The 56,621-nt window shown below is 64.9% G+C and carries 57 protein-coding genes (2 of these 57 cut by a window edge); 33 read left to right on the plus strand and 24 right to left on the minus strand.

Annotated elements, in window-relative coordinates:
- The 3 genes in view from Q7514_RS10530 to Q7514_RS10540 are tightly spaced (at most 56 nt apart) and all read left to right on the plus strand, a layout consistent with a single transcriptional unit that may run on beyond the window.
- Positions 1 to 210, plus strand: partial view of an NADPH-dependent FMN reductase gene (locus Q7514_RS10530; RefSeq protein WP_330133548.1) — the end only. The gene continues 294 nt to the left of window position 1, outside the view; 210 of the gene's 504 nt are visible here — the last part of the coding sequence; its start codon lies beyond the left edge, outside the window; the stop codon is at positions 208 to 210.
- Complete coding sequence (locus Q7514_RS10535) at positions 207 to 689, plus strand: flavin reductase family protein (protein WP_330133196.1); 483 nt, start codon at positions 207 to 209, stop codon at positions 687 to 689. Before Q7514_RS10530 ends, Q7514_RS10535 begins: the two co-directional genes overlap by 4 nt.
- Positions 690 to 745: 56 nt before the next feature.
- Entirely contained in the window at positions 746 to 1,141 is a 396-nt protein-coding gene (locus Q7514_RS10540) for a RidA family protein (RefSeq protein WP_330133197.1), read from the plus strand.
- 20 nt (positions 1,142 to 1,161) lie between these two features.
- Here Q7514_RS10540 and Q7514_RS10545 read toward each other — a convergent pair whose 3' ends face one another.
- Entirely contained in the window at positions 1,162 to 1,701 is a 540-nt protein-coding gene (locus Q7514_RS10545) for a putative immunity protein (protein ID WP_330133198.1), read from the minus strand.
- A 104-nt stretch (positions 1,702 to 1,805) separates the two neighbouring features.
- Between Q7514_RS10545 and Q7514_RS10550 the strand changes: the two genes are divergently transcribed.
- A complete protein-coding gene (locus Q7514_RS10550) occupies positions 1,806 to 1,994 on the plus strand; it encodes a ChaB family protein (RefSeq protein WP_330133199.1) in 189 nt (62 codons plus the stop codon).
- A gap of 97 nt (positions 1,995 to 2,091) precedes the next feature.
- Here Q7514_RS10550 and Q7514_RS10555 read toward each other — a convergent pair whose 3' ends face one another.
- Positions 2,092 to 2,568, minus strand: a complete 477-nt coding sequence (locus Q7514_RS10555; protein WP_330133200.1) for an SRPBCC family protein — start codon at positions 2,566 to 2,568, stop codon at positions 2,092 to 2,094.
- A gap of 172 nt (positions 2,569 to 2,740) precedes the next feature.
- On the opposite strand from Q7514_RS10555, the gene Q7514_RS10560 reads away from it, so the two are divergent.
- Entirely contained in the window at positions 2,741 to 3,640 is a 900-nt protein-coding gene (locus Q7514_RS10560; protein ID WP_330133201.1) for an NADPH-dependent oxidoreductase, read from the plus strand.
- A 155-nt stretch (positions 3,641 to 3,795) separates the two neighbouring features.
- Here Q7514_RS10560 and Q7514_RS10565 read toward each other — a convergent pair whose 3' ends face one another.
- On the minus strand, positions 3,796 to 4,020 hold the full coding sequence (locus tag Q7514_RS10565; protein ID WP_330133202.1) for a hypothetical protein: 225 nt from the start codon (positions 4,018 to 4,020) through the stop codon (positions 3,796 to 3,798).
- Between Q7514_RS10565 and Q7514_RS10570 the strand changes: the two genes are divergently transcribed.
- The 6 genes from Q7514_RS10570 to Q7514_RS10595 all read left to right on the plus strand — a co-directional run bounded on the left by Q7514_RS10570 (position 4,019) and on the right by Q7514_RS10595 (position 9,273).
- Positions 4,019 to 4,756 carry an ABC transporter permease subunit gene (locus Q7514_RS10570; RefSeq protein ID WP_330133203.1) on the plus strand — a complete coding sequence of 246 codons (738 nt, stop codon included), beginning with the start codon at positions 4,019 to 4,021 and terminating at the stop codon, positions 4,754 to 4,756. The two genes, Q7514_RS10565 and Q7514_RS10570, sit on opposite strands and share 2 nt — an antisense overlap.
- A complete protein-coding gene (locus Q7514_RS10575) occupies positions 4,746 to 5,489 on the plus strand; it encodes an ABC transporter ATP-binding protein (protein ID WP_330133204.1) in 744 nt (247 codons plus the stop codon). Before Q7514_RS10570 ends, Q7514_RS10575 begins: the two co-directional genes overlap by 11 nt.
- Before the next feature lie 65 nt (positions 5,490 to 5,554).
- Positions 5,555 to 6,625 carry a PhnD/SsuA/transferrin family substrate-binding protein gene (locus Q7514_RS10580; protein ID WP_330133205.1) on the plus strand — a complete coding sequence of 357 codons (1,071 nt, stop codon included), beginning with the start codon at positions 5,555 to 5,557 and terminating at the stop codon, positions 6,623 to 6,625.
- Positions 6,626 to 6,693: 68 nt separating this feature from the next.
- The gene (locus Q7514_RS10585) at positions 6,694 to 7,611 is read left to right on the plus strand and encodes a TauD/TfdA dioxygenase family protein (protein ID WP_330133206.1); all 918 of its coding nucleotides are present in this window, start codon (positions 6,694 to 6,696) and stop codon (positions 7,609 to 7,611) included.
- A gap of 18 nt (positions 7,612 to 7,629) precedes the next feature.
- Positions 7,630 to 8,856 (plus strand): MFS transporter, encoded by a 1,227-nt coding sequence (locus Q7514_RS10590; protein ID WP_330133207.1) that lies wholly within the window; start codon positions 7,630 to 7,632, stop codon positions 8,854 to 8,856.
- Between the two features lie 66 nt (positions 8,857 to 8,922).
- Entirely contained in the window at positions 8,923 to 9,273 is a 351-nt protein-coding gene (locus Q7514_RS10595; protein ID WP_330133208.1) for a hypothetical protein, read from the plus strand.
- A gap of 13 nt (positions 9,274 to 9,286) precedes the next feature.
- On the opposite strand, the gene Q7514_RS10600 is transcribed toward Q7514_RS10595, so the two are convergent.
- A complete protein-coding gene (locus Q7514_RS10600; protein ID WP_330133209.1) occupies positions 9,287 to 10,333 on the minus strand; it encodes an alpha/beta hydrolase in 1,047 nt (348 codons plus the stop codon).
- A gap of 81 nt (positions 10,334 to 10,414) precedes the next feature.
- Positions 10,415 to 10,849 carry an anthrone oxygenase family protein gene (locus tag Q7514_RS10605; protein WP_330133210.1) on the minus strand — a complete coding sequence of 145 codons (435 nt, stop codon included), beginning with the start codon at positions 10,847 to 10,849 and terminating at the stop codon, positions 10,415 to 10,417.
- A 91-nt stretch (positions 10,850 to 10,940) separates the two neighbouring features.
- On the opposite strand from Q7514_RS10605, the gene Q7514_RS10610 reads away from it, so the two are divergent.
- Positions 10,941 to 11,582 (plus strand): dihydrofolate reductase family protein, encoded by a 642-nt coding sequence (locus Q7514_RS10610; protein WP_330133211.1) that lies wholly within the window; start codon positions 10,941 to 10,943, stop codon positions 11,580 to 11,582.
- Here the strand turns inward: Q7514_RS10610 and Q7514_RS10615 are convergent.
- From Q7514_RS10615 to Q7514_RS10625, 3 genes are all read right to left on the minus strand, one after another.
- Complete coding sequence (locus Q7514_RS10615; RefSeq protein WP_330133212.1) at positions 11,554 to 11,808, minus strand: hypothetical protein; 255 nt, start codon at positions 11,806 to 11,808, stop codon at positions 11,554 to 11,556. The two genes, Q7514_RS10610 and Q7514_RS10615, sit on opposite strands and share 29 nt — an antisense overlap.
- A gap of 69 nt (positions 11,809 to 11,877) precedes the next feature.
- Positions 11,878 to 12,528: a PaaI family thioesterase gene (locus Q7514_RS10620; protein WP_330133213.1), complete on the minus strand. Its 651-nt coding sequence runs from the start codon at positions 12,526 to 12,528 to the stop codon at positions 11,878 to 11,880.
- Between the two features lie 118 nt (positions 12,529 to 12,646).
- A complete protein-coding gene (locus tag Q7514_RS10625; RefSeq protein ID WP_330133214.1) occupies positions 12,647 to 13,579 on the minus strand; it encodes an ABC transporter substrate-binding protein in 933 nt (310 codons plus the stop codon).
- Between the two features lie 202 nt (positions 13,580 to 13,781).
- Here Q7514_RS10625 and Q7514_RS10630 point away from each other — a divergent pair, with 202 nt between their 5' ends.
- The 3 genes from Q7514_RS10630 to Q7514_RS10640 all read left to right on the plus strand — a co-directional run bounded on the left by Q7514_RS10630 (position 13,782) and on the right by Q7514_RS10640 (position 16,997).
- Positions 13,782 to 14,636, plus strand: coding sequence for a sucrase ferredoxin (locus tag Q7514_RS10630; protein WP_330133215.1), 855 nt, complete (start codon positions 13,782 to 13,784; stop codon positions 14,634 to 14,636).
- Between the two features lie 72 nt (positions 14,637 to 14,708).
- Positions 14,709 to 16,274 (plus strand): MFS transporter, encoded by a 1,566-nt coding sequence (locus Q7514_RS10635; protein ID WP_330133216.1) that lies wholly within the window; start codon positions 14,709 to 14,711, stop codon positions 16,272 to 16,274.
- Between the two features lie 240 nt (positions 16,275 to 16,514).
- A complete protein-coding gene (locus tag Q7514_RS10640; protein WP_330133217.1) occupies positions 16,515 to 16,997 on the plus strand; it encodes a DinB family protein in 483 nt (160 codons plus the stop codon).
- A gap of 10 nt (positions 16,998 to 17,007) precedes the next feature.
- On the opposite strand, the gene Q7514_RS10645 is transcribed toward Q7514_RS10640, so the two are convergent.
- On the minus strand, positions 17,008 to 17,448 hold the full coding sequence (locus Q7514_RS10645; RefSeq protein WP_330133218.1) for a winged helix-turn-helix transcriptional regulator: 441 nt from the start codon (positions 17,446 to 17,448) through the stop codon (positions 17,008 to 17,010).
- Between the two features lie 117 nt (positions 17,449 to 17,565).
- Between Q7514_RS10645 and Q7514_RS10650 the strand changes: the two genes are divergently transcribed.
- The 6 genes from Q7514_RS10650 (at position 17,566) to Q7514_RS10675 (ending at position 22,443) form a co-directional block, all read left to right on the plus strand.
- Positions 17,566 to 18,483 carry an NADP-dependent oxidoreductase gene (locus tag Q7514_RS10650; protein ID WP_330133219.1) on the plus strand — a complete coding sequence of 306 codons (918 nt, stop codon included), beginning with the start codon at positions 17,566 to 17,568 and terminating at the stop codon, positions 18,481 to 18,483.
- A gap of 75 nt (positions 18,484 to 18,558) precedes the next feature.
- Positions 18,559 to 19,131 (plus strand): carboxymuconolactone decarboxylase family protein, encoded by a 573-nt coding sequence (locus Q7514_RS10655; protein ID WP_330133220.1) that lies wholly within the window; start codon positions 18,559 to 18,561, stop codon positions 19,129 to 19,131.
- Positions 19,128 to 19,991 (plus strand): RNA polymerase sigma-70 factor, encoded by an 864-nt coding sequence (locus Q7514_RS10660; protein WP_330133221.1) that lies wholly within the window; start codon positions 19,128 to 19,130, stop codon positions 19,989 to 19,991. The genes Q7514_RS10655 and Q7514_RS10660 overlap by 4 nt, the downstream gene beginning before the upstream one ends.
- Before the next feature lie 47 nt (positions 19,992 to 20,038).
- Complete coding sequence (locus Q7514_RS10665) at positions 20,039 to 20,374, plus strand: DUF6412 domain-containing protein (protein ID WP_330133222.1); 336 nt, start codon at positions 20,039 to 20,041, stop codon at positions 20,372 to 20,374.
- A 60-nt stretch (positions 20,375 to 20,434) separates the two neighbouring features.
- Positions 20,435 to 21,076: an ABC transporter ATP-binding protein gene (locus tag Q7514_RS10670; RefSeq protein ID WP_330133223.1), complete on the plus strand. Its 642-nt coding sequence runs from the start codon at positions 20,435 to 20,437 to the stop codon at positions 21,074 to 21,076.
- The gene (locus Q7514_RS10675) at positions 21,067 to 22,443 is read left to right on the plus strand and encodes a DUF6297 family protein (RefSeq protein WP_330133224.1); all 1,377 of its coding nucleotides are present in this window, start codon (positions 21,067 to 21,069) and stop codon (positions 22,441 to 22,443) included. The genes Q7514_RS10670 and Q7514_RS10675 overlap by 10 nt, the downstream gene beginning before the upstream one ends.
- Before the next feature lie 44 nt (positions 22,444 to 22,487).
- Here Q7514_RS10675 and Q7514_RS10680 read toward each other — a convergent pair whose 3' ends face one another.
- Entirely contained in the window at positions 22,488 to 23,018 is a 531-nt protein-coding gene (locus Q7514_RS10680; protein ID WP_330133225.1) for a hypothetical protein, read from the minus strand.
- A gap of 157 nt (positions 23,019 to 23,175) precedes the next feature.
- Here Q7514_RS10680 and Q7514_RS10685 point away from each other — a divergent pair, with 157 nt between their 5' ends.
- The 7 genes from Q7514_RS10685 to Q7514_RS10715 all read left to right on the plus strand — a co-directional run bounded on the left by Q7514_RS10685 (position 23,176) and on the right by Q7514_RS10715 (position 28,550).
- Positions 23,176 to 23,529, plus strand: coding sequence for a Fe-S protein (locus Q7514_RS10685; RefSeq protein WP_330133226.1), 354 nt, complete (start codon positions 23,176 to 23,178; stop codon positions 23,527 to 23,529).
- Positions 23,530 to 23,640: 111 nt separating this feature from the next.
- Positions 23,641 to 24,123 carry a nuclear transport factor 2 family protein gene (locus Q7514_RS10690; protein ID WP_330133227.1) on the plus strand — a complete coding sequence of 161 codons (483 nt, stop codon included), beginning with the start codon at positions 23,641 to 23,643 and terminating at the stop codon, positions 24,121 to 24,123.
- Between the two features lies 1 nt (position 24,124).
- Complete coding sequence (locus Q7514_RS10695; protein ID WP_330133228.1) at positions 24,125 to 24,961, plus strand: SDR family NAD(P)-dependent oxidoreductase; 837 nt, start codon at positions 24,125 to 24,127, stop codon at positions 24,959 to 24,961.
- A 104-nt stretch (positions 24,962 to 25,065) separates the two neighbouring features.
- Positions 25,066 to 25,797 (plus strand): Clp protease N-terminal domain-containing protein, encoded by a 732-nt coding sequence (locus Q7514_RS10700; RefSeq protein ID WP_330133229.1) that lies wholly within the window; start codon positions 25,066 to 25,068, stop codon positions 25,795 to 25,797.
- A 29-nt stretch (positions 25,798 to 25,826) separates the two neighbouring features.
- The gene (locus tag Q7514_RS10705; RefSeq protein WP_330133230.1) at positions 25,827 to 26,504 is read left to right on the plus strand and encodes a superoxide dismutase family protein; all 678 of its coding nucleotides are present in this window, start codon (positions 25,827 to 25,829) and stop codon (positions 26,502 to 26,504) included.
- A 142-nt stretch (positions 26,505 to 26,646) separates the two neighbouring features.
- Complete coding sequence (locus tag Q7514_RS10710) at positions 26,647 to 28,128, plus strand: carboxylesterase/lipase family protein (protein WP_330133231.1); 1,482 nt, start codon at positions 26,647 to 26,649, stop codon at positions 28,126 to 28,128.
- Positions 28,129 to 28,280: 152 nt separating this feature from the next.
- A complete protein-coding gene (locus tag Q7514_RS10715) occupies positions 28,281 to 28,550 on the plus strand; it encodes a DUF4235 domain-containing protein (protein WP_054712949.1) in 270 nt (89 codons plus the stop codon).
- 199 nt (positions 28,551 to 28,749) lie between these two features.
- Here Q7514_RS10715 and Q7514_RS10720 read toward each other — a convergent pair whose 3' ends face one another.
- From Q7514_RS10720 to Q7514_RS10740, 5 genes are all read right to left on the minus strand, one after another.
- Positions 28,750 to 29,073, minus strand: coding sequence for a YbaB/EbfC family nucleoid-associated protein (locus Q7514_RS10720; RefSeq protein ID WP_330133233.1), 324 nt, complete (start codon positions 29,071 to 29,073; stop codon positions 28,750 to 28,752).
- A gap of 16 nt (positions 29,074 to 29,089) precedes the next feature.
- Positions 29,090 to 29,902 (minus strand): hypothetical protein, encoded by an 813-nt coding sequence (locus Q7514_RS10725; RefSeq protein WP_330133234.1) that lies wholly within the window; start codon positions 29,900 to 29,902, stop codon positions 29,090 to 29,092.
- A complete protein-coding gene (locus Q7514_RS10730) occupies positions 29,899 to 32,265 on the minus strand; it encodes a TPR repeat region-containing protein (RefSeq protein WP_330133235.1) in 2,367 nt (788 codons plus the stop codon). The genes Q7514_RS10725 and Q7514_RS10730 overlap by 4 nt, the downstream gene beginning before the upstream one ends.
- Entirely contained in the window at positions 32,266 to 32,619 is a 354-nt protein-coding gene (locus Q7514_RS10735) for a hypothetical protein (RefSeq protein WP_330133236.1), read from the minus strand.
- Between the two features lie 76 nt (positions 32,620 to 32,695).
- Positions 32,696 to 33,727, minus strand: a complete 1,032-nt coding sequence (locus Q7514_RS10740) for an FAD-dependent oxidoreductase (protein ID WP_330133237.1) — start codon at positions 33,725 to 33,727, stop codon at positions 32,696 to 32,698.
- Positions 33,728 to 33,793: 66 nt separating this feature from the next.
- Between Q7514_RS10740 and Q7514_RS10745 the strand changes: the two genes are divergently transcribed.
- From Q7514_RS10745 to Q7514_RS10765, 5 genes are all read left to right on the plus strand, one after another.
- Positions 33,794 to 34,375 carry a TetR/AcrR family transcriptional regulator gene (locus Q7514_RS10745; RefSeq protein ID WP_330133239.1) on the plus strand — a complete coding sequence of 194 codons (582 nt, stop codon included), beginning with the start codon at positions 33,794 to 33,796 and terminating at the stop codon, positions 34,373 to 34,375.
- Positions 34,376 to 34,677: 302 nt separating this feature from the next.
- Positions 34,678 to 39,273, plus strand: a complete 4,596-nt coding sequence (gltB, locus tag Q7514_RS10750; RefSeq protein ID WP_330133240.1) for a glutamate synthase large subunit — start codon at positions 34,678 to 34,680, stop codon at positions 39,271 to 39,273.
- Complete coding sequence (locus tag Q7514_RS10755) at positions 39,266 to 40,717, plus strand: glutamate synthase subunit beta (protein WP_330133241.1); 1,452 nt, start codon at positions 39,266 to 39,268, stop codon at positions 40,715 to 40,717. The genes gltB and Q7514_RS10755 overlap by 8 nt, the downstream gene beginning before the upstream one ends.
- A 91-nt stretch (positions 40,718 to 40,808) precedes the next feature.
- Positions 40,809 to 41,585, plus strand: a complete 777-nt coding sequence (locus Q7514_RS10760) for a YncE family protein (protein WP_330133242.1) — start codon at positions 40,809 to 40,811, stop codon at positions 41,583 to 41,585.
- A 116-nt stretch (positions 41,586 to 41,701) separates the two neighbouring features.
- On the plus strand, positions 41,702 to 42,610 hold the full coding sequence (locus tag Q7514_RS10765) for a cutinase family protein (RefSeq protein WP_330133243.1): 909 nt from the start codon (positions 41,702 to 41,704) through the stop codon (positions 42,608 to 42,610).
- Between the two features lie 18 nt (positions 42,611 to 42,628).
- Here Q7514_RS10765 and Q7514_RS10770 read toward each other — a convergent pair whose 3' ends face one another.
- From Q7514_RS10770 to Q7514_RS10810, 9 genes are all read right to left on the minus strand, one after another.
- On the minus strand, positions 42,629 to 43,537 hold the full coding sequence (locus Q7514_RS10770) for an SDR family NAD(P)-dependent oxidoreductase (protein WP_330133244.1): 909 nt from the start codon (positions 43,535 to 43,537) through the stop codon (positions 42,629 to 42,631).
- A gap of 46 nt (positions 43,538 to 43,583) precedes the next feature.
- Positions 43,584 to 45,179 carry a molybdopterin-dependent oxidoreductase gene (locus tag Q7514_RS10775; protein ID WP_330133245.1) on the minus strand — a complete coding sequence of 532 codons (1,596 nt, stop codon included), beginning with the start codon at positions 45,177 to 45,179 and terminating at the stop codon, positions 43,584 to 43,586.
- Positions 45,180 to 45,292: 113 nt separating this feature from the next.
- The gene (locus Q7514_RS10780; protein WP_330133246.1) at positions 45,293 to 45,667 is read right to left on the minus strand and encodes a hypothetical protein; all 375 of its coding nucleotides are present in this window, start codon (positions 45,665 to 45,667) and stop codon (positions 45,293 to 45,295) included.
- 43 nt (positions 45,668 to 45,710) lie between these two features.
- Entirely contained in the window at positions 45,711 to 46,310 is a 600-nt protein-coding gene (locus Q7514_RS10785; protein ID WP_330133247.1) for a histidine phosphatase family protein, read from the minus strand.
- 68 nt (positions 46,311 to 46,378) lie between these two features.
- Complete coding sequence (locus Q7514_RS10790; protein WP_330133248.1) at positions 46,379 to 48,262, minus strand: sensor histidine kinase; 1,884 nt, start codon at positions 48,260 to 48,262, stop codon at positions 46,379 to 46,381.
- Positions 48,263 to 48,494: 232 nt separating this feature from the next.
- The gene (gene lysX, locus Q7514_RS10795) at positions 48,495 to 51,815 is read right to left on the minus strand and encodes a bifunctional lysylphosphatidylglycerol synthetase/lysine--tRNA ligase LysX (protein ID WP_330133249.1); all 3,321 of its coding nucleotides are present in this window, start codon (positions 51,813 to 51,815) and stop codon (positions 48,495 to 48,497) included.
- A 46-nt stretch (positions 51,816 to 51,861) separates the two neighbouring features.
- Positions 51,862 to 53,931 (minus strand): MMPL family transporter, encoded by a 2,070-nt coding sequence (locus tag Q7514_RS10800; RefSeq protein ID WP_330133250.1) that lies wholly within the window; start codon positions 53,929 to 53,931, stop codon positions 51,862 to 51,864.
- A 102-nt stretch (positions 53,932 to 54,033) separates the two neighbouring features.
- Positions 54,034 to 54,528, minus strand: coding sequence for a type I restriction-modification enzyme R subunit C-terminal domain-containing protein (locus Q7514_RS33315; protein ID WP_330133251.1), 495 nt, complete (start codon positions 54,526 to 54,528; stop codon positions 54,034 to 54,036).
- Positions 54,420 to 56,621 carry the 3' portion of a DEAD/DEAH box helicase family protein gene (locus tag Q7514_RS10810; RefSeq protein WP_330133252.1) on the minus strand. The gene runs 705 nt beyond the window's last position, so 2,202 of the gene's 2,907 nt are visible here — the last part of the coding sequence; the start codon falls outside the window, past its right edge; it ends in the stop codon at positions 54,420 to 54,422. The genes Q7514_RS33315 and Q7514_RS10810 overlap by 109 nt, the downstream gene beginning before the upstream one ends.

Consider the following 56,621-nt stretch of genomic DNA (forward strand, 5'->3'; position numbering starts at 1 on the left):
GCCGTGCCGCTCATGCTCGGTGCCGGTCCGGCGCACGCACTGGCGCCCGACCTGCTGCTCAAGCCGGTATTGGTGGAACTGGGCGCAACGACGCCGGCGCCGGGCCTGTACCTTCTCGACTCGACCTATACGACGGACACCGCCATCGCCGATTACGCCGAACGCTGGTCGCCGGTGTTGGCTGCAGCAACCAGGACGGAGGCAGCGTGAGCGCGCTCGACGGCACGGCACTGCGTGAGGCATTCGCCCACGTCCCATCGGGTGTGGTCGCGATCTGCGCTGACGTCGACGGCGAACGCGTCGGGATGGCGGCGAGCACATTCGTGCCGGTGTCGCTCGACCCGCCGCTCGTCTCGTTCTGCGTGCAGCACACCTCGACCACTTGGCCGCGTTTGTCCGTTCTTCCACACCTGGGGATAAGTGTGTTGAGCGATGTGCACGACGGTGCCGCCAGGGTCCTCGCCTCGAAGAACGGCGACCGGTTCGCCGGTATCGACACCGAGACCCGCAATGGGGGAGCACTGTTCGTTTCGGGGACGAGTGTGCGGATGGATGTGACGGTCGAGCAGGAAGTTCCGGCGGGTGACCACGCGATTGTGGTGCTCCGAATCAACGAACTGCTCACCGACTGCGATGTCGAACCGATCGTGTTCCACCGCAGTTCGTTCCGTCGCCTGATCGCGTCCTGACCGGTCAGGACTTCCGAGTGCCACGCAACGTCGAATCGAATGGAGCTGATGTGGCAATGGAACGTATTGCGGTCAACCCGGTGAAGTGGTCGATGGAGATGGGATTCAACCAGGGTGAGATCGTCTCCGGACACACCCGGACGCTGTACTGCTCAGAGCAGACTGCGACGAATGGAGACGGTGAGCCCCAGCATGACGGCGACATGGCGGCACAACTGACGCTGAGTCTCGACAACCTGGAGGCCGTGCTCGGCGAGGGTGGTATGTCCCTTGCGAACCTCGTCCGGCTCAACGTCTACACCACCGACATCGACCTGCTTTTCCCCCACTACGGCCTACTGACCTCGCGGCTGGACGTCGCCGGGGTGGCGCCGACCAGCACGTTGCTCGGAGTGACACGGCTGGCGATCCCCAGTCTGATGGTCGAGCTGGAGGGGACCGCGGTCGGGTGACGGGTGGGTAGGGTCAGGAGTCAGCGGGAAGCTCGGAGCGAGGCGTCCAGGGCGGCCATGAGGTGCGCGGTGCGGCTCCTGCCTGTCGGCGCGACGGGATACCGGCACAGCACGTCGATCAACACCGGTGTTGCGCGTGCGCGCGCCTGCTCGATCATCTCGTCCCCGACTGCAGGGTCGTCGCCGGCTTCGATCTCGGCGATACGCGCCACGTTGGCTGCCGCACGAAGGATGTGTCCGACCTGGTGGGCCTTCGCGATCGGGTGCAGATAGGCAGCCGAGGCGGCGTCGCCGGCGGCTTGTGCGGCCAGACGGGTGACCTCGGTGGGAGCGTCCCCGGCCGCGCGGTGCGCGTCCATCGAGGTGACTCGCTGAAGCTTGGTCCGGCGCGCACCGTCGATGAACTCCCGAGCGGCGTCCAGAGCGGCACGTGGTCGGGGATCGTCAGGTGTGGTGAACTCGAACAGGGGGAGAACCTCCTGCGCGGACTCGGCGACGTAGCGGGCCACTACGCGTAGTTCATCGTGCGTCAGTTCGAAGTCGCCGGTCACGGACGTCATGGCCAGATCCTCTCATTGTCGAAGTGGCCCGATCGGCGTCGCGGCGCCGCCGACCGACCCACAATGGGTGACAGTACGTCCGTCGCCGACGAAGGGATGTCCAAGTGGACCGGTTCGAGCTTCCGCACACGCTGCGTCGATCGTCGAAGGAGGTGCAGGAGTTGTACGGCACTACCTACGAGGCCGCGGCCGAGCGGGTCGGCGAGGGCGAGGACGCCGAGCGCGCCGCGTACGGGGCGGTCAAGGAGAAGTACGAGCTCGAGAACGACCATTGGGTGCCGAAGCAGGATTGATGCTCGGCGGCAGCTGTGGAGGCAGCTGACGGCGGCCGCGACCTCTGATGTGATCAGAAGCCCTGAAATCGCTCGTTCGAGCGCAAATGGACTTCGATCAGTGTGGATATCCGCGGTGTACGGTGCGCGCCAGGATTCCGAGGGTTGCCTTCAGGGACTCTTCGGCGATGACCGGGAAGATGCCTGCCTCACGCCATTTCGGGTCGATATCGGACCAGTCGTAGTACGAGGTCACGAGGGAACCACCGTCGACGGGTTCGATCCGATAACCGTAGACGTGACCGATCTGCGGGCGAATGGTTCCCAGGATGGTCCAGGCTATTTCACGGTCCGGAACAAAGGTCTCGATCGTCACCGTCACGTCGTACTCGCCCAAGGGAATGTCGCCGAGAGCTTCACGGTCCATGTGTACGACAAAGCTGTCGCCGACCGAATTCACCACGTCGCCGTCTGCATCCATCAGCATTCCGGATCCGTCGATGGCAACGTGCCCCTGAGGGTCACAGAGCACCGAGAATATCGATGTGGGATCGGCTTTGATGGTGCGCTGCACTTCGATGCGCTCAGTCGACATTCGACGATGTTGTCAGATGAGCGGCGTTTGTGCACCTATGGCATGGACGAGCGACTCGGTGAAGTGCTGTCTCGATGATCCACTTTCGATCCGGCGAAGCAGAACCCTGTTGTAGCGACAGTGGCAAGTGAAGTCTCATCACGACTTTGTCTGCAGATCGAAGGAATCCGCCGTGACCGTGACCGAGCACGACTCCACCTCGAATAGCGAGGGCACTTTCGTCGACCCCGCCGGCGCCCACGCCCGTGTCCAGCAGGGGTCGGTGAGTGCTCGGGAAGCGGCCTTCGCCCGGCGGTTCGGCCCAGGCGACAGCGACGGCCCGTGGAACGACACTCTCGCCGTCCAGTTCGATCACCGATCGGTGCGCCGGTTCACCGGGCAATCGATCGACGAGGACATCGTCCGCACTCTCGTGGCGGCCGCGTCGTCGGCGCCCACATCGAGCAATTTGCAACTGTGGTCGGTGGTAGCTGTGACCGACCGCGACCGCGTCGGTCGACTCGCCGCACTCGCCGGCGATCAGGACGCCGTGCGTCATGCCCCGCTGTTCCTGGTGTGGCTGGCCGACTTTGCCCGAGCCGAGCGAATCGTCACGGCACGGGGACTCGATCTGCACAACGCCGACTATGCCGAGTCGACTCTGCTCGGGGTGATCGATGCGACCCTCGCGGCGCAGAATGCCGTGGTTGCATCGGAATCCCTCGGTTTGGGAACGGTGTTCATCGGTGGCATACGAAACGATCCGGAGGGGGTGGCAGAGGTCCTCGGCCTGCCGCCGCGTGTGTTCCCGGTGGTGGGACTGTCCGTGGGATGGCCTGACCCGGACGAGACCGCGGAGGTGAAGCCGCGGCTCGGATTCGACGTCGTCTGCCATCGGGAGAACTATCGGATCGACGAGCAGGACCACGGTATCGCTGAGTACGACGTGCGGGCCGAGGGCTTCTACCGATCACAGGGACTTGTCGGAAGCTGGACGGGAAGGATTGTTTCCCGGCTGACCGATCCCGCGGCCTTCGGTCCCCGGCGCGGGATTCGGCAGGCACTTGCCTCTCGGGGATTCCCCTTCGCCTGAGACGGGCGGGACCTGTAGTGCACCCGGTGGTGCCGACCGCACCCGCGGAGTCGGCAAGCCCTTGTAATCAAGCCGATTTCAATGGTCGTCGCCCCCGCTTCCGCGTTCTACATTCGACGAACACATGACCCGGAGTTGAACTTCCGGGGCCTGATTCACAGTGACGAGGGAGTTCGCATGCCGCGCAACAACTCGCGACGCCGCTTGTCCGGCGCAGCGATCGGGGAGGGCTGAGCGATGGCGACGATCCTCGACAGGAAACAGAAGTCGGATGTGGGAGTGCCGACGACTGTTGACGCGGAGTCCACGCTCATCGATCCGACAGCGCTGAGCAGGAAGACCCAGAGTTCGTCCCGCGTTCCGCGATCAGTACAGCGCATGATCGGTCCTGTCCTGATCATCGTGGTCTGGCAACTCGTGGTGAGCACCGGGTTGTTCAGCGAGAACACCCTCCCCAGACCGTTGTCGGTGCTGTCCGCAGCGTGGCGCCTGATTGCGAACGGCGAACTGCAGGAGCATATGTCCATCAGTCTCCTGCGGGTCGGCTACGGCTTGCTGTTCGGAATCGTGCTCGGGCTGGTCCTCGCGTTGATTTCCGGATTGTCGCGCGTAGGTGAGAACTTCGTCGACGCCAACATGGAGGTGCTGAGGGCCGTCCCGAACTTCGCGCTCGTCCCTCTGCTCATCGTGTGGTTCGGTATCAGCGAGACCCCGAAGGTCCTGCTCATCACCCTTGCGGTTGCTGTCTCGATCTATATCAACACCTTCTCGGCAATTCGCAGCGTCGATGCCGGACTGGTGGAGGCTGCGCGCTCGTTCGGTGTGCAGCGCGCCGAACTGATCCGCCGGGTCATTCTGCCCGGCTCCCTCCCCGGATTCCTCATCGGGCTGCGGCTGGCACTGACCGGTGCGTGGCTGTCGTTGATCTTCGCCGAAACGATCAACGCGAAACGCGGTCTCGGACGCATGATGAGCGATGCCCGCGAGTACTTCCAGCTCGACGTGGTCTTCGTGCTCATCGCGGTCTATGCGATTCTCGGCCTGATCTCGATCTTCATCGTCCGGGCACTCGAAACGCGCCTGCTCACGTGGAGGAGGTCGTTCGATGGGAACTGACCTGATCGAACCGACCAGGACGAATCCGGTGGTCGTCGCACGTGGGGTGCGACGGGTATTCGGCGAGCAGCTTGTGCTCGACGGTCTCGACCTCGACATCGCCCCCGGTGAATTCGTTGCATTGCTCGGTCGGAGTGGGTCCGGCAAATCGACCTTCCTGCGGGCATTGGGTGCGCTGGACGCCGAAGTGGAGGGACACCTCCGTGTTCCGGCCCAGCAGGCGATCGTCTTTCAGGATCCACGCCTGCTGCCGTGGCAGAAGGTGCTGACCAATGTCAATATCGGCCGCCCCGACAACGCGCAGACCCGCGCGGATGCTCTCGCCGCGCTCGACGAGGTTCAGCTCGCAAGCAAGGCCAAGGCCTGGCCGCGCACGCTTTCGGGAGGCGAGGCGCAGCGTGTGGCACTCGCACGGGCCCTCGTCCGGGAACCCGAGCTGCTCCTGCTCGACGAGCCGTTCGGTGCGCTCGACGCGCTCACCCGTATCAAGATGCACGGGCTTCTCCAGCAGCTCGTGGCCAAATACCGCCCCGCCGTTCTTCTGGTCACCCACGACGTCGACGAAGCAATCCTGTTGGCAGATCGCGTGATCGTACTGACCGACGGTGCGATCTCGCTGTCCTCACCCGTCGAGATACCGAAGCCCCGTTCCCGCGATTCCCGGGAATTCAACGAGCTGCGGCGGCACCTGCTCACCGAGCTCGGCGTGGGCGACGAACCGGACGCGCAATGATCCGCCGGCTCTTCGCTCTGGGTGCAGAGCACAACCACCACAGTTCGACGACGAAGGAACAGGCTGTGCCGAATACAGAAGGATCACGGTGGCTTCTGCTGCCCGCATTGGCGATAGCGTTCGCGGTCTCCGGATGTGGGCTGTCCGGGGCCGACGGGCAGGAAGCGCTCGCCGAGGCGACCATCGCCCACAGCAGCGATGACATTCCCGAGGGAACCTCTCTCGTCGTCGCCGAGCAGAATGCGAGCCGTTCTCTGCCGCTGCAGCTTTCAGGTGCCACCGAGGAACTTCCGTACTCACTCGACTTTGCAGACTTCAGCGGCGGACCCGCGGTCATCGAAGCCCTCCGTTCCGGCGCTGCCGACATCGGAGCAGTCGGCGAGGCTCCTATTCCACTCGCAGTTGCCAGTGGTGTCACCGACATCGTCGCCATCGGTCTCGAAGCGAATCCGGGAAGCAGCGGCGGGTACTTCCTCGCCGCACAGCCCGGAAGTGGAATCGAGACCGTCGCCGATCTGAAGGACAAGAAGGTCGCGTATCCACCGGGTACCGGACGGCACATGATCGTCGCCGGTCTCCTCGCTCAGGCCGGGCTCGATCCGAAGACGGACATCGAGGCTGTCGAGCTCGCGGGTGCGGAAGTCGCGCCGACGTTCGCGTCGGGTGCCGTCGACGCCGCGATCCTCACCGGTGTCCAGTACTACAAGGTGGGTGCGCCGCCGATCATCGGCGACGGAACCGGCATCAACACCGGCATCGCCACGTTGATCGTCCGCAGGGAGACGCTCGAGGATCCTGCGAAGGCCGCCGCCATCGGCGATTTCGTCGGGCGGTCCGTGGCAGCAAACAATTGGATCACCGCTCATCCCGACGAATGGGTCGATGCGTACTACGTGGGAACCCAGGGGATGACACCGGAAGACGGGAAGTCGTTGCTCGACCATATCGGTACCGGGAAGTACTACCCGATCGACGAGAAGTCGACCGCGCTGTTCCAGACGGTCGCCGACGGACTGCTCGAGACCGGAACCATGTCCACCGCGGTCGAAATCGAATCCTATGTGGACGACCGCTACAACGACATCGTCGACGCACAGAACAACGCGGACGGATCCGAACCGCAACCGTTGCCCTGACGCTCTGTGACACCTGAAGTTTCTGAAGTTCCTACAGCCCAGATAATTTCGATGAAGGGAAGTTCACCATGACCCAGGCCGCCACCAGACTCGACGTCATTCCCCAGTCCGGATACGCCGGTGCAGAGATTCGGGGCATCGACCTGACGCGCGACCTCACCGACGACGAGATCACCGCCGTCCGTGACGCCTTGCTGAAGTGGAAGGTGGTGTTCTTCCGAGAACAGTTCCTCGACCACGACCAGCACCTGCGGTTCGCGTCCTATTTCGGTAATCCGACCCCGGCTCACCCGTTGTTCGATTCGATCCCGGACGAGAACTACCCCACCATCTACCCGATCTTCCGAGATCGGTTCAAAGCTCGGGTAGCGAAGAGCAACGGCTACGACAAGGTGCGCTGGCACGCGGATGTGACCGCCGCGGTCAATCCGCCGTTCGCATCGATTCTGCGTGCCGAGGAACTTCCTCCCTACGGTGGTGACACGCAGTGGTCCAACGCCGTCGCGGCGTACAACGGTCTGTCGGCGCCGGTGCAACGATTGGCCGACGAACTACGTGCGGTGCACCAGTTCACGCCGGGTGCCGGGTCGAAGCCCACCGAAGACTACCTCCGCCGGGTCGAGCGTCGCCCGCTGGTGACCGAGCATCCGGTGGTGCGTGTGCATCCGGAGACGGGGGAGAAGGCTCTGTACGTCAATCCCGGTTTCACCCAGTACATCAACGGCGTCTCTGCGCACGAGAGCCGCCGTCTGCTCGGATTGTTCTACGAAGAGTTGGGCCGCCCCGAATATACCGTGCGGTTCAAGTGGGAGCCGGGCTCGATCGCATTTTGGGACAACCGTTCCGCTGTGCATCTGGCACCGTCGGATCTCACGACCGAACACGACCGTCGGCTCTACCGCATCACCCTCGAGGGTGATGTGCCCGTCGGTCCCGACGGAACCAAGTCCGTTGCGCTCGAGGGTGACCCTTTCAACGCCGTCTGATCCAGTATTAGGAGTTAGATGTTCGCCCGCATGCGGGAGACGGAACCCTCTGCGGGCCTACGTCCATACTTCACGTCCCTGTTCATACCGTCCGCGATCTTCGGTCTCGGTACTGGCGCGGGGGCGCCCATGATGGCTCTGCTCGCGCGGGAGTTGGGCGCCTCGGTGCCTGTCGCGGGCATCATCGTCGCGTTGCTGGCACTCGGCGCGGTGCTGGGCGACCTGCCGTCGGGAACACTGGTCGGGCGTTTCGGTGAGGTGCGCGCGATCGTCGTAGGGTCGTCGCTCGGTGCAGTCGGCGTGATCATTTCGCTGGTGGCCCCCAACCCTGCGATCCTGGCGGTCGGTGCAGTGCTCACCGGATTCGCATTCGCAGTATGGGGGCTGGCGCGCCAGAGTTACCTGGCCGGTGCTCTACCGGTGCACATGCGAGCCCGGGGTATTTCCGCGAATGCGGCAATGCACAGGGCGGGAGTGCTGGTCGGACCGTTCGTCGGCGCGATCGCTGTCCATCAGTTCGGTATTCGCGGCGGACTGATGGTCGAACTCGTGGCGATCATCGTCGCGGGAGCGCTCATTGCTCGGACGACGGTTCCGGAACCGCAACGTTCCGAGGGCGGAGACGTGGGGGTCCTTGCCGTCGCGAGGTCTCACCACGTCGTGCTCCTGACGCTGGGAGCGGGGTCGATGCTCGTGGGGGCTTCGCGTGCTTCGCGTGAAGCGGTGCTGCCCCTGTGGGCCGAGCACATCGGGATCGCTCCGGCCACGGTGTCCCTGGTGTTCGGAATCAGCGGTGCGGTGGATCTGCTGCTCGCCTACCCGGCGGGAGTCATCATGGACAAATTCGGCCGCCGCGTGACAGCGGTACCGGCTCTGCTGTTGTTCGGGATCGCGTTTCTGATTCTTCCGCTGATCCATGAATTGTGGTGGCTTGTCGTCGTCGCCATGTTGCTCGGTGCAGCCAACGGGTGGAGCAACGGGGTCGTCATGACCCTCGGTGCCGATGTCTCACCGCCGGATCGCCGCGCGGAGTTCCTCGGCGCGTGGCGACTGACCCATGATGTCGGATCGTTCACCGGTCCGCTGTTGGTCGGTGTGGTTGCGGCGGCATCTCTTGCGGCGGGGGCTGTGGCGATCGGTGTGCTGTCCATCGCCGGCAGCGCCGTGATGTGGCGGTATATCCCGCGATACGTGCCCAGCCCGAAGGCCCACCGACAAGCCGTGAGCGCGGGCCTCGAGTCATAGGCGCAGGTTCCCATTCGTCCGATACGGACTGCGGACGAACTGCGATGCTCCGGATAGGGTGAGTCCATGAGCGCCGTCCCCAGCCACTGGATTCCGCACCGTCGTGAGGACGGGGAGGTCATCGGTTGGATCGACCTGGAATCTCAGGAACCGGACCTCATTCCGATCGATCGGCTGGGCCGGCCCCTTCCGTCGGTCTCCGATTGGAATGCAGCCGAGGAGGTGCTCGACGATGTGGGTCTGCGCTTCCTCATGAACCGATTCCACTACCGCGGGCACACGGTGAGGATCAGGCATCTCTACGAGGACCGTGTCATCGTCACGACCGCGGTGTCCGACGCGATCGGCGATGTCGGGCAGGAGTTCACGCTTCCGTTCCCCGCGGGACCCGATCTCACCGAGATTCGAACACGCTGATCGATCGGGTGAATCACTGGGTAGGCGGCAGACCCAGTGCATCGGCGAGGAGTGGCCACGACTGGTAGAAGGCGTCCTGCCAGTATCCCCATGAATGGGTCCCTCTGGGCTGCAGGTCGAACGTCGCTGGGATATCGAGTTCGTTCAGGCGGTTCTGCAGGTTCGTCGTGCACCAGTGCACCGCGGCCTCGATCACTCCGCCGACCACGACCTGGTTCGCCAACGCCAGCGCCTGATCCTCGAAATTCGCATCCGGTTCCACGACCGTGAACTCGTTGCCCAGGGTTTCGTGCGGGCCGGGCAACCCGGTGGCGTCGGAGATGAACAGCTTGGTTCCGCGTAGGCCTTCGGCGTTGACCACGGGATCGTTTTCCACCCACGCCGGATCGTCGTCCTCGCCGTACATGTTCCGGACGTCGCCGCCGCCCCAGGTTTCGACGACGAGCTTGACGAATTCCTTGCCGATCGGATCGGAGGTCTGTGCGCAGCCACTGTAACCGGCTGCCGCGGAGTAGAAACCGGGCTCGGCGATCGCATATTGGAGCACCGCAGTTGCCGTCATCGAATTCGCGGCGATGGCTTGGACACCGTTCGTGCCGAGTGCTGCGTCGACCAGAGGTGGAAGCTCCTCGAGGAAGAACGTCTGCCATTTGTTGAGACCGAGATTCGGGTCTTCGCGTTTCCAGTCGGTGTAGTAGGAGAACGCGCCGCCGATGGGCATCACCACGTTGACGTCCTGTGTCTTCAGGAAATCACCGACGTCGGTATTGGCCCACCACGTTGCGGCATCGGTACCACCCCCGGCGCCGTTGACCAGGTACAACACGGGACGAGGTGCAGACGCGTCGCGTGGACGCTGCACTCGGACCGTGATGTCTTCGTCCATCGCTGCGGAGTGGACCTGCAGGGTCAGGTATTGTCCGTCGATCTCGCTCGAGACGATCCGGGAACCATTCGGCGACACCGGGTCCGCAAGCAGGGATTGCGCCGCAACGATAGGGTCGTTCGGCACTTGGTCCTGTGCGAACGAGATGCCGCTACCGGCAGTGGCTGCGAGCATCGTCGCGACTGCTCCTGCGACGACGGTGGTCCTGATTCGCCTTGCCGATATCGACCGCATCTCGGTCCTTCCCCAATTGCTTCAGCCGGTGAGCCCGACACCGACAAGAACGAGCGACGCGACGGACGATACCGCACGCACGATATTGAATGTGTTCCAGCGAGGATGGAATTCAGCGAATCCGATGCGTGTGGAATCGAGTGAATTGTTCAACGGAACGTTGACGATGACGGTAACGATCAGGGAGCCGACGAGGCTGACCGCTGCCGCGGCGAAGAACCACAGCGCTGACGACCCCTCTGCGAAGAACCCGGATATGAGAGCCAGGATCGGAGCACCGAAGAAGGGTACGAACAGCCACGGGGTGAGGATCTTTCGATTCATGCTCCGCATGGCGACATCGGCTGCGTCGGCGTCGATCGCTTTGAGCCCGGGGATCACCGACATCGAGAACGAGTAATACATGCCGGCGAGAGTTCCGTGCAGGACGAGTGTGATGAGACCTAGTATCGACATGCAGCCATGATGCTCCCGTCGACCCGCGATGACTTTCGCTGACTCGAGCAGTCTCACTCTGTGCCATCAACGACGAATCGTGGAGAACCGAATGAGCCAACTGCTGAGAGTCCAGAATTTCACCGTGTCGAGCGACGGCATCGCTGCAGGTGCACACCAGAGCTTCGAGAGTCCGTTCGGTCTCGACCACGGCGATCTGCTCGCGTGGGCCGGTGCCACGGCAAGCTGGCCCAATCGCACCGAGCCCGGTGGAAGTCGCGGCCTCGACGACTACTTCGCACGCGACTTCGCGCACAACATCGGTGCCGAGATCATGGGGCGAAACAAGTTCGGTCCGCAACGTGGCCCCTGGGCCGATCACGAATGGCTCGGCTGGTGGGGTGACGAACCGCCGTTCCACACGCCGGTGTTCGTGATGACCCACTACGAGCGTCCGTCGTTCACGCTCGGCGATACCACCTTCCACTTCGTCGGCGGAGAACCGACTGCGGTCCTCGAGCAGGCCAAGGAGGCGGCGGATGGCAAGGATGTCCGGCTCGGGGGCGGGGTCACCACCGTCAAGGAGTTCCTCGACGCGGATCTTGTCGACACCCTGCATGTGGTGGTGTCGCCCGTGACGTTCGGTAGCGGCCTTCGGTTGTGGGAGTCGCCAGACGAGTTACTCGACCGATTCCACCTCGACGTGGTGCCCAGCCCGAGTGGAGTCACTCACCACTTGTTCTGGAGGAAGTGACAGTGAGTCTCCTGCGGATCGCGTAGCCGGCCACGAGCAAGGCGATGAGACCCGGTCCGGTGTGGACCGCGAAGACTCCGAGCAGACTCGGACCACCCCAGTCGTCGCGGTAACTCGCCGGGTCGCGGTAGTCGATGAGGAAGAATTCGGCGACTCCACGGAAGACCAGGTACACACCGACCATGCAGGCGGCGCCGATGGCCAGTCTCGTGAATATCCGCTTCATGATCGGATTCCATCATTGTCGGCGCCGCGACACATCAGGGGAATCCCGGATCTCCTCGGCTGCGAGCTCTCAATCGGCGCGCGGCCGCGGAAGGTACCTGTCGATGAACAGGCCCTCGGCCGACACACAGACCTGACCGTCGGCAGTGCTGATCTCTCCGGTCGTGTGGATCTCTCGGCCCTGACGCGACACCTGGCGGGCGCTGACGGTCAGGGGCTCGAACAGGGGTGCCACGTGGTGGTACCGAACCGTGAGCTCTTTGGTCATACCGCGCTGGCCCGCGAAGTCGTTCGCGACTCCGAGTGTGTGGTCGAGGATCAGTGCGGACACGCCACCGTGCACCTTCGCAGGTGGTCCCTGGTAGGGAAGACCGAGAGTGGTTTCACCACTGATCGATCCGTCGCCGTACCCGCGGAGTTGCACGGGAGGCGCGATCGGATTGTCGATGCCCGTGACCGGACTGTGCCGGGTCGGGCCTGTTCCCGCCCACATTTCGACCAGTCGCGAGTCGAGGTCGGGGGAGTGCCCGTCGAGCGTGTCGGCGATCTCGCGCAACGTGTCGCGGATTCGCGCGAGATGCGGGTTGTCGCGCCCGGTGTGCAGCACCGACGCCATGATGCGTCGTGTTGCGTCGACGACTTCCTCGATCACATGACCGGTGGGTGGGGAAGAGATCTCGACGCCTTCGTTGTGGGAATCCACCGGAGTAGAAGAGGTCATGATCTCCCTTGTCGCCGCCCGACCGAACACTGTGCGAGGTCGACGATAGGTCGTGCACGCGGTGGTACTCGTCGCGTTTCCGATGATCGGGACCGGGATTGTGGCCCTGTGCCGGTGATCAGTTCGCGTCAGCGGATTCGGTGAGTATTTCGTCCAGGTCATCGAGAACCGTGAGCCCGCCGAGTGGGCCGACACCGGTGATCCAGTACGACATGTCGACGACGTGCATGTTCGGGAACAGCTCTCGATCGGTCACGACCGGAGGAATCGACGTGGGATCGTCGGGTGTCCCGCTGGTGACCAGCACGACATCGGCACGTGCTTCGGTGGCGTGCTCGTACGACACGTCGACCGAGATCGAGTTCTCCCAATCGCGGGGCGGGATGGTGAATCCCGCGCATTCGAGAGCACTGCCGGCGAAGGAGACGGGGCCGTAGAGCGTGAGCTGTTCGTCGCGGGGCCGGATCAGCTGTGCCGTCTTGCCTTCGGTGCCGTGTTCGGTCGCGACCTCGTCGCAGCGGTCGGTGTAGTTGTCGAGCAATGTCTGCGCATCATCGCTGCGACCGAGTGCGTCGGCGACGAAGCGGACGTTGTCCTGCCACGGGTCGGATTGCGACGCCATGAAGACGGTCGGGGCGATGGCGGCGAACTGTTCGTACATCTCGCCGTGCCGAGTCTGGGTACCGATGATCAAGTCGGGGTCGAGTGCGGCGATCTTCTCGAGGTTCGGCGCCGCGACAGTTCCGGCGAGCTGGACCGTCGAGGCCTCATCACCCAGGTAAGCGGGCACACCGCTTGCCTCGCTGAGAACCGCTGCGCCGACAGGGACGACACCGAGCGCGATGGATGTGTCGAGTTGAACGGGTTCGAGGACCACGACGCGCTGCGGATCGCCCGGCACCTCTGTGCTGCCCCGAGCGTGCTCGACCATGCGCGACGCTGACGTCTGGTCGGCGGATTCCTCGGTTCCGCTGCTGCACGCGGACAACGCGAGGGCACCGACGACAGCTCCCGCCACCAAGCGCCCGACTCGTCGTGTGTTCTGTTTCATCTGTGCTCCTCGATGCATCACCGGATTCGGAGCATGTTCGGGTGCACCGCGACCGGGATGTACTGTTTGGGTTTGGTGAGCCTAACTTACTTAGCGAAGAGGATCTGTGACACCCCACAGCTGTACCCCGGCCGTCGAGAATCACCAGACGAGCCGACGGTGCGATGCGTGTACGCGACGATCGTCGGAGGCCGGCGAATCGATGCTGGCACGCGCGGGACGCGCACAACTGTGGGTGCTGATCGAGCATCCGGGACCGTGGCCGAGGTCGGCACCGGGCGATGTTCTCCCGGACGCACTCGTCCGCCGAATCGAATCGGTGGGCGGGTTCGTCCGACCGGCGCTGATCCGTCGCCCACGTGACCGCACCGTGGTGGAGCCGCGGTGGATCCTCGCGTGGTCCGATGGTGTGCGGCAATGGATGCGGGAGGGCACCGTCGGCGGTTACCCCGACCTCGTGGACCTGCCGTTCGAGTCGAGCGTCCGCGGTGAGGAACCGGACGTCGGCGTTGCACGGCACAGCCCGATCTTCGCGGTGTGCACGCACGGGAAGAAGGACGCCTGCTGCGCCGAACTCGGCCGACCCATCGTGAACGCCGTAGGCGCCGTCGAAGGCGCCGACGTATGGGAATGCACCCACATCGGAGGGGATCGCTTCGCAGCAAATATGATTGCGCTCCCGAGCGGTCTGTATTTCAGCCGGTTGGGTCCGGAATCCGCGGTGGTCACCGCGCGAGAGGTGCTCTCCGGCCGCGTGCCGCTCGGGCATCTGCGTGGTCGAGCTGCGCTGTCACCGTCGGCGCAGGTCGCCGAGCACACCCTCCGCGAAAGAACCGGCCTCGATGCAATCGATGCGATCGAGCAGGTATGTGAGACAACCACGTCGGAGGGCTCCGTGGCCGTCGACATGCGCATCGCCGGACGGGGCTTCCGGGTGCTGGTCCGGGAGGGCCCGCCCGAGCCCACCTTCGAGCACGGGTGCATCGTCGATTCGGCCGTGACCTGGCATCGCTGGATCGTCGACAGCATCGACGAGAGCTCTCCCTCTGACAGGTAGCCGGCCGAGAGGTGAGTCGACGACTTCCTGCGAACCGGACCGGACGCACAGTCGATCACGCACCATTGTTCTGTGACCACACCCCACGAGGGCAGTCCCACCCGAGCACCGCTGGTCCTGGCGTCGCTGATCCTCGTCGCGGCGGTGGCGAATCTGAATCTCGCCGTCGCGAACGTCGCGCTGCCCGACATCGGGAAGGCGTTCGATGCGACCCAGACGAGCCTGAACCTCATCGCTGTCGGATATTCGCTCGGTCTTGCGGCGTCCGTGCTCTATCTCGGCGCCATCGGCGACCGCTACGGACGCAAGTCCATGTTGATGCTCGGCATGGCGCTGTCGGTCCCCGCGTCGCTCGTCGCAGGGTTCGCGCCGAACGAGGAGATCCTGTTCCTGGCGCGTGTGGTCGGGGGGATCTCTGCCGGCCTGGCCTACCCGACGACGTTGGCGCTGATCACCGCGTTGTGGTCGGGTGCCGCGCGCACCCGTGCAATCGCATTGTGGTCGGCGATCGGCGGCGGGCTCACCGCTCTCGGGCCACTGGTCGCGGGGTCGCTGTTGGAGGGATTCTTCTGGGGGTCCGTCTTCCTCGTGACGATTCCGCTGGCGCTTCTGGCGCTCGGGCTGACGGTGGTGTTCGTGCCGAGTCATGTCAACGAGTCCACCGATCCTGTCGATCATCTCGGCGGGATCGTGTCGGTGGTGCTGGTCGGGTCGCTCGTCGTCGGAATCAACTTCGCTCCGGTCGACGGAATGATGACGGTCGCGGTATCCGCGTTGGTGCTCGCCGCCGCGGCGTGTGTCCTGTTCGTGCTTCGGCAACGACGCGCGCGGAACCCGCTGTTCGATCTGCGGGTCGCGCGTCGCCGGATCTTCTGGGTCGCGGCAGTTGCGGGCATCATCGTGTTCGGCACGCTGATGGGGACGATGTACATCAGCCAGCAGTATCTGCAGAACGTGCTCGGCTACTCGACCCTGGCAGCAGGCTCGGCGGCACTGCCTGCCGCGGTGGTGATGGTGCTGGTGGCGCCGCAGTCGGCGAAACTCGTCGAATCGCACGGAGCACGGTTCACATTGTTGTCGGGATACGTCGCGATCGTGTTGGGGTTGGTGGTGGCGTTGACGATGTGGGACGAGGACGCCCATTACTGGGTGATTGCGCTCGGCTTCATGTTCCTCGGCGCCGGCGTCGGCCTGGCGGGGACTCCGGCATCGCATTCGCTGACGGGTTCGGTTCCGGTGTCGCGGGCCGGGATGGCATCGGGTACCGCGGATCTGCAACGCGACCTCGGCGGCGCGATCGTGCAGTCGATCCTCGGCGCACTGCTCACCGCCGGATACACGGCATCGTTGGCGGCCACGGTCGCCGCGAGTCCGCAGGCGGCCTCGGTCAGCGAACAGACACAGGCGGCCCTCGAGAAGTCGTTCGCCGGCGCAGCGAACATCGCGCAGCAGTATCCGCAGTACGCGCAGCAGATCATCGCTGCGGCACGCGCGGCGTTTCTCGACGGCGATTCGCGCGCATACGCTGCGGCGATCGGGATCGTCGTGATAGGTGCGGCGCTGGTGTTCTTCGTTTTCCCGAAGCGCGAGGCGGAGCGCCAGTTGCTGGCCCGCTATGCCGCCGAGGACGCGAAGTAGGGTGCCGTCGCGCGGTGACGAGAGTGGCATGTGTGAATCCGCTGCCCGATGGGTACTCGGCGTCAGTGCTGTTGAGGTCCGGTACGGGTTGCCCGATGCCGGACATCGACTGCCTCCACATACGAGAAGGGATCTGTAACGATGCTCGGACGAGCGGTGATCCTGCTGTTCGTCGTCAAGGCTGTCACCGGGCGTGGTGCCCGTCGTTGACGGTGAATACACCGGGTTATCCTCGCGAGCATGGCAGGAACCGACGTCGACGAGATATCCCGAGCCGTGATCGCGATCGCGGACGAGTCTCTGGATCACATGCGGAAGATCCTGTCTCAGATGAGTTATCAGCAGGCGAACACCGTTCCGGCGCTACCCGGCGCCAACAGCCCTTACGCGATTGTCACCCACTGTGTCGGTATGACCGACTACTGGGGCGGATCAGTGATCGCCGGCCTGCGCATCCCACGCGACCGAGACGCCGAGTTCGAGGCGCACGGCGACCCGCGAGACCTCTGTGATGAGGTCGAACGGCTGCGTCGACGATTCCCCGGCTGGGTGAGAATCGCATTGACCGAAGGCATCCGCGATCGCACCGCCGTAGGCACTACGCGAAGTAACGCGGAGACTGCCAGTCCGATGTGGGTTCTATTGCATATCGTGCGTGAACTGTCCCAGCACCTCGGGCAGCTCGAGATCACGCGCGATCTGTTGGCCACGAACGATCATTGACGACAGGCAGTCACTTGCTGACGGCGTCGTATGCCTCGCGATGGGCGTGCACTTCGTCCATGTTCGCTTCCGCCCAATCCTTGATGCCACCGATCACCTTGTGCAGCGACAAGCCGAGGTCGGTCAGCTCGTAGCTGACGGTGACCGGCACGGTCGGCGTCACAGTGCGGGTGATCATGCCGTCGCGTTCGAGGGATCGTAACGTCTGGGTGAGCATTTTCTGGCTGACCCCGGCCAGCCTGCGCGACAACTCGGAGTACCGCATCGCGCGCGGGTCACCAGCACATCTGCCGGGCCCGTGCGGGCCGTCGCTGCCGAGCGCAGCCATGATCAGCGCGACCCACTTGTTGGAGATCCGGTCGAGCAATTGGCGGCTGGGGCATTGCGCGAGGAATGCGTCGTACTCCTGCTGCTCCTGTGCTCGCTTCTGTGCGGCGGTCATCGTCGGCATCGAACGCTCTTTCTTCCGAGGAGAGTTACGCACTTCGAAGTACGTACTTCCCGTTGGAGAGTTACCCATCAATAGTGAAGTGGTATCGCATTCAGCACAAGACCTCAGGAGCAATGGATGCACACTTCTACTTTTCGCGCAGCCGTCGTCCGGACCCCGAACGGCCCCGACTCGATCGAGATCGTCGACGTTCCCGTCGTCGATCCCGGGCCCGGACAGGTCCTGGTTCGGGTTGCCGGGGCGACGGTGAATCCCGTCGACCTCGCGGTCTCGAGCGGCTTCTTCCACACCGCGGGCCTGATCGACCAGCCCGAACACACCGGTCTGGGTATGGATTTCGCCGGAACCGTCCTCGCAACCGGGCCGGGGGTGGACATGGCCGTCGGCACCCGCGTCGCGGGAGCGATCATCGGATTCGACCGCAACTTCGGTACCTACGCCGAGCAACTCGTCGTGTCGGCAGCCGACCTTGCCGTCGTGCCCGACGATCTGGATCTGGTCGAGGCGGCAACGGTGCCGATCAACGGACTGGCAGCAGCCCAGATCGTCGACCTGCTCGGGAACGCGCCCGCCGGCGCCGACCGATTGCTGGTCACGGGGGCGGCAGGGGCGGTCGGCGGGTACCTCCTGTCGCTCGCACGTGACCGCGGCTGGCAGGTGACAGGCCTGGCCAGAGCCGAGGACGAGGAGTTCGTGCGCGGCCTCGGCGCCGACTTCACCACGCACGCAGAGTCGGGTTGGGACGCCGTCGCCGACGCTGCAGCGCTACAAGACCAGGCGATTCCCCTGGTCCGTGACGGTGGGACGTTCGTCGGTGTCCGGCCGAACGGGGAACCGGCCACGGAGCGCGGCATCACCACGTCCGCGGTGGACACGACACCGGACGGACGTCGACTGGCCGAACTGCTCGCCCGCACCGTTTCGGGTGAACTACCGGCCCGTGTGCACACGGTAGTGCCGTTGGAGCAGACAGCCGACGCGCACCGGGCAGTGGCGAAGGGTGGTGTGCGTGGTCGATACGTGATCCGGCCCTGAATTATCGGCAGGGGCTGTCACATATCCGATGTCGCCGGTGTCTTCATGTCGAAGCCACTTCTGATCGGAGGAATCATGACCACCAGGATCCCGGCGGCAGAGATGACCGGACTCTACGGCGGACTCGTCAAACGCATGGCACGACGCATGGTCGGCAACGTGCCCGACGGTGTCGCCGTGTTGTGGCACAACAAGAAGGTGATGAACTTCAGCCTCGGTGTCGGTCGCAAGGTCAAGAAATGGGACCGATGCGACGAGAACCTGAAGGCCTTCGCCAACATGGCGGTAGCGGCGTTCGTCGGATGCGAATTCTGCCTCGATTACGGATATTTCGAGGCACACAACAAGGGCCTCGATGTGAGGAAGGCTCGTGAGGTCCCGCGGTGGCGCGAGTCCGACGCGTTCACATCGCTCGAACGCGACGTGATGGAGTACGCCGAGGCGATGAGCTCGACTCCGCCGACCGTCACGGATGAGTTGTCGGCCCGGCTGCTCGACGCACTCGGCCCGGCCGCGCTGGTCGAGTTGACGGCACACATCGCGTTCTCGAACTTCGCGACCCGCTCCAACATCGCGCTCGGAGTGAGATCGGAGGAGTATGCGGCGAGCTGCGATCTTGCCCCGCTCGCCGTAGCGTCGACGACATGACCGACGATCCGTTCGTCACCCATCGCAGCCTGCTCTTCACGGTCGCGTACGAGATGCTCGGCTCCGCTGCCGACGCCGAGGACGTGGTCCAGGAAGCATGGCTGCGGTGGGACGCGGCAGACCGTGCCGAGGTGCGCGACGCCCGGTCCTATCTGGTTCGGATCGTGACGCGGTTGTCGCTCAACCAGTTGCGGGCGTCGGCGCGGCGTCGCGAAGAGTACGTCGGGGAATGGCTGCCGGAGCCCCTGCTCACGAGTCCGGATGTCGCCGACGACGTCGAGCTTGCCGAGAGCGTCTCGATCGCGATGCTGACCGTGCTGGAGACACTCGCTCCTGCGGAACGTGCCGTGTTCGTGTTGCGGGAGGTGTTCGATACGCCGTACGGGGAGATCGCCGCGGCGGTGGAGAAGACTCCGGAATCGGTCCGGCAGATCGCGCACCGTGCCCGCAGACATGTCGCCGCGCGACGACCGCGGATGGATGTCGATCCCGTCGAGCAATCCGCGGTGGTCGACAAGTTCCTGGCAGCGGTCACGACCGGTGACCTGCAGGCCTTGCTGGACGTCCTCGCCCCCGATGTCGTGGCGGTCGCCGACGGCGGTGGGGTGGCGCCTGCGTCGAGGAAGCCGATCGTCGGAGCCGACCGGTTGGCGTCGCTGCTGGTCCGGTACGTGAACGTTCGAGGTTTTGCGGTGACGACGGCCCCGATCAACGGGATGCCGGGTGCACGACTCTCCGCCGATGGCCGCACCGTGGCGGTGAGCATCGTGGTGGAGGGCGGCAGGATCACGCACCTCTACGGGATCGCCAATCCTCACAAGCTGGGACGGATGGACGAGACTGTCGACCTGCAGCGCTGAAGCCCTCCCGGGAACGGTAGGCGCGACGCAGAGATAGACTGCGCGGTATGTTCTTCGGCACCCGCAACGGCGTAGAGGCACTCCTCTTCGTCCTGACGTGGACGGTCGCAGTCTTCTTCACCATCGACCTCGCCTCGGCCGGCAACACGTCGGCGCTGTTGGCGGGGCTTCTCGTCACGGTCGCCGCAGTTGCGGTGCTCGTACTCGCCTGGCGCGCGGACGACCTGCTGTTCGTGCTCGGGCGCACCACCCGCGGTCCGACCGACGAAGAGAATCGCCGGCACGGCGAGCTTCGACGTCAGTCACACCCGGACACCGCCGGCAAACCACGACCTCGAGCGCCCGGTCTCCACGCGGGGGCCGGATCGACTGCTGCGCTCTGACCGATCGGTCCCCGCTTCCTCGCACTCATCGTCAGTTCACGAGGAATTCGGGAGATCCCCATGTCGTCACACAACCATGTCGTGTCCGTGCGCGACGCCGAACGACACTTCGGTGGTCTACGCGTCTTCACCGAACTGAGTCTCGACGTCGCAGCGGGGCAATGCTGCGCGATTGTCGGCGCCAACGGCGCGGGCAAATCCACACTGCTGCGATGCGTGATCGGTGCCGAGCGGCTCGACCACGGCAGCATCACCGTCGACGGCGACCCTGTCGACGAGTCCTCTCCGGGTTTTCGGGCTGCGGTAGCCGCGGTCGTCGGCGATGTCGAGGTGTTTGCGCATCTCACTACGCACGAGCATCTCCAGCTTGTCGCCACCGCCCACGGTGTACCGGATCCGTACGGCCAGGCGTCCCGGGTGCTGGAGGATGTCGGTCTCCTCGATGCGGCCGACCAATTGCCTGTGACGATGTCGAGTGGTCAACGACGTCGACTCGGCCTGGCATCGGCATTCGTTCGGCCGCGTCGACTATTGGTGCTCGATGAGCCCGAACAGCACCTCGACGTCGGCGGGCGGACCTGGCTCGCCGATGCGATTCGCGACGAGAAACGGGCGGGTACCACGGTGCTGCTGGCGTCTCACGACGCTGCGCTCGTGGATTGCGTTGCAGACCTGACGGTGGACGCAGACTCATGGCGCTGACGGACATTCCGGGGGCTATCCCGTCGGTGCGCGTGGTGCAGTCCGTGCGGCGCGGGTTCGAGCGCACACACACCCCGCCGACCCACCGTGAAGGCATGATCGTTGTGTCGGTTCTGGGGGTGTACGTGTGCGGCGGCCTCGTGTGGTGGCTGGCGACGCGCCCCCCGACCGCCCTCGCCGAGTCGATCCTGTTTGCAGGACAAGAAGGCTGGAATCAGACGTGGGGCTGGGCGGCCTTCGCGATTCTCACATCGCTGTCCACACTCGCGACTCGTTCGCTCGGACCCGTCACCACCGTGAGCAATACGGCATGGTGGGTGCTGTCCACACCGGTCGATCGTGGTGCTCTGTTGCGGGCCCGTGTGCTCGCAGCGCTGAGCATCGGCGCGCTGGTCGGTGCAGTCGAGGGGCGGCTCGCTGCGTTCATCGGAGCGCTCGAAGGCTGGGTCCCGTTCACGGTATTCGGGATGTGTATCGGCATCGCTGTGGTTGCCTTCGGGATACTCGTTCAATGCAGGGTGCTGCCGGTATGGACGCTTCGAGCCATGGCCGGAGTGTTCGCGGTTCTCGGAGGTGCGGCGTCGGCACTCGCTATCACGAGTGTGACCGTAGCGATGACCACGGCGTGGATTCCGGTTGTCGTTGTCGGAGCGGCGGTTGTCTCGGCCGGCGCGGCGGCAGTGAGCTTGTGCGGCCGCATCGGTCTCGCCGACATGACGGTGGGATCCCATATGACTGCCGCAGCGAGTGCATCGATCACGGCCCTGGATCTGTCGGTGTTGACCGGGGCCGCTGAGCAGAGGGCGTGGCAGAGGATCGCCCGTCGCCCTTCACGTGCATTACCGACGAGCCGTACGTGGGCGTTGATCTGTAGTGATGCGCTGCGGCTTCGTCGCCGTCCGTCGTCGTTTCTCTACGTTGCAGGTGCGGTGTTCGCGGGCTGGGTTCTGGCTGCGGTGCTGTCGCCGACCGCTGCCGTCATTGCTCATCTCGCACTTGTGTTCGCTGTGGCAGTGGCTTTCAGCGGTGGGCTGCGGGATCTGTCTGCCAACAGCGGGTTACGTGCGATGCTCGGTGCTCACGATCGGGCATTGCGTGTGCCCCTGATGACTGTGCCGGCCGGTGTGGCTGCTGCAACGACCATTCTCACTGCGCCGCTGGTGGCAGCAGATCTCTTGGTCATGACCCTCGTCCTGGTGGGGGCGTGCGCCGCTGCCTATCGGGTTCGTACGCATCCCTACACCGACTACGACGGTCTGATCCTCGACACCGCTGTAGGGCAGATTCCCGTCGACCTGATCCGGCAACGGATGCGTGGACCCGACGTACTTGCCGTCACCGCACTACTTCTCCTACTGGTGAGCTGAATGCGGCCGCCCGCGGGTGCGGGCGGCCTCACCTCCGGTCCTGATCAGGCTCGGGACACGACGTCGATGGTGCCCTGGCAGACCGCGTTCTGGGTGTTGATGAACCACCATCCCCCGCCGGTCTGCACGGTCACGGTGAAGTCGACCGTTCCTGTCCCCGGGAAGGTGCGATTGATCGGGATGCCGGGGTTCTGATTCCACGCTGCCTGATCGCTGACACTGCGTCCGGACTCGCCGGTCGTCGTGTTGGTCCAGTCGACCAGCACCTGCGTCCCATACCAGTTGGGTCCGATGCTCGGGATGAGGCCACCCGGGGGATAAGGCAGGTCGTTTCCGCCGCTGAGGAGGAGTGCCGGTTCCAGCACGTCACCACCCGGAGGAATCGATTCGCCGGACCCTGCGCGAATGTTCCATGTGAACGACGGTGCCCAAGGGAGGGGGTTCGCGCTCGTGCACGTCATATCCGTGGAAGTCGGTGCAGCAGTCGCCACGCCACCTCCAGCGGCCATCGCCGCACCCATCCCGATTGCGGCGAGTGCAGAAGCCCCTGTGCGGCGCATCGTTCGTTTACTCATGAACACTCCTCCGATTCGGTGATACCTCGATACCTGTGCGTTCTGTCTATCGGAGTCAGGTTACGATTCGTCACACATCTTCTGACGAATGTGTATATCTCACAACCGACATTGTTTCACCCGGACATGACATGCCTACAAGTGCAAGGACATTCGCATGGATCTGCTGCGTGAGGTTGTCGTACTTCTCCATATTGTCGGATTTGCAGCCACATTCGGTGCGTGGGTGAGTGAGTCGGTGGCTCGCCGGTTCCGTATGACGCGGGTGATGGACTACGGATTGTTGTTGTCGCTCATCACAGGACTCGCGCTGGCGGCGCCGTGGCCTGCGGGGGTCGAACTCGACTACACCAAACTCGGCATCAAACTCGTGGTCCTCGTGATACTCGGGGGTGTGATCGGGATGGGGAGTTCACAGCAACGGCGTTCGGGTGAGCCGGCGCCGCGTCCACTGTTCTACGCGGTCGGCGTCCTGTCGCTGTTGAATGCGGGCATCGCTGTGATCTGGTGACCCACCTGGCCGATGAGCGGGACGAAGGGTGTTATCTGAAACACGTTCTATGTCAGGATGGCGCAGCGGGCACGACCGGTGTCCGTCGTACATCCGTCGGAAGGACCAGGAATGCCGACCGTGGAAGACCGCCTCGCACGTCTCGAGGCGCTCGAGGAGATCCGGATGCTCAAGCACCGGTACTTCCGCGCATGCGACGCCAAGGATCCCGAGGCGATGCGCGCATGCTTCATCGCGAAGGGTGCCGACATCTATTACGGGCCCGCGCTCGGCAGCTTCGACGACGCCGACGGACTCGTCGACATCTACTCCAGAATCGCCCTGCAACGCGTCGACGACCGGTACGTCATCCTCGACATGCACCACGGCATGCATCCGAGCATTTCCATCACAGGGCCGGGCACCGCCACGGGCGCGTGGACGCTGCGGTTCCGTCAGGTGGACCTCAATGCCGGCACCGAGCGGGTCACCGCACTCGACTACGACGACGACTATGTCATCGAAGACGGTCGGTGGAAGATCTCCAGGTGCCACGTGAAGGTGCTGTGGTCGATCGAGCGATCCCTGACCGACGACGTGAAAGTGGTGCAGTGACATGGCAGAACAGAAGATCGCTCTCGTCACCGGTGCGAGCCGCAGTGTCGGCAAGGGAATCGCCTGCGCACTCGGATCCGACGGATGGACGGTCTATGTCACGGGGCGGGGACCGGTCGGAGACGGCGGACCGCTCGACCAGACTGCTGCGACGGTCACCGAACGCGGAGGCCACGGCATCGCCGTGCAGTGTGATCACCGCGACGACAAGCAGATCCACGAACTGTTCACGCGAATCTCCGACGAGCAGGAAGGTCGACTCGACCTGCTTGTGAACAACGTATGGGCGAGCCCGAAAGGATTCGCAGGCTTCACCGATCCGTTCTGGAAGCGTCCGGTCGACGACTGGGACAGTCTCATCGGCGTGGGTTTACGAGCCCACTACGTCGCCTCGGTCGAGGCTGCCCAGCTCATGGTGCCGCAGGGAAGCGGGATGATGGTCAACATCTCGTCGTTCGGCACGCGCGGGTATCTGCACTCCGTGCTGTACGGCATGTCGAAGGCTGGCCTGGACAAGATGGCCGCCGACATGGCCGTCGACCTGCGCGACACAGGCGTGACGGCGCTGTCGCTGTGGCCGGGTCTGGTGAAGAACGAGGCCATGCTGGCCCGCGGACTCGACAACTTCCAGGGCTTCCCGCTCGCCAACGCCGAGACCCCCGAGTTCATCGGCCGCGTCGTGGTCGCGTTGGCCGGTGATCCGAATCTGAACGAACGCAGTGGATCCACGCTCATCACGGCGGAAGCCGCACTGGACTACGGCGTCGTGGATATCGAAGGAAACCAACCTGATTCGCACAGGAATCTCTTCGGTGGTGGTCCTTTGTTCGGAGGCTGAGCCAGCCCTGCACACTGGCTCGCCGCCGCGACGCTCTGCCGGTCGATGACAAGATCGTCAACTAATGGTTGACGATCAGGGGTCCGTCAACCTACGGTTGACGTATGACGAAACCAACGCGTAGCACCCACCCGGTTCGCCTCGACGACCTCATCGAAGCGATCAAGAAAGTTCATCCCGACGCCCTCGACCAACTCCAGGACGCCATGATCGCCGCCGACCACCTCGGTGAAGTGGCCGATCACCTCATCGGCCACTTCGTCGACCAGGCCCGACGCTCCGGCGCATCGTGGTCGGAGATCGGTCAACGTATGGGAGTGTCCAAACAGGCTGCCCAGAAGCGGTTCGTATCGAAGGCCGACAACGACCTCGATCCGAACGAGGGATTCAACCGCTTCACCCCACGCGCGAAGAACGTTGTGATGGCGTCGATGAACGAGGCGCGTGCGGCGGGAAATGCCGAGATAGCGCCCGGACACCTCGTACTCGGGCTGCTGGCGGATCCCGCCGGGCTTGCCTCCCGCGCAATCGTCGCGCAGGGAATCACGCTCGACGATCTGCGGCGCGCTGTCCATGCTGACCTGCCGGAAAAGGCGACCGGTGAACTCCCAGAGCTCATTCCGTATGACGCACAGGCAAGGAAGGCCCTCGAGCTGACCTTCCGCGAGGCGTTGCGACTCGGGCACAACTACATCGGCACCGAACACATCCTGCTGGCGCTTCTGGAACTGGAGGACGGTACGGGACCATTGTCGTCGGTCGGCGTGGACAAGTCGAAGGCCGAAGCGAACGTCACCGAAGCACTCGCGGCAATCGAGGCAGCTCAGGAGGACTGAACGACCGCTGGATGGGTATGTCTCCTGTCATGAATTCTCGAACGACTGCTTTCCTGGCAGGAATCTCCCTGGTCGCGATCTTCGTGGCCGGGTGCGGCGATGACGCGGGCGATAACGACACGGACGGCAACGACGTGACTATCGTCGAGTCTCCTCCCGCCACCACGGCGGAGTCGGCGACATCAGCGCCGGCAGCCTCAGCGACGCCCGCACCCGGTCCCCGAATCGACGACGATGATGCATTCGCTCGTCCTGGAGGTGACGACGTCGATGCCGTGACCTACGACGAAGTCGCCGTGCCGGTGGGAGCGAAGGCGGATGTGGACACCGACGACGACGATGGCCGCACCACCGTGACCCTCACCGTGACAGGCCTCCAACCCAACCGCGACTTCGGTGCGCACGTGCATACGAGGCCGTGTGGACCGAACCCCTCGGATGCGGGATCGCACTATCAGAACCAGGCCGACCCTGCAGCGACACCGGACTCGCCGTCCACCGACCCGGCCTACGCCAACCCCCAGAACGAGATCTGGATGGACTTCACCACCGATGACAGCGGCAATGCCCGCGCGACCAGCACCGTCGAGTGGGAGTTCCGCGATGACGAAGCCGAATCCGTGGTGATCCACGATCACCACACCATGACGGCACCGGGAGAAGCCGGCATGGCGGGGGATCGTCTCGCCTGCATCGACGAAGACTGACGGCACGTGCCCCAACTCGATCTCGCACCGACACCGTCGAAGGACCACTGTGGCGAGCGTCGAGGTTCGCATTTCTCCGCGAAACTCGAGGTCTGGCATGCAATGCTGACGGTCGGAATGGGACCGAGCGCGAGGAGAGCGAATGAACCCTGTCGTCGAGACCACACGTGGCCGGGTGCGGGGAACGGTCGCGAGGGGCACGGCGATCTTCAAGGGCATCCCGTACGCGGCCGCACCGTTCGGAGAACTTCGGTTCGCGGCACCTGAGTCTGCACCGAAGTGGGACGACGTACGAGATGCAATCGAATTCGGCCCCACCGCACCCAAAGCACCTTACGGTGCGCCGTTCGACAGTCTTCTCGAAGATCCGACGATTCCCGGCGAAAACCCCCTGAACCTGAATGTGTGGACGCCCGGTTTCGATGCGTCGTTGCCGGTGCTCGTCTGGATCCACGGCGGCGCGTTCGTTCGTGGCAGCAGTGCGGTGCCACTGTACGACGGCGCGAACTTCGCCCGCGACGGCGTCGTCTTCGTCAGCATCAATTACCGACTCGGTGCGGAGGGGTTCGCCTTCCTCTCCGACGCACCCGCCAACCGTGGGCTGCTCGATCAGGTGGCTGCACTCGAATGGGTTCGCGACAACATCGCCGCGTTCGGCGGGAACCCCGAGGCCGTGACGATCGTCGGTGAATCTGCGGGTGGGATGAGCGTCGGATCGCTACTGACGATGCCCTCTGCAGAAGGACTCTTCCGTCGGGCGATCGCCCAGAGCGGAGCCGGGCATTCGGTGATGTCGGCGGACACAGCGAGAAAGGTGTCGCGGGCGTTGGCGGAAGCGCTCGACGTCGAACCCACACGCGCAGGCTTCTCGACGATCGATCCCGATCAACTGGTCGAGGCTCAGGAGGCGTTGGTCGCGCGGATCCGCGGCGAGTCGGATCCGCAGGTGTGGGGCGAGATCCCGACTCACGCGATGGCCTTCGAACCGTGCATCGACGGCACAGTGCTGCCGGAGTTGCCCATCGATCGGATCGCTGCTGGGGTGTCGTCCGATGTCGACGTTCTCGTCGGCCACAACGGTGACGAGATGACGCTGTTCCTGGTGCCCACCGGAATTGCCGACGCGGTCGACGACAAGATGCTGCCCGCACTCGTGGCGCCCTACGGTCTGACTGAATCCGCAGCCCTCGACACCTACCGCGCGGCCCGACCGGTAGCGACGCCCGGCGAGGTGCTCATGCATGTGGTGCGCGACTGGATGTATCGGATTCCGGTCGTCCGCGTCGCGGAGGCGCGCTCTGCATTCGACGCTGCTACCTACGTGTATCGCTTCGATTGGAAGTCGCCCGAGTACGACGGCCGGCTCGGCGCGACGCACGCACTGGACATCGGGTTCGTCTTCGACAACCTCCGCGTCCCGGGGAACAGAGCGTTGGCGGGTCCGAATCCTCCGCAGGATCTTGCCCAGCGGATGCATCAGGTCTGGGTGACGTTTGTGACGACAGGCGCCCCTGGGTGGGCGCCGTACGGATCGGCGCGCACCGAGATGGTCTTCGCCGATACATGCGGGACTGTCGACGACGCAGAGTCGGAGCTGCGTGGGGTGTGGGATGGGATCCGCTGACGACATTTCGGAGAGCGCGGACCGACTCTCCTGCAAGACCACCACCACCTTCGCGAGAAGATCACGCAGTCGTTTGCGGCGGCGGGTACGCGGGTAATTCGGATACGAGAGTTCGACGCCATTCGGCGCCGTAGTGAGGGAGGAACCGACAGATGGCCGATGCGCGCGTGATCTTCTACAAGCCACTCGCTCTTGCAGCAAGTGTCGGCGGAGGCCTGCTCGCAGGTGCGGTCTTCAGCCAGGTGTGGAAACGGCTCGGTAAGGGTGCCGAGAAACCTGAACCGCAGGACCTGTCGCAGAGCACCCGCGACGTGCTTGTCGCGGCGGCAGTGCAGGGATTGATCTTCGGAATCGTGAAGGCCGGTGTGGACCGAGCTACCGCGAGTGGCTTCAAGAAGGTAACGCACGTCTCGCCGGAGTGACGGACGGGTCGCCGGGATCTCGAGCTCTCCGCACGCCGCGTGCGAGGCTGTGACTTACCGGCTCCGCTGACCACCTGATTCGTGTGACCGAGTTCACCGGAACCAGGGCTTACAAAGTTGGGGCGCCCCAAGTTATTCTTTCGTTACCTCTGGCCGCAGCTGATATTCTCGCTGCGGCCAGTTGTTATTTACGGGTAGTTCACCTGACCCTGGAACTGCTGGTCAGCGAGTTTTCGGTTCCGGACATGATGCGACGGACCCTGGGGTCCTCGGCGAGTTCCGCTCTGATGGTCCGTGCCCTCTCATTCGCGTCCGCATAGGCGGAGGCGTGCGCGCTCGCGATACGGTCGGCGAGGACGCGGGGCGAAAGGTCGTACGCGTGGGGAGGGATCTCGAGACCCACGATCCGTCCAGTGGGTGACACGGTCATCACGATCCCGTGCGACGTTCCGCAGCCTCTGATCGACTCGATCTCGTCCTGGATCCTGCGGACCTTCGACGAGAACTCTTCGGTTCGAGTCACGACGTTCTCCTTTGGCTCACCAGCCGGGGTAGGCCGGCAGGGTCTTGGGTGGGATGGGGGAGCGGATGGTTTCGGAGCCCTCGTCGGGGACATTGGGTTCGATGCTGCGCCCCCAGTCTTCGCAGCGGTGCATGGTTTCGCCGAGGTCGGCGCCGAAGGTGATGGTCCAGCCGGTGCCGCTGAAGAGGTCTTCGGTTGGTGCGGACCATTGCGGTCCATCAATGGGTTTGCCATCATCTGACGTAGGTTCAGCCGATTGACTGGCAGGCCAGCGATGTTCGAGAGCGCTTCGTGGGTCGATTCGCGGGTTGTGGGCATCGTAGACGACATGGTCGAATTCGACGTACTCTTCCATCCCTGAAAAATTGGAGATGCGGTAGTCTCCATCCGGCCATCGGATGGCCAATCTCGAAAGCTGCGAGCATACAGTCGCTTTGAATCCTGCATCAGTTTCGTTGATTTGGAGGATGTGGGCGCGCGCCGTGCCTGCGAGTGACTGGTCTGAACGGGTTCCGATTCCCAGGGCAAACTCGAGATCGAGTGCGTCGACGAAGCCAGGATAGGTGATGTGGAGGCCCCCGTACGAAGAGATGATCATGGCTTCGTACGCGGCGCGGATCAGACGTCCGCGTTCGTCGAGCAGGTCGATTCCGGGTTCAGCGGACCAAACGTAGGTCGCGTTGCGAACCTGTGGTGGTGGCTGGTACTGCGACTGTTCCGCGCTGATGTCAACAGGATCTGACGGGGCGTCGTGTGAACAGGCCGTGAGCACCATGAGGGTCGTCACTCCGAAAATGAACTGAAGAATCTTCCCGGCGTTGAGGTTCATCGTGCGTAATCCCATCGTTCACCGCCGCCAGGAACTACGTCGTTGAGAAGTACTTCGCGGAAGCCGGACTCGCCATCCCTTTGGTCTGGGTAGACGATGTTGCGGAGGTCGCCCTCTCCGGCATCGGCTACGCCCAGGTAGTAACCGAGCGCGCCGCCATCGATTCCTGAGCTGGCAAGAATATCCGGAAGCTGGCTTATCAAAATAGATTCCACGATTCCGTTTCGTTCTCTGAGCTTGCCCTCATCGATCAAGTGCTCTGGTAGATCTGTCATTTCTACATGGCCGGAGTCGACCAGGGCGTTGAGCATATTGTAGCGATGCGTGTTCTGTGCACGTGTCTCCGTCAAATACTCAGAGGTATCCAGCCCTTCGATTCCCGATGGCCTCCCCACGTATTGTCCTTCGGCATTGATTATTTCGCAGTCCACAAGAACCCCGAGTGAGTAGACGATCGGCCCGGTGGCCATACCGCCGGGAAGTGCTGCGACCATACCGGTGACAAGAGTCTGAGCGACCGCGAAAGCATCGGAACGGTACTGGTTTCGCGTGTCGATCGCGGCCTGTTCGGTCATCCTCTCGTTCTCATAGGCACTGCTCAAACCCACTTCGACGAGACTCTGCAACCGGCCCGAATACGTTCCGTAGGTGTATTTCCCCTCACCGCCCAGTTGATCCAGCGCAAACCGACGATCGAAGTCGGTGGCCTGCGCGAGCGCTGCGCCGTTGATGAGTGCCCCGGCCGCGGGATCGGTGTCGAGGAGAGTGAACACGCGGGTCGCCGGTACCGGGCCGAGGTCGCCGAAACCGTGAGTGGGTGTGGCGTCTTCGCCTGCCCCGACCATGTCGGACGCATACGGTGCGAGGGCTTCCGAGAATGACTGGACTGCCAGAGGATTGACCTCTCCGAGGGTCCGGTCGGAGAGATGCCCATCGGGCTCTGGCATGTGGAGGAAGCGGTCGAAATTGTTGCCACCGTCCCAGGCCGATGCGGGTGACGACAACACTTCGGCGAGACCGAACGCTGCCTGTCCGGCTCGCTGCGCGCGTGCAATGTCGGCGGGGTCGGACGGATCCGACGCCATCGCGTCTGCTGCGATCCAGTCGGTGAGACCGGCCAGGGTCGCGCCGTCGTCCTCCCACTCGCGGGTCAGCAGGGGCACGAGCACCTCGTCGCGGTCGAAGTCCGAAGGAGTGCCGTCGACATCGGTACCCGTCAACAGGTGGTGTGAGGCATCGGGATTGCGCGTGCCGATGTCGAGGAATGTTCGGGCGGTCTCGTCGTAGTACGACGGATGCGGGGTGGGGACCAAGTGTGGGTCGGCATAGGTGGGCACGCCCGCCATGTATCCCGCGACCCGATTCAGCTCGATCCCCATTTCGGTACCGGGCCGATACTCGGGATTCGCTTCGCCGAGTATGCCCCCGAGCGCATCGAGACGGTCGAATCGGTTTCCCGAACCGGGTTCACGAGACCCGGGTTCGTATCCGTAGTGGAGGGTATCGCGGATGTCCTGTGGCACCCGCTCCCAGCTGCCGCCGTAGTCGGGATTCGACAATGTGAGTAGACCATTGCCCACTGCGTCGGCCCAACCTGCCGCATTCGGATCGCCGTCGGCCTCCCATCCCTTGAAAGTCGCGAAGAGTTCCGTCAACTCGTCCTGTCCGAGTCCGTTGTAGAAGGCGTCGAGGTATTCGATGCTCACACCGCGGTCGGCGGACAGGGCCCGTCCGATGCGTTCGAGCTCGGAGTCGCGGGCGCGGCCGGACGAGATGAGTGCGGCGTCCGCGTCGCCGTCCGGTCCGCCCGTCGTCCACAGGCCCTGGGTCCGGAAGTCTCCTCCGAATGTCGACAGCCGGATGGTGATCTGGTCGATTGTGTCGGCTGCGCTGCTGTCGAGCTGCTCGAAGATACTCAGCGCAGACTTCAGCTGCACCTCGAATGTGGTGGCCTCGTCGTCCAGGCACGCCTGCGCGACGACGTCGGTGCGGGGGTCTCCAGTGTCGCACCGGGGTGGGATGACGCTGCCGTCGTCGTGGAGGGTGAACCCGGCTCCCATCGCGTTGTCGGCGATGCGGACCACGGTGTCACGCGCGGGGATCAGCGCGGCCGACGCGGCACGAAGTGCCTCGACCTGTTCGGCGACTGCGTTGTCGATTCCACGGCCGACGACCCGATCGCTCCACGCGCGTGCCGCTGCGGCCGCTGCGGCATCGCCCTGCCATGTGCTGAACGTGTGGTCGACGTGGCGGTCGACCTGGTCGGTTGCCTTGCCGAACGCGCTGTTGGTGGCTTCGACGCCGTCGGCTGCGGATGCAAGCGCTGCGGGGTCGAGTGCTCGGATCTGCGAGAGCGTCGACATCTAGGACACTGTGCTTTCAGGGGTCCCTGTGCTTTCAGAGGTCCCCGTGCTCTCGAAGCTGCTTCCCACTGCCTCGACCTGCCGCCTGAATTCGTCCTCTGCGGTCTCGTAGTTCATCGCGCCGGCGGATGTCGCTTCGGCCATGCGGTGCAGGCAGATGGACATGGCGTGGTAGGCGGTGTGCAGTGGAGCTTCGGCGCGCGTGAGAGCGCCACCGACCGCTGACGACGTCATGGTTGTGGCCGCCGCCGCGAGCGGAGCCCCCGGCTTCAGCTCGCCGATGAGTTCGGCCTCCGATGTCAATGCCGACGCCAGGGCTCTCAGCGCGTCGATGTCGACCTGCAACCACGTCATCCGCCACCAGCTCCTGATCTTGAAACAGTCCCATCAGGATTGGACGCAGCGGATGTCCGATCGGTTCCATCGGATGTCAGGCAAATCTGACGGCGGTACCGATCACGGCGTTGCGCACACCGGTGAGCCGGGATGCCGTCGCCACCCGCGCGACCATCCGCGACGCACGAACCAGCCGCTGTGTGCGACGACGTCGTGCGCGGTCGTAGAGGCGGAGGGCCTCGCTCACCGGATGCTCGGTCAGCAACGTGGCGAGTGTTGCGCCGTCGACCATCGCTTCGCACGCGCCCCGGCCGAGGTTGGGTGTCATCGCGTGCGCTGCGTCGCCGATCAGTGCGGTGTTGCCGCGCACGTACGACGGCAGAGCCGGTGACTCGTACAGATCGTGATGCAGAACGTCCGCGGGATCGAGCCTGTCGAGCACGTCGCGCGCGCCGCGGTGCCAGTCGCCGAAGCGTGCACGCAGTTCGTCGACCGTGCCTGCTCCACCCGCTGGCGCGCGGACGGCCGCGAACCAGTTGGTGAGGTCGCCGTCGCGCGGGGTGATCCCGAAGAGTGCGCCCGGACCCCAGGTCTCGCTCATCGCGGTGGTGGCTCCGGGAACCCAGCCGCGCCATGCTGCATATCCGGAGTGCACAGGGCGATACGAGGGGCCGAAAATCTGGTCTCGGACTGTACTGCCTATGCCGTCGGCGCCGATGGTGACGTCGTAGCCCGTGAGGTCGGCGAGTTCGGGAGCGGCACTCCCGAACCGGACGGTGTCGGACGGGAGGCCCCTTATGAGGAGCCCGAGCAGGACGGGACGCGACAGCAGGATCGCCGGCGTACGGATGTCGCTGAAGCGTCCGAGCACCTTTCCGTCCCATCTCATGAGTGCGCCGGATTTCTGCAGAACACCGAGGCGCTGCGCCTGTCCGACCAGGCCGGCGAGTTCGAGCGCCTCGACGGCTTCGGGCCACAGTCCCAGTGCGGTGCCGGTGGTGGGCGGTGCCGCGGCCCGTTCGAAGACGTCGACGTGCCAGCCGCGGGTGGCGAGGGCGTTCGCGGTGGTGAGCCCGCCGATTCCTCCGCCGAGCACCGCGGCTTTTCCTGCGTATTCGGTGGCCATGCCTGCAAGATACTACGGATGTAGTGTCGTGTCACTACATCCGTAGTTGGGTCGTAGGATCATGCAGTGACCGACAAACGCACTACCGTGCTCGACGCCGCGATCGAACTGCTCGGAACAGAAGGCCTGCGCGCGCTCACACACCGGCGCGTCGACTCGATCGCCGGCGTGCCGGCGGGGTCCACGTCGAATTACTTCCGCACGCGTCAGGCGTTGGTCGAAGGAGTCCTCGATCGCCTTCTCGAACGCGACCGGGTCGACGTGGCTGCGCTTGCGGGCACCGCATCGGCAGCACCGCGCGACGAACGTGAGCTCGAGGATCTGCTGTGCGGATACGTGCTGTTCGCGACCGACAGCGACACGGTGCGGACCCGGGCGCGCTTCGCGATGTTCGTCGAGGCCATGGCCGTGCCGGAACTTCGCGCCGCGGTGGAGATCAGACGCAGCGAGCTGAGGGCGTGGGGCGCGGCGATGCTGGCAGATCTCGGCGCCGACGGCCCAGGTGAATCCGACGCCGGTGCGCGGCTTCTCGTCGACTATCTCGACGGTGTGATCCTGCATCGGCTGACGTCCGGAAGCGACCCGGACCCGAGGGAGGGGGTTCGCCGCATCCTCGAAGCCGTGCTGCGTCCGGAGCACGCGCGGTGACGCCCCCGCTACGGGCCTGTTACCGGCATATTTCCGCTGCTCACGTGCAAAGTAGGGCAGCCTTGCTTGCGTAACCCCCGGTGGCCTGGCATATCGTTTGTTGCGAGGCGGTGGGCCCACGATGTCCCACCGATCGTCAGGTTCGATCCCGCGCTGCCGAAAAAGGCACCCGCACCGTCGCGGATGGGCGGATACTGACGAGGACAAGGTATCGGCGCACCCGGGTCGGTACCCATCTACAGCAGTAGATGGCCATCAGTGTTGCTGGTCGTCAGTTGCCATCACCGCAACGAAGGCTAGGTATGACTCATCTTCCCGGGCCTCGAGGGCTCTACCACCCGGCAAACGAGCACGACTCCTGTGGCGTCGCGTTTGTCGTGGACATGCATGGTCGACGCAGCCGCGACATCGTCGAGAAGGCGATCACCGCGCTGGTCAATCTCGAACACCGCGGCGCTGCGGGCGCAGAACAGAACACCGGCGACGGCGCCGGCATTCTCATCCAGGTCCCCGACGCATACTTCCGCGCGGTCGTGGACTTCACCCTGCCCGCCGCCGGCGCCTACGCCACCGGCATGGCCTTCCTGCCCCAGGGTGCCGATGCGGCCGACGAGGCGCAGGCAGCGGTGAATCGGATCGTGGAGGAAGAGGGCCTCGAGGTCCTCGGTTGGCGAGAGGTGCCGATCGACACCTCCGATCTCGGCTCGATGGCCAAGGACGCCATGCCGACGTTCCGCCAGATCTTCATTGCGTCGGGCGCGCGGGCCCTCACGGGCCTGGACCTCGAGCGACGTGCCTACGTCGTGCGCAAGCGCACCGAACACGAACTCGGCAGCAGCGGAGCCGGCCAGGACGGCCCCGGCAGCGAGACCGTGTACTTCCCGAGCCTGTCGGCGTCGACGTTCGTCTACAAGGGCATGCTCACGACGCCGCAGCTCAAGGGCTTCTTCCGCGACCTGCAGGACGAGCGTGTCGAGTCGGCGCTGGGCCTCGTGCACTCGCGCTTCTCCACCAACACGTTCCCGTCGTGGCCGCTCGCGCACCCGTTCCGCCGTGTCGCGCACAACGGTGAGATCAACACGGTCATCGGCAACTCGAACTGGATGCGCGCCCGCGAGGCGCTCATCGACACCGACGTGTTCGGCGGACGCGGCAAGCTCGAGAAGATCTTCCCTGTCGTCACCCCGGACGCATCCGACACCGCTCGTTTCGACGAGGTGCTCGAGCTGCTGCACCTCGGTGGCCGCAGCCTTCCGCACGCCGTGCTCATGATGATCCCCGAGGCGTGGGAGCGGAACGAGGCGATGGATCCCGCCCGCCGCGCGTTCTACGAGTACCACTCGGCGCTGATGGAGCCGTGGGACGGACCGGCATCGGTGTGCTTCACCGATGGCACGGTCATCGGTGCGGTCCTCGACCGCAACGGCCTGCGCCCGTCGCGCGCGTGGGTCACCGACGACGGTCTGGTCGTCATGGCCTCCGAGGTCGGCGTGCTCGACATCCCGGCCGAGAAGATCATCAGCAAGCGACGCCTCCAGCCGGGTCGTATGTTCCTCGTCGACACCGCAAAGGGGCGGATCGTCGAGGACGAGGAGATCAAGTCGGAGCTAGCTGCCGAGCATCCGTACGAGGAGTGGATCGAGAAGGGTGTTTCCCGTCTCGAGGACCTCCCGCCGTCCCGCTACACCTACATGTCCCACGAGCGTGTCGTGCTGCGCCAGCAGGTGTTCGGATACACCCGCGAAGAAGTGGATCTGCTGATCAAGCCGATGGCAGCGACCGGCGGTGAGGCGCTCGGCTCGATGGGCACCGACACTCCCATCGCAGTGCTGTCGTCGCGTCCGCGGACGTTGTTCGACTTCTTCTCGCAGCTCTTCGCCCAGGTCACCAACCCGCCACTCGACGCCATCCGCGAGGAGATCGTCACGAGCCTCGGCGGCATGCTCGGCCCCGAGGGCGATGTGCTGCGGCCCACCGCGGAGTCGTGCCGCCAGATCCTGCTGTCGGCGCCGGTCATCGACAACGACGACCTGCAGAAGCTCATCCACGTCAACGACAAGAAGCAGTACCCGGGATTCAGCAGCGTGATCGTGCGCGGTCTCTATCCCGTCGCGGAGGGTGCCAAGGGGCTGCACACGGCGCTCGAGAGCATCCGCGAGCAGGTATCGCAGGCGATCGACAAGGGCGCCCGCCTGATCGTGCTGTCCGACCGCGAGTCCGACGAGAAGCTCGCTCCGATCCCGTCGCTGCTGCTCACCTCCGCGGTGCACCACCACCTCGTGCGCGAGAAGACCCGCACCAAGGTGGGTCTGCTCGTCGAGGCCGGTGACGCCCGCGAGGTGCACCACATAGCCGCCCTGTGCGGGTTCGGTGCGGCCGTGGTCAATCCGTACATGGCGTTCGAGAGCATCGACGAGCTGCTCCAGAACGGCGATCTGCCCGACGGCATGACCCTCGACAAGGCTATCGCCAACTACATCAAGGCAGCGTCGAAGGGCGTGCTCAAGGTGATGTCCAAGATGGGCATCTCCACGCTCGCGTCCTACACCGGCGCGCAGCTGTTCCAGGTCATCGGCCTGTCGCAGGAGCTCGTCGACGAATACTTCACCGGACTACAGAGCCAGCTCGGCGGCGTCGGCCTCGAGGAGATCGCGGCGGATGTCGCTGCGCGGCACCGGATGGCGTTCCTCGATCGCCCGTCCGAGCATGCGCACCGTGAGCTCGAAGTGGGCGGCGAGTACCAGTGGCGTCGCGAGGGTGAGTACCACCTGTTCAACCCGGACACGGTGTTCAAGCTCCAGCACGCCACGCGCACAGGTCAGTACAAGATCTTCAAGGAGTACACGAAGCTCGTCGACGACCAGTCGGAGCGGCTCGCGTCGCTGCGTGGACTCTTCGAGTTCAAGACGGGCCTGCGCCCGTCGGTTCCGATCGACGAGGTCGAGCCGGCCAGCGAGATCGTCAAGCGGTTCTCCACGGGCGCGATGAGCTACGGCTCGATCTCGGCGGAGGCTCACGAGACCCTCGCGATCGCCATGAACCGCCTCGGTGGGCGCTCCAACTCCGGTGAGGGCGGCGAGCATCCCTCGCGCTTCACCCCGGACGAGAACGGCGACTTCCGTCGCTCGGCGATCAAGCAGGTCGCGTCCGGCCGCTTCGGTGTGTCGTCGCACTACCTGTCGAACTGCACCGACATCCAGATCAAGATGGCGCAGGGTGCCAAGCCCGGTGAGGGCGGCCAGCTGCCGCCGCACAAGGTGTACCCGTGGGTCGCCGAGGTGCGTGGTTCGACGCCGGGCGTCGGCCTCATCTCGCCGCCGCCGCACCACGACATCTATTCGATCGAGGATCTCGCGCAGCTGATCCACGACCTGAAGAACGCGAACCCGCAGGCTCGCATTCACGTCAAGCTCGTCTCCGAGCTCGGTGTGGGCACGGTCGCGGCCGGTGTCTCGAAGGCACACGCCGACGTCGTGCTCATCTCGGGCCACGACGGCGGCACGGGTGCGTCGCCGCTGACGTCACTCAAGCATGCGGGTGCACCGTGGGAGATCGGTCTCGCCGAGACCCAGCAGACCCTGATGCTCAACGGTCTGCGCGACCGCATCGTCGTGCAGGTCGACGGCCAGATGAAGACGGGTCGCGACGTGATGGTCGCGGCGCTGCTCGGTGGCGAGGAGTTCGGATTCGCGACCGCGCCGCTCGTCGTGTCGGGCTGCATCATGATGCGCGTGTGCCATCTCGATACGTGCCCGGTGGGTGTGGCGACGCAGAACCCGGTGCTGCGCAAACGGTTCACGGGTAAGCCGGAGTTCGTCGAGAACTTCATGCTGTTCATCGCCGAGGAGGTGCGCGAGCACCTTGCCGAGCTCGGCTTCCGCAGCCTCGACGAGGCGATCGGTGAGGTCGAGTGCCTCGACACCGCCAAGGCCGTCGACCACTATCGTGCATCGAAGCTCGATCTGTCGCCGCTGCTCGAGAAGGTGACGTCGCCGATCTTCACCGATCAGGACATGCACTGCACCAAGGAGCAGTACCACGCGCTCGACAAGGCTCTCGACAACGAGCTGATCGTCAAGGCGCAGGCTGCTCTGGAGTCGGGTACCCCGGTGTCGATCGCCACCACCGTCACCAACGTCAACCGCACGGTGGGCACGATGCTCGGACACGAGCTCACCAAGCGTTACGGCGCGGAGGGTCTGCCGGACAACACGATCGACATCACCCTGACCGGCTCGGCAGGTAACAGCTTCGGTGCGTACGTCCCCAAGGGCATCACGCTGAATCTGTTCGGCGACGCCAACGACTTCGTCGGCAAGGGCTTGTCGGGTGGCCGCATCGTGGTGCGTCCGCCGGAGAACGTGGCGCCCGGATTCGTTGCCGAGGACAACATCGTCGCCGGCAACGTGATCCTGTTCGGCGCGACCGGCGGTGAAGCACTCATCCGCGGTGTCGCCGGTGAACGTTTCGCCGTGCGTAACTCGGGAGCCACGGCCGTCGTCGAAGGTGTCGGCGACCACGGCTGCGAGTACATGACCGGTGGCAAGGTCGTGATCCTGGGCAGGACCGGACGCAACTTCGGCGCAGGTATGTCGGGTGGTGTCGCGTTCGTGTACAACCCGGACAAGGAATTCGAAGACAACCTGAACACCGAGCTGGTCGATCTCGAAGACCTCGAAGGCGAGGACTTCGTCTGGCTCAAGGGTGCAGTCGAACGACATCGTGACGAAACGGGCTCCGAGGTTGCAGCCCGCATCCTGGCCGACTGGTCACAGCAGGTCGGTCACTTCGCGAAGGTCATGCCTCGCGATTACAAGAAGGTTCTCATGGCTATCAAGGACGCCACCATTCGTGGTGCGAACGTTGACGAAGCGATCATGGAGGCGGCTCGTGGCTGATCCGAACGGCTTCCTGAAGCACGGTTCCCGCGAGACACCGGTTCGTCGTCCGGTTCCGCTGCGACTGCTCGACTGGAAGGAGGTCTACGAGCCGTTCCCGCTCGAGACCCTCCAGATCCAGGCGAGCCGCTGCATGGACTGCGGTATCCCCTTCTGCCACAACGGTTGTCCCCTCGGAAACCTGATCCCCGAGTGGAACGACCTCGCCTTCAAGGGCAAGTGGGACGACGGCATCGAACGGCTCCACGCCACGAACAACTTCCCGGAGTTCACGGGCCGGCTGTGCCCCGCTCCGTGCGAGGCGTCGTGCGTGCTGGGTATCAACCAGGACCCCGTCACCATCAAGCAGGTCGAGGTCGAGCTCGTCGAGAAGGCATTCGACGAGGGCAAGGTCACCCCGATTCCGCCGTCGAAGCTCACCGGACGCAAGGTCGCGGTCGTGGGCTCCGGCCCGGCCGGACTTGCTGCAGCGCAGCAGCTCACCCGTGCCGGCCACAGCGTCACGGTGTTCGAGCGTGCCGACCGCATCGGTGGTCTGCTCCGCTACGGCATCCCCGAGTTCAAGATGGAGAAGCGGTTCATCGATCGCCGTCTCGCGCAGATGGAGGCCGAGGGCACCGTCTTCCGCACCGGCGTGAACGTGGGCGTCGACATCACCGCCGACGAGTTGCGTGAGCAGTTCGACGCGGTCGTCCTTGCCGGCGGTGCCACTGTTGCACGCGACCTGCCCATCCCGGGACGCGAACTCGACGGCATCCACCAGGCGATGGAGTTCCTGCCCATCGCGAACCGTGTCCAACTCGGCGACCTGCCTGCACCCACCATCACGGCAACGGGCAAGAAGGTCGTCATCATCGGTGGCGGCGACACCGGCGCCGACTGCCTGGGTACCTCGCACCGGCAGGGCGCCGAGAGCGTTCACCAGTTCGAGATCATGCCGCGCCCGCCCGAGGAGCGCGCCGACTCGACCCCGTGGCCGACCTACCCGCTCATGTACCGGGTGTCGTCCGCGCACGAGGAAGGCGGCGAGCGGGTCTTCTCGGTCAACACCGAGCAGTTCGTCGGTAAGGACGGCAAGGTCACCGCGCTGAAGGCACACGAAGTGCAGATGGTGGACGGCAAGTTCGGGAAGGTCGAGGGCAGCGACTTCGAGCTCGAAGCAGACCTGGTGCTGCTCGCGATGGGTTTCACCGGTGCCGAGAAGCCCGGACTGCTCACTGATCTGGGTGTGGACTTCGACCAGCGCGGCAACGTCGCCCGCTCGTCGGAGTGGAACACCAACGTCGACGGTGTGTTCGTCGCCGGCGACATGGGTCGCGGTCAGTCGCTGATCGTGTGGGCCATCGCGGAAGGCCGCTCGTGCGCGGCTGCGGTCGATCAGTACCTCGAGGGAGCAACGGCGCTTCCCGTTCCGATCACCACGCGGACCGTGCCGCAGCGCTGACTCACTCACACAGGGCCGCCCACCGGACGCCGGTGGGCGGCCCTGTGTGTTCCGGCGCCGCCCCGGTGCCCGAGCAGTTATCGTTCTGCGCATGACTGCATCACGAAGTGTCACGGCCCGGGCACTGGCGGTGGTCGCGGTCGGTGCCGGCGCTACCGCGATGGCCGTGCTGGCGGCACCGACGGCGGCGGCCGATCCACTGAGCGAGTGCGTACGCAACGGCGGTGGCACCGTCTCGGTCGACGGGGCCGCCCCGGTGGCACCGATTTTCGGCTTCGACGGTCTGCAACTGCTCGGGGTCGACGGTGGCAGCGGCAATTCCTGCATCACCAACGTCGGGCCGGGCGCTGTGCATGTCACTCACCCTGAGGGGCGCGAACCGGGCCGCAACTACGTGGCGGATGCTCCGCTCGAGATGCGTGTCGACGGTGGCCTCGGCAATATCGCGGTCACGAACCTCGGGACAGGCGCCGTCACCGTCCATCGCGACTCGGTCACCCCGCAGCCGCAGCAGGCGTCGAGCGCACCTGAGGCGATGCCGCAACTCGAACTCGACGCGGGCAGCGACGGTGTGTTCGTCACCAACATCGGCACGGGCTCCGTGGAGGTGCGCGACTGGGACCATGCGGCTGGGCCGTTGCCGGCCGAGATCCCTGCTCCGCACGGCATGGTGGTCACCGACCCGATCACCGGCAACGTCTACGTCACCAACTTGTTCGGTCCGGCAGTGACCGTGGTGGATCGAGCGGGAGGGCCGGTCTCGCGGGTCGTCGAGAAACCCGATCCGGTCACCTCCCTCGATCACGGCACCAGCAATGTGTTCGTCACCAACATCGGCGGCGGAGCCGTCACCGTGGTGCGTGGATAGAACTTTTCTGCCCGGAGGATCGGGGACTCATATCACGCCGTGTTCACGAATGTGTCATATTCGTAATGGACACTGTGGGCGTGGCGTGACATGACAACGAGGCCGGGGGATTTCGGATGCGTTTCGGTAAGGCATCGACGATGTTGGCGGCGGCTGCCGCCGTGGTGGGGTCGATCGTGGCAGCTCCTGCAGCGCAGGCAGATCCGGGTGGCTGCCCGACGTTGAATGTGATCGCAGTGCCCGGAACGTGGGAAACGTCGAGCACCCCGGACCCGGAGCGTGGTAACGGCATGCTGGCCCAGGTCACGTCCGGATTACCGGCCGGTGCCCGAGTCGACTACGTGCAATACCCGGCCACCGCCTTCCCATGGGAAGGCGACATGTACGGGGTCTCCCGAAACCGGGCCGTCGACAACGCCCGCGACCTGATCGCCGGCACCGCAGCGCACTGCCCGGGCACTGATTTCGCGCTCGTCGGCTACAGCCAGGGCGCCGACGCCGCGGGCGATCTCGCTGCCGAGATCGGCACCGGGCTCGGCGTGATCCCGCCACACCGACTCACCGCGGTCGGCCTGATCTCCGATCCACGTCGCTCCGAAACCGACGCGCTCGTCGGACCTCCCGTGCCCGGCAATGGTGCCGGCGGATCCCGCGTCGGCGGATTCGGATTCGTGAGCCCCGACGTCCGCACCATCTGCGCCGTCGGCGACCTGTACTGCTCGACGCCCCGCGAGGACTACGTGACACGCCTCGCCGGGTTCCTGGCGATCACCGCGGGAACGGGCCCCGACGCATTCGAGCATTACCGAGACGAGGCCACCATCCTCTACAACGACATCATGTCGGCCGGTGGGGTGCCCACGTTGCAGTTGCAGATCAGCCCCGAGGCGAACGTCGAACGCGAGACGCAGATCCGCGAGTTCTACGGGTCGCAGATCCACCAGGACTACTCGAACTACGCGGTCGACGACCGCGGCACGACGGCAACGGTCTGGCTCAACAACTGGCTCGCGTCGAAGGTATGACGCGAGCTGTGCGGCCAGTCAATCGAGATCGAAACGCGATCCCACCCGCACTACGCGGGGAGCCAAGCGGCTCAGCCACTTCCGGGCCTTCGCGCCAGGAGCGACGGTGACTATGGGCCGATTGTGGCGCACCGCGGAAACGATCGCATCGGCCACACGCTCGGGTTCGACGTGCAGTCTGCGGTAGATCGACTGCGCACGCTCGCGGCGAGCGGCGCGCTTCTCCCTGCTGGGAGCAACGTATTCGGTGTTCCGGGTCAGATTCGTGTTCACCAGGTCCGGGCACACCACGGTGACACCGATGCCGTGCTCGATCAGCTCGGCGCGTAGACATTCCGACAGCATGAACACTGCCGCCTTGCTCGTCGAATAGGCGGTCAGGTTCCGCTGCGTCATGAACGCTGCTGCCGATGCCACGTTCACGATGTGTCCGCCGGTCCCGCGTTCGATCATCTGCGTGGTGAACGCGCGGCACCCGTACACCGCGCCCCAGAAGTTGGTGTTCATGACGTCTTCGAAGACCGACTGCGGCGTCTCGACGAACGCACCGATCACACCGAACCCTGCGTTGTTGACGAGCACGTCGGGAATTCCGTGTCGTGACCGGACGGTTGCCGCGAACTCGCGTACCTGCTTCTCATCTGCGACATCGAGCTCGTAGGCGTGTGCACCGCCACCGAAGACAGCGGTCGAGCCACCGGCAGAGTCAGGATTGTCGATGAGGTTCACGGTGTCGAGCGCGCCGTCGAGATCTTTGTCGGCGACCACGACGATCGCGCCTTGGGCTGCGAAGGCGCGTGCTGCGGCGCGGCCGATTCCGCTCGCGCCGCCGGTGACCACGACCAGTGTTCCGGTGAGATCGTGGAGGCGGGCGCGAATGGCCGTACCGGCTCGCCATCTGCGGATCTGCGCGTACCGAGTGGGCATACCTTCCATCCAACACGACAGAACGGGGTGTGTCCGGCTTCCGTGCTCACACCACAGTGATCGAGCGGGTGTGCCATCCACTGGCTCCGTCAGGGATCGGCTCGACACGCATTTCGGTTTGGATCTCGCCGTCCCGATCGGTGGCCCGTACCTGAAGTGTGTACGTGCCGGGCGACGCCTGCCAGCTCCAATACCACTGTCGCCAGGTGTCGATCGAGTACTCCTCGGAGAGGGTCGCATCGTTCCATGGTCCGTCGTCGACTCGTACCTCGACCCGTGCGATACCGCGGTGCTGCGCCCATGCGGTGCCTGCCACCAGTACCTCGCCGGCCCGGACCCGCGCGAAGGACGCCGGGGCATCGATCCGGGATGCTGTCTTGATGGGTGCCTGTTCGGCCCAACCACGACGCGTCCAGTACGCCTGCGCCCGGTCGAACCGGGTCACTTCCCAGTCCACAACCCATTTGGTGGCCGAGACGAATCCGTACAGGCCGGGTACCACCTGCCGGGCGGGATAGCCGTGCTCGAACGGCAGCGGCTCACCGTTCATCGTCACCGCGAGCAGTGCGTCCCGTCCGTCCCGCAGGACTGCGATGGGCGTTCCCACGGTGAACCCGTCGGCACTGGTCGACAACAGCATGTCGGCGTCGGGGGAGATGCCGACCTCGTCGAGCAGGTCCTTGATCGGATAGCCGACCCAGGTGGCGGTGCCGGCGAGAGCGCCGCCGATTTCGTTGGACACGCAGGTCAAAGTGATGGTCCGTTCGATCGGTGTGCGGGCCATCAGATCGCTCCAGCTCAACCTGATCTCCCGGTCGACCATGCCGTGTATCCGCAGAGACCAGTCGTCGGTGGTGAGCATAGGAACCTGCAATGCGGTGTCGATGCGGTAGAAGGCGTTGTTGCCGGTGACGAACGGCGTCGCCCCGGGTATCGCGATGTCGGTGCCCGGCGCGACGGCCGGAGCCCGGTTTCTCGCAGAGACGAGCGGGGCGACGAATGCCATGCGGTTGCTGATGGCTCCGGCGAGCGTGCCCGCGAGGTTGCGACCTGCCACACCCGCGGCTACTGCGAGGGTCGCAGCGGCGCCTGCCAGTACAAGGAATTGTCGGCGAGGCACCTCTGTGCCGGTGTGTGCTGCATGGTCGATCTCGTCGGCGCGACGTGTGAGGAGCATCAGGGTCAGGACGCCGGCAGCGACACCCGTGAGCGTCGGGGTGGCATCGACGACGGTCGCCCCGGGACGGCTCGTGGCCGCGTACATCCCGACGATGCCGAGAGCCACGAGTACGAGACTGCCGTAGGGGCGCCGCGGCCGTTCGACGACTCCGGCAAGCACGGCGAATATCGCGATCAGGATGCTCATCCCGATGAACAGCGCCGCCTTGTCGTTGGTGCCGAAGGCGGTGATCGCGATCTCTCGCGCCCACGAGGGACTTCGATCGACAGTCGTGGATCCCACCGCGAAGAACGGAGACGCGGACGATCCGAACGGCACCGCCGCAAGTTCGCCGACACCGAGCGTGACCGCAGCTGCCAGCACTCCGGAGAGCACACGCACCGGGAGGCCTGGCCGCACACGCGGGCGACGATCCCCTGATTCGCCGGACCCGTCGTGCGCACGTTCCTCATTCGTCGTCATGCCGTCGTCCTCCCACCATGTCGAGGACTTCGGCACCGATAACGAATCGGATGGGTGCGCCCGGTGCGGCAGCGGACGACGCCGCTTACCGATATCGGCCGAAATACACGAAATCAGCCGAGATACACGAAGTGCGACGGACCGCCACCCGGCTGCGAGGAACCGGTGACCGCCGGGAAGTTGAACGGGAGCGCGGTGAGCTTGTGCGGGTTCCCGTTCTGGTCGGCCTGCCAGCACTCGAGGAGCACGCCGTGGAACTGCGTGCACGCGATGCGCGTCGAGAGGCCGTACGGCGACGTGAGCCTGTTCTCGGCAACCAGCGGATTCCAGAATTCGCCGTCGGCCGGAACGAGGAATGCGGGATTCTCGACTACGCTGACCGCACCGTTGTCGGAGGGCCATTCCTCGGCAGCCGCGGTGCCTGCTGCGCCGAGTGCTGCTGCACCGGTGAGGGCAACGATCGAGACCATTCGAGTGAGGGTTCGCATGGTCCTTCAGCGTAGGCGTGCGCGCTCGACGGCGTGCCTCGATTCACACACGCAATGTGTCGCGCACGTGCCCTGTCTCGTTGATCGACGCTACTCGGCGTCGGCCGGTGCGCGAGACGAGAATGCGCGTGACCGATGCGTATTCGATCGGGAATGTCAGCGGCAGCTCGAGCCCGAGAAGGTCCTGCAGGACGATGTTGATGACACCGCCGTGCGCGACGATCACCGCCGTCTCCTCATGTGCGCACGAGGACACGACCTGGTCGACGGAGGTCAGCACGCGGGTGCGGAATAGTTCCGCATCGACGAAATCGGGCAGATGGCCTGCGAGGATGCGCTTGTAGGCGTCGGATCCGAGCTCCTTGGCGGTTTCGAACGGAATGTAGTGATCGAGGTCGTAGTCGTATTCCGCGAGTCCCTTGATCTGCTCGACCGGCAGCTTCTGCCGGTCGGCGAGCGGCTGTGCAGTTTGGAGTGCACGAAGTTGCGGGCTCGAGAACAACCGCGCGATTCGGTAGGGCGCGAGGGCTTCCACCAGCCGTCCGGCCTGGACCAGACCCTGTTCGGTCAAGGACGGATCAGCGCGCCCCAGGTTCACGCGGGCGTACTCCGGCTGGGCATGGCGGATCAGGAGAAGCTGCACGGCATCCACAATGCCAGGTGAGCCCACTCAGGTCGGAACGCCCCCGTTTCACGTGAAACAGTGGGTCTTCAGCGGCCACCCTGTGTGTACTGCACCTGGTCGTCCTCTCGGGACAGTCGCCTCGGGCGCTCTGTGATCGCCGTGGTCGTCGGTGCCTGGATCTCGGCGAGCATGTGTGAAGGGAAATAGATCGCCGCCGTCACACCGGCATTGGTATCCGAATCGAACGTGGGGCGGAGTCGGACATTCATGCCGTTGCGCGCGGCGAGACGTCCCACCACGAACAGGCCCATCTGCCGGGGTGCGTTGACATCGGCCTCGTCGCCGTCGGAAAGACGCGTGTTGATCTGGTCGAGAGCCTCGCGTGGGATACCGATTCCGACGTCGGCGATCTCGAGGAGGAGTCCGCCGCCTTCGGCAGATGCGAACTCGAGCCGGACCGCGCTGTTCGGAGGTGATGCCCGCAGGGCGTTGTCGACGAGCTCGGCGATCATGTGCACGACGTCGTCGATGGCGATCCCGAGGAGATATCCGTGCGGAGTGCGTCCGATCTGGACCCGCTGATAGTTCTCGACCTGGGAGACCGCGCCGCGCAACACGTCGGCGAGCGGCGCCGGGGATGTGCGGGTGCGAGGCCGGGTGCCGGCGAGCACGAGCAAGGACTCTCCGGTGCGCCGCATCCGCGCCGCGAGGTGGTCCAAGGAGAACAGGCTTTGCAGACGGACAGGGTCCTTCTCCTGGTATTCGAGCGAATCGATGAGCGAGAGCTGCTGCTCCACCAAGGTCTTGTTTCGTCGTGCCAGCGTTTCGAACATGACGTTCACCTGCTTCCGCAGGTGGGCTTGCTCTCCGGCGAGTCTGAGTGCCTCGGTGTTCATCGAGTCCACGGCTCTCGCGAGCTCACCGATTTCCTCATCGGTGTCGATGCCGATCGGGGCGAGGCTGACGCTCCCGACCTCGGCACCGTCCTTGACGGCCGCGATAGCGGCGGGCAGCTCGATGTTCGCCGCTGCAAGTGTGCTGTCGCGGAGGCGGCGCATGGGAACCGACAGGGACCGGGCGACGAGAAGGGCGATGATGAGGGCGAGCACCAGGATCGCGCCCACGACGATCGCATCACGGGTCGCGGCGGTGCGTGCCTCGGATGCGAGCCGGTCGAGCGTGACGGTGATTTTCCGGGTGGCGCTTTCGATGGCGGCGCTGTAAGGCTCGGAAGCCGCGATCATTGCGTACCCCAGTTGTTCACCGAATTCGGGGGTTGGCTCCAGGGTTCGGACGAGGGCACGCCGGCCTTCGATGTCTGTGAGCATGCCGTCGATCTGACCGGTATCGAGCCGGGATTCGAGCAGCAGACGGAGCGTCGCTTCCTCGTTGTTCATTGCGTTCTGGGCGACCACCTGTGCGGCCTCCGGGTTGGTGCCCAGAAAGCGGAAGGATTCCATCTGTGCGAGAAGGTTACTCTGGGCGTCCCAGACGTTGAGCAAGTTGGTGGCGTCCACCAGCGCGTCGTTGTTCTCGAGGAGGTCGAACACGACGCGGATGATGTTCCGGCAGCGCGTCAGGAAGTCGGTGGTGGTGCGGCGCAGTTCGTCGGGGGTGATCTGCGCACCGACCGCGGCGAGGTACAGTGCCTCACCATCTGCCAGCACAGAGTCGATATCCTGCGCGATCTTCGGGTCGAGATCGCTTCTCACCGAGAGTCGTTCGGCGAAAGCCATCGACCGTTCGATGTCGTCCGTCGACATGTACTCGGCGGGCAGCCCGAGCGAAGCCGTTGTCGCCACGCTGAGTACGGCTCGGGAGAAGTCGAGCATCGCGGGTGCCACCGCAATCTGGTCGGCGAGTGCTGCGACGCGCTGAGCATCGTCGAGCTGGGAGGAGACACGGAACCCTCCGAGTACGCTCGCGGCGAGCAATGGGACTGCGAGGACGACACCGAGCTTGTATCTCAACCGCCAATTATGCGGCTGGGCACCTCTGATACTGCGCTGGTCCATGTTTCGAGACGTTCCCTCCGCGAATGAATTCCGGCGAAGAAAACGTTCCTGCTCTTCACCCCAGCGCATCGTTCTACACGGGATATCTGATCTTGTACACCCCTCGTGCACCACTGACAGTTGGCCACCCGCGGTGCAGGTGTACGTCACAGGTCGCAATGGTGCAGCGAGCGGTATCCAAGTGGTTCTACGTCTGGGAACTACGAGGTTTGACGAACGGGAACGCGAGCGACTCGCGGATGCTGCCGCCGAGGATCAGCATCACGATCCGATCGACACCCATGCCGAGGCCGCCGGTCGGGGGCATCGCATGCTCGAGTGCGCGCAGGAAATCCTCGTCGAGTTCCATCGCTTCCTCGTCGCCGCCGGCAGCGAGGAGCGACTGCTCCGTGAGTCGTGCCCGCTGATCGATCGGATCGGTCAATTCGCTGTAGGCGGTGCCGAGTTCGACGCCCCACGCCACCAGGTCCCACTTCGCGGCGACACCCCGCTTCCGTGGATGGGGCCTGGTCAGGGGTGAGACGGAGGTGGGGAAATCGGTGTAGAACGTGGGAAATTCGGTACGGGATTCGACGAGGTGCTCGTAGAGCTCTTGCGCCGTGGCACCGGCATCCCAGGCCGGATCGTAGGCGATCGAGCGTTCGTCGCACATCCTGCGCAGGACCTCGACGGGAGTCTCGGCGTCGACGAACGTGCCGAGAGCCTCGGAGAGCGCGTCGTGGAAGGTCTTCACCGGCCACTCACCAGAGATGTCGATCTCCACCGGCGTGCCGTTGTCTCCCGGACGCACAATGATCTCGCGTCCGTGCGCGGCGACCGCCGCACGCTGGATCAGGACGCGAGCGAGCGTGAGCATCTTCTCGTAGTCGCTGTGTGCCTCGTACGCCTCGAGGATTGTGAACTCCGGATTATGCTTGAAATCTGTACCTTCATTGCGGAATACGCGTCCGATCTCGAACACTTTCTCCATTCCGGCGACGCACAATCGCTTGAGGTACAACTCGGGCGCGATCCGCAGGTACAGATCGGTGTCGTAGGCGTTGATATGCGTGGTGAACGGTGCGGCATTGGCCCCGCCGTGCACGGACTGCAGGATCGGTGTCTCGACCTCGAGATATCCGCGCTCCTGCAGTTGGTCGCGCAGGGAGCGGACCACGGCGCTGCGGGCTGCGAGCAGTCGCTGGGCGTTGCGGTCGACCGCCAGATCGACATAGCGCTGGCGGACTTTGGCCTCGGGATCGACCAGTCCGCGCCATTTGTCGGGGAGCGGATGCAGACATTTGCCGTTGATTCTCCACGAGTCGGCCAGCAGAGAGATCTCGCCGGTGCGGCTGCGACCCATCTCCCCGGACACTTCTACGAGATCGCCGAGGTCGAACAGGAATTGTCGGCCGCCGACACGTTCGCGATCGACGAGGATCTGCAGATCACCCGACCAGTCACGCACCACGGCGAACAGGACTCCACCGAAGTTGCGGATCCGCAGGATTCGTCCCGCGACCTTGACTGCGCCCCCGCGCGTCGTCGCGAGCGCTTCGGCGGCGGTATGGGTCGGCGGGTCGGCGACCGGATACGGATCGACGCCGTACTCGACGATTCGCTCCAACGTCTTCATGCGCACGCGGTCCTGCTCAGGACGTCGACGAGACGCAGGAGTGTACGTCGAACGTGATGAGGTGGTGTCGGATTCCGGTGCACTTCCGTCGTGAACTGCTTCGGGGACATCGGGAACCATCGAATGGGTTCCGGTGTGCTTCAGAAGTTTCCGGCGCCCGAAGCTGGGAACCGTGAGGAAGCCCTCGGCCACCGAAGAAGCCAGTGCGACGCGAGGGATCTCGCGGTTGTCGCGGAAACAGAGGAATCGCGGGACCCACTCGGGGTGGTACTTGACGTTGGATCGGTAGAGCGCCTCGAGCTGCCACCACCGGGAGAAGAAAAGCAGGATCGATCGCCACAGCCGCATGATCGGTCCGGCACCGATGCGAGAACCCTCTTCGAATGCGGAGCGGAAGACCGCGAAGTTCAGCGAGATGCGTTCGATCCCGAAAAGTGGTGCGTGCGTGGCAAGCTCGGTGATCATGAACTCGACCACGCCGTTCGGTGCCGCCGGGTCGCGGCGCATCAGATCGAGTGACACGTTGTTCTCGCCCCACGGCGCGAGCGACAACATTGCGACCGGTGTTCCGTCGACGATCGCCTCGACGAGCAGGCAATTCGCGTCGAGTGGATCGCCCAGTCGGCCGAGCGCCATCGAGAATCCGCGTTCGGTGTCGGTGTCGCGCCAGGCGTCGGCGAGACGGATGACATTGGCCATCTCGACGGTGCCCACATCGTAGTGGCGCCGAATCCGCACGGAGACACCGTGTTTACGTGCCCGGCTGACCGCCTGTCGTACCGGCTTCATATCGTGGCCGGTGAGGGAGAATCCCTGCGTGTGCAGCACGGCCTCGTCGCCGAGCTGCAGGACCGACAATCCGGCACGGTGATACGCTCGCGCGCCGTCTTCACTCGCACCCATCACGGCAGGTGTCCACCCGTACGCGCGCGCCACGCCGAGCCATTCGTCGATCGCATGCGGCCACGCTTCGGGGTCGCCGACGGGATCACCCGAGGCCAGGCACACACCGACCTCGACGCGATAGGTGACGGCGGCCTTGCCGCTCGGTGCGAACACCACGGCCTTGTCGCGCCGTGTCGCGAAGTAGCCGAGCGAGTCGTCGCCGTGCTTGTCCAGGAGTGCTCGGATTGCGGATTCGTCTGTGCCGGTGAGCGCATTCGACGAGCGTTGCGATCGGAACAGCACGAGCAGCGCGGCGAGCAGTGCGAGCGCGCCGAGGAATCCGAGGGTGGTGCTGACGAGCCAGTGCGTGTGCCCGCTGAACTGATCGTTGTCGATGAAGGTCAGGGCGGTGACGCGATTGATCGCCCACCACAAGCGGTCCTCGGGAGGTAAGGATCCGGGGAACAGTTCCACGAGACCCCAGCCGATCAGCGTCGCTGTGGCGAGGCCTCCCACGAGCACCGCCAGCGACCACGGAATCGACCCCGGCCGCACACGCGTGTCGAATTCGCCGAACGAAAGCAACAGTACGCCGACGAGCAGCAGGTGGACGATCAGCGCCGCGAGGTGATTCGGATCGCGGTCCACGATCGCGAGCATCAGATTCGTGAGCGCGAACCCACCGAGGTAAATCGTGAGAATCCACCAGGCGATACGTTTGCGCCCCGCGATCGCCGCGGCGAGCACTGCAACGACCAGGGCGAACGACAGACTCGTGTCGGGTGCGTCGAAGTAGTACTCGTCGACGTACTCGCGAGGCGTGTGGAGCCAGACGCGCAACGTCGGTGAAAGGGACCACAATGCGACGATGCCCGCATACACGGCGAGCGCCACCCCGAGGATGTGCGGCACCGCCGTCAGGCGAGCTCGGAAGCGTGAGGGCGCTGTGGGAGACGGAACCGTCACCGGGGACGGTGGATCCGGCCTCGCGGTGAGATCCGCAGACATGCCCCCGACCGTAGCGCTGTCGGGCCCGCGTTGCGAACGGTACGCGCTAGCGAGTGTCGGGCTCCCTGCGAGACAGCGCGCTGGGCCACCAGACCTTGCGGCCGATATCGATCGTGAGTGCCGGGACCACCAGAGACCGCACCAGCAATGCGTCGAGCAGTACGCCGAACGCCACGATGAACGCGAGCTGCGCCAGGAACAGCAGCGGTATCACCGCCAGCGCGGAGAACGTTGCGGCGAGCACGATCCCCGCCGACGTGATCACCCCGCCGGTGACCGTGAGCGCACGGAGCGTGCCGGTGCGCGTCCCCACCCGCTTCGTTTCCTCGCGCACTCGTGTCATGAGGAAGATGTTGTAGTCGACGCCGAGCGCAACCAGGAACACGAACGCGAACAGCGGCACCACGGGGTCGGCGCCCGGGAATCCGAATACATGGTTGAACAGAAGCGACGACACACCCAGCGTGGCCGCGAACGACACGATGACGGTGAGCATCAGCAGGATCGGCGCGACGATCGCCCGCAGGAGCACGATGAGCACCAGCAGCACCACGAGCGCGACCACCGGAATGATCAGCGTGCGGTCGCGGGTGGCGGTGTCCTTGGTATCGAGATCGACCGCGGTGGGTCCACCGACCAGAGCATCGGATCCGGGCACTGCGTGCACGGCGTCGCGGAGGCGTTCGACGGTCTGTTCGGCGTCGAGCGAATCGGCCGGATTGGAGAGGGTGGCCTGGAGCGCGACCTGTCCGTCGACGACCGCGGGCGCACCGTCGGGTCCGGTGACGGGTTCGACGGTGGTGACGCCCTCGATGCGGGCGGCGTCGGTGACGGCGTCGAGCGACGATTCGTTCGCGATGATCACGGTGGGGGAGCCGCTGCCTGCGTCGAAGTGCTCACCGAGGATCTGCTGTCCGGATTTCGAATCGGTCTGCAGGAGGAACAGGTCCGACGAGGCGACACCGCTGGCCTTGAACTGCGGCAGCAGCAGAGCGAATGCGACGAGGACGAGGCTACATACGATCCAGATCGGGCGGGGCTTCGATCCCACCCAGCCGGCGATCCGGCTCCAGAACCGGTGGGCCTGTTCGAGGTCGTCGTGGTCGAAGCCGGGCTCGTACTTCGGCCGGGTGGGCCAGAACGCGACCCGCCCGAGCAGAACCAGCGCTGCGGGCAGGAACGTCATGGACGCGACGAACGACGCTGCGATACCGATCGCGGCGACGGGGCCGAGCCCGCGGTTGGAGTTCAGGTCGGACAGCAGCAGGCACAGCACGCCGAGGATGACGGTGCCGGCCGATGCTGCGATGGGTTCGAGCGAGGCGCGCCACGCGGTACGCATCGCCGCGTACTTGTCTTCCTGGATGCGCAGTTCCTCCCGGAAGCGCGCGACGAGCAGCAGCGCGTAATCGGTGGCCGCGCCGAACACCAGGATGAACATGATGCCCTGGCTCTGCCCGTTGAGTGCGATCGTGCCGGCGTCGGCGAGCAGGTAGACCAGAAGGCTGGCGAGCGAGAGCGCGAATACGGCCGAGAGGATGACGACGAACGGCAGCAGCGGGCTGCGGTAGACGACGATGAGGATGAGCAGCACCACACCGCCTGCGACGAGCAGTAGCAGTCCGTCGATTCCGGCGAACGCGGCCGACAGGTCGGCTGCCTGGCCTGCAGGTCCGGTCACGTGGACGGTGAGCCCCTCGGGTGCCCCTTCGAGCGCGGTGCGCAGGTCGGAAACGGCGTCCTTGACCTCGACGCTGCTGTCGATCGGCACGATCATCTGCGCGGCTTGCCCGTCCTCGGAAGGGATGGGCGGTGGCCCCGCCGATTCGGTGGCGAGGAAAGCCAGGTCGTCCGGGGTGATCCCGCCGTCGCGCTCGGCCACGACGATTGCCGGGATGGCATCGCTGTCCCTGAACTCGGCGTAGATCTCGTCGGCACGGGTGGATTCTGCCGACGCGGGGAGGAAGGAACTCGCGTCGGTCGAGGCGACCTCACTGAGTTTGCCGGCGAAGGGCCCGCCGCCGCCCGCGATCCCGAGCCAGACCAGAAGCAGAACAGCGGGTATGAGCCACCGCAGACGCGAACGATGTGGTCTCGGTGTCGTCGTGGTGCTCAAGAGGTCCTCCTGATCGAGTGGACACGCGTGAGCGTGCAGGCACCATGTTGCCTCGAGGGTGCTGGTCGCTCAGGATTCGGAGCGTCTGAACGCCCGGATGAGTCAGGCGGTGGCTGCTCCTGCAGAGTCACTGATCGAGCGGATGACACCGACGAGCCGTCTTGTCTGCTCGGGTGCGAACAACTGGGTTGGTCCCTGCGGTGCGGTGTCGGTGAACGGCGCCTCGAACAGCAGCTTCGGGTCCATCTCTCCGTGCCTGGTGAGGTGACTGATCACGAGGTTGACGAAGTCGATCTGGCTGGCGGTGGCGGTGCGTTCCCCGAGGAACTCCGCGAATACCTCCTGCACGGCCTGCTGGTCGAGGCCGACGAGGGAGCGGATGAACCGCCCCAGCCCCTGCGCGTTTGCGATGGCCCGTTCCATGTATTCGGGGTTGCCGGCGCCGCTGCGCGCCAGCAGCTCTTCGAGAGATTCCAGGTCGGCCGGGGTCAGTGACTTGCCGGAGCGCACCTTCTGCAGGGCGAGGTTGTGGGGCTGGCGGCGCAGGTAGTCGCGCACCTTCGCGGTGTAGCGCTCGACGTCGGTGCCGGAGCGCATCTCCGGCATGTTTCGCGGAGCAGTTCCTCTTTGGCCTTGACCTTCGGGATCGCCAGCCCTTCCTCGAGCAGCCCGTCGACGACACCGCGGATGGTGCCCTCGTGTTTCGGAAGGGTGCCGTCGTCGATGATGACCGCGAGCTGGCCCCGCAGGACGACGAGATCGAACCGCTTGGCCATCTCGTCGTTGTCGCGCACGGTGGTCGGTAGCCCGGCAAGTGCCTCGACGATCTCGGCGGCCTGCTGCTCCGTCAGCGAGTCCCACGCGCCGCGGTCGGCGTACATCTCGACCTCACGACGACGGGTGCGGACGATGAAGTTGTCGAGTCGCATACCGGCGACCTGGGTGTGCAGTGTGTCCGCGGTTGCCTTGCGCAGTTCGGTTGCCGCGCCGGAACGGTCCAGTGCCGCCACGAGTTCGGTGCGTACGGTGAACAGCCGCTGCGACAGCGAGGGCGAGAGCGCGCCCTCGGAGGCGTCCGGGTGCTGATCGAAATAGTCGAAGTTGCCACACACGTCGAAGATGAAGAAGTCGGTCTTGTCCTGGCCGGGGCCGTACAGGTCAGGTCGCAGACGGGTGCCACGGCCGACCATCTGCCAGAACTTCGACTTCGACCGCACGGGTTTGAAGAACACCAGGTTCACGACCTCAGGGACGTCGATGCCGGTGTCGAGCATGTCGACGGAGATGGCGATGTGCGGTTCCTGGTCGGGTTGTGAGAACTTGTCGATGAGATCCTGACCGTAGGTCACCGAGTGGGTGATGACGCGCGCGAAGGAGCCCTTGAATTCGGGGTAGTTGGCATCGAACCGATCCGCGATGAACTGGGCGTGCCGCTCGTTCTTCGCGAAGACGATGGTTTTGCCGAGCCTGTCGCCTCCCGCGACGCGATGCCCGTGCGTCATGACCGTTTCGAGGACCTTGTCTACGGTGTCGATGTTGAACAACCACTTGTTGACGGCCTCGGCCTGGACGACGTCGGGGATCTCGTCGTCGGGGACGTCGTCGCCCCAGTCGATCCCCTCGTACCGCTTCTTCTCCTCGTCGGTGAGGTCGGCGTACCGGATACCGTGCAGCGGGAACGTCAGAGGCACCGTCACCGCGCGCGGCGGGACGAGGAACCTGTCGTTGATTGCCTGATCGAGCGAGTAGTTGTCGGTGGGGACACCGGTTTCGAGCTGGAACAACTGATAGGTGTTGTAGTCCACCTCGTCCTTGGGGGTGGCGGTGAGGCCGAGCAGCAGCGAGTCGAAGTAGCCGAAGATGTGCCGGTACTTCTGGTACACGGAGCGGTGCGCCTCGTCGATGACGATGAGGTCGAAGTAACCAGGACCGAATCGTTTTGCACCACTATCAGTTTCGTCGATGAGCCCCATCATCGTGGGATAGGTGGAGACGTAGACGCGGCCCTCGGTGTTCTTGTCGGTGAGCAGGTTCACCGGCGACGAATCGGGTAGATGCGTCTTGAAGGCGGCGACGGCCTGCTTGACGAGGGCCTTGCGGTCGGCGAGGAACAGCACCCGCTTGACCCAGTTGGCGCGCATCAGCATGTCGGCAAGAGCGACGACGGTACGGGTCTTTCCGGAACCCGTGGCCATGACCAGCAATGCGGCCCGCTGGTTCTCGTGCTCGAACCGTTCGGCGACAGCGCGGATGGCCTTCTCCTGGTACGGCCGGCCGGCGATTTCCTGCGGCACCGGGATGTCGGCCAGGGGCCTCATCGACGATCGTCGCGCGACGAGCAGTTCGAGTTCGTCGCGGGTGTGGAAGCCGGCGACCTGCCGCACCGGGTAGCGCAGGTCGTCCCAGAAGTGGTGCTCGAAGCCGTTGGTGTAGTAGATGACCGGGCGGTTCCCCGTCATCTGTTCGAGGCAGTCCGCGTACAGCTTTGCCTGTTGTTTCCCGGCGAACGGGTCCACGGACGTCCGCTTCGCTTCCACCACGGCAAGCGGACGTCCGTCGGCGCTCCACAGCACGTAGTCGGCGAATCCGCTCTTGCCGTCGGGCATTCCGGTGACCGGGTATTCGCGGTCTCGCGGCTGGTCGAGCAGCCACCCGGATTCGCGGAGCATCAGATCGACGAGGTCGCGGCG

It is taken from the genome of Rhodococcus artemisiae, assembly GCF_036327795.1.
In the GTDB taxonomy this organism is placed as follows: Bacteria; Actinomycetota; Actinomycetes; order Mycobacteriales; family Mycobacteriaceae; genus Rhodococcus; species Rhodococcus artemisiae.

Coding starts and splice junctions, on each gene's coding strand:
- Q7514_RS10615 (WP_330133212.1), bottom strand. CDS start 11,808: ATGAAGCGGATATTCACGAGACTGGCCATCGGCGCCGCCTGCATGGTC.
- Q7514_RS10585 (WP_330133206.1), top strand. CDS start 6,694: ATGACCCAGGCCGCCACCAGACTCGACGTCATTCCCCAGTCCGGATAC.
- Q7514_RS10545 (WP_330133198.1), bottom strand. CDS start 1,701: ATGACGTCCGTGACCGGCGACTTCGAACTGACGCACGATGAACTACGC.
- Q7514_RS10695 (WP_330133228.1), top strand. CDS start 24,125: ATGGCAGAACAGAAGATCGCTCTCGTCACCGGTGCGAGCCGCAGTGTC.
- Q7514_RS10685 (WP_330133226.1), top strand. CDS start 23,176: ATGGATCTGCTGCGTGAGGTTGTCGTACTTCTCCATATTGTCGGATTT.
- Q7514_RS10735 (WP_330133236.1), bottom strand. CDS start 32,619: ATGACGTGGTTGCAGGTCGACATCGACGCGCTGAGAGCCCTGGCGTCG.
- Q7514_RS10620 (WP_330133213.1), bottom strand. CDS start 12,528: ATGACCTCTTCTACTCCGGTGGATTCCCACAACGAAGGCGTCGAGATC.
- Q7514_RS10765 (WP_330133243.1), top strand. CDS start 41,702: ATGCGTTTCGGTAAGGCATCGACGATGTTGGCGGCGGCTGCCGCCGTG.
- Q7514_RS10660 (WP_330133221.1), top strand. CDS start 19,128: ATGACCGACGATCCGTTCGTCACCCATCGCAGCCTGCTCTTCACGGTC.
- Q7514_RS10575 (WP_330133204.1), top strand. CDS start 4,746: ATGGGAACTGACCTGATCGAACCGACCAGGACGAATCCGGTGGTCGTC.
- Q7514_RS10705 (WP_330133230.1), top strand. CDS start 25,827: ATGAATTCTCGAACGACTGCTTTCCTGGCAGGAATCTCCCTGGTCGCG.
- Q7514_RS10600 (WP_330133209.1), bottom strand. CDS start 10,333: ATGCTCGCAGCCACTGCCGGTAGCGGCATCTCGTTCGCACAGGACCAA.
- Q7514_RS10670 (WP_330133223.1), top strand. CDS start 20,435: ATGTCGTCACACAACCATGTCGTGTCCGTGCGCGACGCCGAACGACAC.
- Q7514_RS10775 (WP_330133245.1), bottom strand. CDS start 45,179: ATGACGACGAATGAGGAACGTGCGCACGACGGGTCCGGCGAATCAGGG.
- Q7514_RS10730 (WP_330133235.1), bottom strand. CDS start 32,265: ATGTCGACGCTCTCGCAGATCCGAGCACTCGACCCCGCAGCGCTTGCA.
- lysX (WP_330133249.1), bottom strand. CDS start 51,815: ATGTCTGCGGATCTCACCGCGAGGCCGGATCCACCGTCCCCGGTGACG.
- gltB (WP_330133240.1), top strand. CDS start 34,678: ATGACTCATCTTCCCGGGCCTCGAGGGCTCTACCACCCGGCAAACGAG.
- Q7514_RS10625 (WP_330133214.1), bottom strand. CDS start 13,579: ATGAAACAGAACACACGACGAGTCGGGCGCTTGGTGGCGGGAGCTGTC.
- Q7514_RS10610 (WP_330133211.1), top strand. CDS start 10,941: ATGAGCCAACTGCTGAGAGTCCAGAATTTCACCGTGTCGAGCGACGGC.
- Q7514_RS10690 (WP_330133227.1), top strand. CDS start 23,641: ATGCCGACCGTGGAAGACCGCCTCGCACGTCTCGAGGCGCTCGAGGAG.
- Q7514_RS10675 (WP_330133224.1), top strand. CDS start 21,067: ATGGCGCTGACGGACATTCCGGGGGCTATCCCGTCGGTGCGCGTGGTG.
- Q7514_RS10570 (WP_330133203.1), top strand. CDS start 4,019: ATGATCGGTCCTGTCCTGATCATCGTGGTCTGGCAACTCGTGGTGAGC.
- Q7514_RS10540 (WP_330133197.1), top strand. CDS start 746: ATGGAACGTATTGCGGTCAACCCGGTGAAGTGGTCGATGGAGATGGGA.
- Q7514_RS10725 (WP_330133234.1), bottom strand. CDS start 29,902: ATGAACCTCAACGCCGGGAAGATTCTTCAGTTCATTTTCGGAGTGACG.
- Q7514_RS10630 (WP_330133215.1), top strand. CDS start 13,782: ATGCTGGCACGCGCGGGACGCGCACAACTGTGGGTGCTGATCGAGCAT.
- Q7514_RS10780 (WP_330133246.1), bottom strand. CDS start 45,667: ATGCGAACCCTCACTCGAATGGTCTCGATCGTTGCCCTCACCGGTGCA.
- Q7514_RS10595 (WP_330133208.1), top strand. CDS start 8,923: ATGAGCGCCGTCCCCAGCCACTGGATTCCGCACCGTCGTGAGGACGGG.
- Q7514_RS10710 (WP_330133231.1), top strand. CDS start 26,647: ATGAACCCTGTCGTCGAGACCACACGTGGCCGGGTGCGGGGAACGGTC.
- Q7514_RS10740 (WP_330133237.1), bottom strand. CDS start 33,727: ATGGCCACCGAATACGCAGGAAAAGCCGCGGTGCTCGGCGGAGGAATC.
- Q7514_RS10590 (WP_330133207.1), top strand. CDS start 7,630: ATGTTCGCCCGCATGCGGGAGACGGAACCCTCTGCGGGCCTACGTCCA.
- Q7514_RS10555 (WP_330133200.1), bottom strand. CDS start 2,568: ATGTCGACTGAGCGCATCGAAGTGCAGCGCACCATCAAAGCCGATCCC.
- Q7514_RS10650 (WP_330133219.1), top strand. CDS start 17,566: ATGCACACTTCTACTTTTCGCGCAGCCGTCGTCCGGACCCCGAACGGC.
- Q7514_RS10760 (WP_330133242.1), top strand. CDS start 40,809: ATGACTGCATCACGAAGTGTCACGGCCCGGGCACTGGCGGTGGTCGCG.
- Q7514_RS10605 (WP_330133210.1), bottom strand. CDS start 10,849: ATGTCGATACTAGGTCTCATCACACTCGTCCTGCACGGAACTCTCGCC.
- Q7514_RS33315 (WP_330133251.1), bottom strand. CDS start 54,528: ATGCGCTCCGGCACCGACGTCGAGCGCTACACCGCGAAGGTGCGCGAC.
- Q7514_RS10640 (WP_330133217.1), top strand. CDS start 16,515: ATGGCAGGAACCGACGTCGACGAGATATCCCGAGCCGTGATCGCGATC.
- Q7514_RS10680 (WP_330133225.1), bottom strand. CDS start 23,018: ATGAGTAAACGAACGATGCGCCGCACAGGGGCTTCTGCACTCGCCGCA.
- Q7514_RS10645 (WP_330133218.1), bottom strand. CDS start 17,448: ATGCCGACGATGACCGCCGCACAGAAGCGAGCACAGGAGCAGCAGGAG.
- Q7514_RS10665 (WP_330133222.1), top strand. CDS start 20,039: ATGTTCTTCGGCACCCGCAACGGCGTAGAGGCACTCCTCTTCGTCCTG.
- Q7514_RS10770 (WP_330133244.1), bottom strand. CDS start 43,537: ATGCCCACTCGGTACGCGCAGATCCGCAGATGGCGAGCCGGTACGGCC.
- Q7514_RS10565 (WP_330133202.1), bottom strand. CDS start 4,020: ATGCGCTGTACTGATCGCGGAACGCGGGACGAACTCTGGGTCTTCCTG.
- Q7514_RS10715 (WP_054712949.1), top strand. CDS start 28,281: ATGGCCGATGCGCGCGTGATCTTCTACAAGCCACTCGCTCTTGCAGCA.
- Q7514_RS10700 (WP_330133229.1), top strand. CDS start 25,066: ATGACGAAACCAACGCGTAGCACCCACCCGGTTCGCCTCGACGACCTC.
- Q7514_RS10655 (WP_330133220.1), top strand. CDS start 18,559: ATGACCACCAGGATCCCGGCGGCAGAGATGACCGGACTCTACGGCGGA.